Source organism: Pseudomonas sp. TE6283 (genome assembly GCF_054060555.1).
This window is the reverse complement of the sequence record NZ_JBSSDH010000015.1, coordinates 56096-113766: the sequence shown is the minus strand read 5'-3', so window position 1 is coordinate 113766 and position 57671 is coordinate 56096. Positions and strand designations below refer to the sequence as shown.

The window sequence follows — 57671 nt, the reverse complement described above, 5'->3', positions numbered from 1 at the left end:
AGGCCGCTCCCACAGGCTCCGTGCATGACGTGAGCCATATACAGGACCTGTGGGAGCGGCCTTGCGTCGCGAAAGGGCCGCGACGCGGCCCCAAGGCCTACTTACACCTTCTGGTACAACTGGCTGCCTTCCTGGCGGAACCGCTCGGCCTGCTCACGCATGCCCTGCTCGACCGTCACATCCACGGCCTCGATCTTGGCCGCGTACTCACGCACTTCCTGGGTAATCTTCATCGAGCAGAACTTCGGCCCGCACATCGAGCAGAAGTGCGCGACCTTGGCCGACTCCTTGGGCAACGTCTCGTCGTGGAACGAGCGCGCGGTGTCCGGGTCCAGGCCCAGGTTGAACTGGTCTTCCCAACGGAATTCGAAGCGCGCCTTGGACAACGCGTTGTCACGAATCTGCGCGCCTGGGTGGCCCTTGGCAAGGTCGGCGGCATGGGCGGCGATCTTGTAGGTGATGATGCCGGTCTTCACGTCATCCTTGTTCGGCAGGCCCAGGTGCTCCTTGGGCGTGACGTAGCAGAGCATGGCGCAACCGAACCAGCCGATCATCGCCGCGCCTATCCCTGAGGTGATGTGGTCGTAGCCCGGGGCGATGTCGGTGGTCAGCGGGCCGAGGGTGTAGAACGGCGCCTCGTCGCAGCATTCGAGCTGCTTGTCCATGTTCTCCTTGATCAATTGCATCGGCACGTGACCCGGGCCTTCGATCATGCACTGCACGTCGTGCTTCCAGGCGATCTTGGTCAGCTCGCCGAGGGTTTCCAGTTCACCGAACTGGGCGGCGTCGTTGGCATCGGCGATCGAGCCCGGGCGCAGGCCGTCACCCAGCGAGAAGCTGACGTCATAGGCCTTCATGATCTCGCAGATCTCGTCGAAGTGCGTGTACAGGAAGTTCTCTTTATGGTGCGCCAGGCACCACTTGGCCATGATCGAGCCGCCGCGGCTGACGATGCCGGTAACGCGCTTGGCGGTCAGCGGCACATAGCGCAGCAGGACGCCGGCATGGATGGTGAAATAGTCCACGCCCTGCTCGGCCTGTTCGATCAGGGTGTCGCGGAACAGCTCCCAGGTCAGGTCCTCGGCCACGCCGTTGACCTTCTCCAGGGCCTGGTAGATCGGCACGGTACCGATCGGCACCGGCGAGTTGCGGATGATCCACTCACGGGTCTCGTGAATGTGCTTGCCGGTGGACAGGTCCATGACCGTGTCCGAACCCCAGCGGATGCCCCAGGTCAGCTTGGCCACTTCTTCCTCGATCGAAGAACCCAGGGCGCTGTTGCCGATGTTGCCGTTGATCTTCACCAGGAAGTTGCGGCCGATGATCATCGGCTCCAGCTCGGTGTGGTTGATGTTGGCCGGAATGATCGCGCGGCCGCGGGCGATCTCTTCGCGGACGAACTCGGGGGTGATTTCCTTCGGGATGCTGGCGCCGAAGCTGTGGCCGGCGTGCTGCTGGTCCAGCAGGCCGGCGGCGCGGGCTTCCTGCAGCTTCATGTTCTCGCGGATGGCGACGTATTCCATCTCGGCGGTGATGATGCCCTGACGCGCGTAGTGCATCTGCGTGACGTTGGCGCCGGCCTTGGCGCGGCGCGGGTTGCGCACATGGGCGAAGCGCAGCTTGGCAAGCTCCGCGTCGTTCAGGCGCTGCTGGCCGAAGTTCGAGCTCAGGCCATCCAGGCGCTCGGTGTCACCACGGGCGTCGATCCAGGCCGAGCGCACATCGCCCAGGCCCTTGCGCACGTCGATGATGACATTGGGGTCGGTGTACGGGCCGGAAGTGTCATACACCAGCACCGGGGCGTTCTTCTCGCCGCCGAAGTCGGTGGGGGTGTCGTGCAGGCTGATCTCGCGCATGGGCACACGGATGTCGGGGCGTGAACCTTCGACATAGACCTTGCGCGAATTGGGCAAGGGTTGCACGGACTGTTGGTCGACTTGGGCCGACTCGCTCAGACTGATTGTTTTTTCTTGTTTGCTCATCACAGGCTCTCCAGACAGCTTCCAGGCGGTGGAATGTCGGGGTGAACCTGAAAGGCGTGGACGCACCCGTGTTGACGGGTGCAGTGCCGGACATGGGGTGCCGTGGGCTGCAAGCAGCCGTGACGATCCCGGACCTGGCACAAGAGGCTCCCGGGATGTGAGAGCAATCTTGTTCCCTACGCAGGCGCTAACCTGATCAGGTTCAACGGGATCCGCACCTCTGCGATCTCAGCCTTTGCTTCAAGGCACCCCGACAAGAACATGCGCAGTCTAGACTGGAGTGGCCGGCAAAGCCAAGCGGGTAAATCCGGGGGTGATAAATGGCACAAGTGGCGGATTGTTGATGACGGCGCGCGGCACTACACTGGCGCATCGCCCGATACCTGACAGTACAGTAAATAAAATTTGATCAAGGATTGCCCTATGCTGCGCAAACTCTCACTGGCAATTGCCGTGTCTTGTGCGTCCCACGGAGTGGCCTGGGCAGTGGATACGCCCACGACGGTGAAGACCGACCTGGTCAGCGTCTACCAGGAAGCGGTCGACAACAACGCCGACCTGGCCGCCGCCCGCGCCGACTACGGTGCCCGCCGTGAAGTGGTGCCCCAGGCCCGCGCCGGATTGCTGCCGAACCTTTCGGCCGGCGCCGAGATGATGAACACCCGCACCAAGCTCGACGAACCGTCGGTCACCTCCAACCGCAGCGGCAACGCCTGGAGCGCCACCCTGGCGCAGCCGATCTTCCGCGCCGACCGCTGGTTCCAGCTGCAAGCCGCCGAGTCGGTCAACGAACAGGCGGCCCTGGAACTGTCGGCCACCGAGCAGAACCTGATCCTGCAGAGCGCCGAGAACTACTTCGCGGTGCTGCGCGCCCAGGACAACCTGGCCTCGACCAAGGCCGAAGAAGCGGCCTTCAAGCGCCAGCTCGACCAATCCAACGAGCGCTTCGACGTCGGCCTCTCGGACAAGACCGACGTGCTGCAGTCCCAGGCCAGCTACGACACCGCAAGGGCCAACCGGATCATTGCCGAGCGCCAGGTGCAGGATGCCTTCGAGGCCCTGATCACCCTGACCAACCGCCAGTACACGGCGATCCAGGGCGTGGTCCACACCCTGCCGGTGCAGGTGCCCACGCCCAACGACGCCAAGGCCTGGGTCGAGACCGCCGGACGGCAGAACCTCAACCTGCTGGCGACCAACCACGCCGTGGCGGCCGCCGAGGAGACCGTGCGCCAGCGCAAGGCCGGCCATGCGCCGACCCTCGACGCGGTGGCCAAGTACCAGAAAGGCGACAACGACAACCTCGGTTTCACCAACCCCTCGCAGAACGGGGTGCGCTACGGTGGCGATGTCGAGCAGACCAGCGTAGGCCTGCAGTTGAACATCCCGATCTACAGCGGCGGCCTGACCAGCTCCCAGGTACGCGAGGCCTACGCCCGCCTGACCCAGAGCGAGCAGCAGCGCGAAAGCCTGCGTCGCCAGGTGGTGGAGAACACCCGCAACCTGCACCGCGCGGTGAACACCGACGTGGAGCAGGTGCAGGCGCGCAAGCAGTCGATCATCTCCAACCAGAGCGCGCTGGAAGCCACCGAGATCGGCTACCAGGTCGGTACCCGCAACATCGTCGACGTGCTCGACGCGCAGCGCCAGCTGTACACCTCGGTGCGTGACTACAACAACAGCCGCTACGACTATATTCTCGACAACCTGCGCCTGAAGCAGGCCGCCGGCACCCTGAGCCCGCAGGACCTGCAGGACCTGGGGCGGTACCTGAAGGCCGACTACAACCCGGACAAGGATTTCCTGCCACCGGACCTGGCGGCGGCGGCGGCGAAGAACTTCGAACGCCGGCCTTGAGCCAAGGGAGCTCGCGGTCGCTGTAGGAGCGGCCTTGTGTCGCTCCTACAGGGACCGCATCGCCTCACAGATCAGCGGATTAGCGCAGCCAGCCCATCCAGCAACCGCTGTAACGCCCCCTGGTTGGCCCTCATCACCGCCCTGCCCGCCTCGCCCATGCGCCGCGCATCCTGCGGCAGCTCGACTAACCGACGCACCGCCCCGGCCAGCCCTTCGGCGTCATCCACCTGCTGCAATGCCCCCGCCTCGCGCAGCATCGCGCTGATCTCGAGGAAGTTGAACACATGCGGCCCCATGAGCACCGGCAGCGCCAGCGCCGCCGGCTCCAGCGGGTTGTGCCCGCCGGTGGCCACCAGGCTGCCACCGACGAAGGCGATATCGGCCAGGGCATAGAGGAACAGCAGCTCGCCCATGGTGTCGCCCAGCAGCACCTGGGTCTGCGCCGTGACCGCGTCGCCGTTCGAGCGGCGCACCGTGGTGAACTCGCCGGCGCACAGTCCATGCACCGCCGCGAAACGCTCGGGATGGCGCGGCACCAGGATCAGCAATGCATCGCTGTGGACCTTCAGCAGCTCACGATGAGCCTCGAGAATCAACGCGTCTTCGCCATCGTGGGTACTGGCAGCGATCCATACCGGACGTTGCCGGGCAGCCCACTGTTCCCGCAATGCGCTGGCCCGTGGCAGCAATTGATCGTCGACCTTGAGGTCGAACTTGATCGAACCGGTCACCTGCACGCATTCGTGCCGCGCACCGAGCGTACGGAAACGCTCGGCCTCGGTTTCGGTCTGCACGGCGATCAGGTTCATCTCCTCGAGCATCGGCCGGGTCAGGCCGGCGAAGCGGGCATAGCCACGAGCCGAGCGCTCGGACAGCCGGGCATTGGCCAGCGCCACCGGTATGCCGCGCCTGGCGCACTGGTGGATGTGGTTCGGCCACAGTTCGGTTTCCATGATGATGCCAAGACGCGGGCGCACATGGTCGAGGAACCGCCCGGCCGCCCACGGCAAGTCATAAGGCAGGTAGCAGTGCTGCACCCTTGGCTCGGCCTCGAACATCGCGCGGATACGCTCGGAACCGGTCGGGGTCATGCAGGTGAGCGTGATCGGCAGGTCGGGGTACTGCTTGAGCAGGGCACGGACCATTGGCGCGGCGGCGATGCTCTCGCCCACCGAGACCGCATGCACCCAGATGCCGCCCTGGCGCATGGGCGGCAGCTGGCAGGCGAAACGCTCGGCGATCCGCGCACGGTACGCCGGCGCCTTGCGCCCGCGCAGGAACAGGCGCAGCGCGACCAGCGGCAGGCCCAGGTGAAACAGCAGGGTATAGAGGGTTCTGTTCATGGCGGCGGAGTTTACTAGGAACCGCGCGAAAAGGCCTGTCAGCCAATCGCCCTCAGGTGCACGGCGAAGCGCTCGGCCAGCCACTGCGCGGCCGGGCCCAACGGTTCGTCGCGCCGCCAGGCCAGCTCCGCCACCAGCGCCGGCGGGCGCCACTCGCTGTCCAGCTCGACCATCTGCGTCTGGTAGGTGGGGTACTGCACCACATGCCGAGGCAACCAGGCCCAGCCCAGGCCGCGCATCAGCAACTCGGCCATGGCGTAGAAACTGTCGGCACGCCAGACCTGCGGGCTGATCGCCTCGCCGCCCGGGTAGCCACTCTGCTGCGGGGTGATCAGCAACTGGCGATGACGGGCCAGTTGCTGGCGGCTGACCTTGGCCAAGTGTGCCAGTGGGTGGTCGATGGCACACACCGTGACCATCTCGACGCTGCCCAGGGCGCGCCGTTCCAACGAGGCGGGAATGCTTTCATGGTGGAAGAACAAGCCCAGGTCGGCACGCCGCTCCACCAGCTTGCGCGCCACATCGCCCTGGGCACCGCTGGCCAGCTGCACTTCCAGGTAAGGGTAGTGCGCCGCCAGCTCGTCGAGGCTGTCGATCACCGGCTGGTAGGGCATGGCCTCGTCCTGGGCCACCCGCAACAACGCCTCCTGCCCGCGCATCAAGGCCTGTGCCCGGCCATCCAGGCGCTCGCACTGGCGCAAGAGCTCGCGGGCGTCCTCCAGCAACGCGGCGCCGCTTTCGGTCAGGCGCGGCTGCCGGCCGCTGCTGCGCTCGAACAGGGTCACGCCCAGGTCCGTCTCGAGCAAGGCGATGGCGCTGCTGATCGCCGACTGGGCCTTGCGCTGCTCGCGGGCCACGGCGGAAAACGAACGCAACTCGGCGACTCGGACGAACAGGCGCAGTTGCTCGAGGCTCCAGTGTTCAGTCATGGCAAACCTATCTTAAAAGCAGATAGGCAATGACTTTACCGCATCCTGGGATTCCCTAGAATGCCCATCCAGCAACGGAGGACCCGCACCATGAACGCCTACACCTATCTCGCCATCGCCATCTGCGCCGAAGTCATCGCCACCGCCTCCATGAAAGCGGTCAAGGGGCCGAGCACGCCGTTGCCGCTGCTGCTGATGGTGTGCGGTTATGCCGTGGCGTTCTGGATGCTGACCCTGGTGGTGCGCAGCATTCCGGTGGGCATCGCCTATGCGATCTGGTCGGGGCTGGGCATCGTGCTGATCAGCATCGCGGCGTTGCTGATCTACGGACAGAAACTGGATGTGCCGGCGATGCTGGGCATGGCCATGATCGTCGGCGGGGTGGTGGTGATCCAGGTGTTCTCCAATACCGCCGGGCATTGATCCACGGGGAACACTGTTCCCATGTGAACTGTATACTGCGCACCTGTCCCAGTTTTCGAGGTGCCCGCATGCCATCCGCCATTACCACTGACGTGCTGATCGTCGGCGCCGGGGTCGCAGGCCTCTGGCTCAATGCCCGGCTGCGCCGGCTGGGCTATTCGACGGTGCTGGTGGAGCGCGCCAGCCTGGGTGGCGAGCAGACCATCAAGTCGCAAGGCATCATCCACGGTGGCACCAAATACGCCCTGCACGGCGCCCTCAGCGGCGCCTCCGAGGCCATCGCCGACATGCCGCGACGCTGGCGCGAAGCGCTGGCCGGCAACGGCGAGCTGGACCTGACCGCTACCCACCTGCTTTCCGATGCCCATTACCTGTGGTCTCCCGGCACCCTGGCCGGCAACCTCACCAGTTTCTTCGCCAGCAAGGCCGTGCGTGGCCGGGTCGACCAGGTCAAGGGCGAGCAACTGCCGCCGGCCCTGCAGGACCGCGCGTTCAAGGGCAAGGTCTATCGCCTGGCCGAGCTGGTCATCGACGTGCCCAGCCTGCTGGCCAACCTGGCACGGCTGGCGGGCGACAGCCTGCTGGCCGGCGAGCGTGTCGAGCCGCTGCGCGACGGCGATGACCTGGCCGGGCTGGTGGTCGATGGCCGCGAGATCCGCGCCCAACGTATCGTCCTCAGCGCCGGCGGCGGCACCGAAGCGCTGCTGCACGCCCTGGGGCTGAACCAACCGGCCATGCAGCGCCGGCCGCTGCACATGGTCCTGGCCAAGGGCCCCAATCTCAAGCCGCTGTACGCTCACTGCCTGGGCGGCGGTCCCAAGCCGCGCATCACCGTTACCACCCACCCGGCCGCCGACGGCCAGTGGGTGTGGTACCTGGGTGGCGACATTGCCGAGGCCGACGGCGTGGCCCGCGAGCCCGCCGCGCAGATCGCCGCGGCGCAAAAGGAAGTCGCCAGCCTGCTGCCCTGGATCGACCAGGCCCAGGTGCGCTGGGCCACCCTGCGCGTCGACCGCGCCGAGCCGGCGCAATCGGGCCTGGTACGCCCGGACAACGCCTTCCTCGCCGACCAGCAGCGCCTGCTGGTCGGCTGGCCGACCAAGCTGGCCTTGGCGCCGGACTTCGCTGATCGTGTGCTGGCCAGCTTCGAACGTGACGGCATCCACCCGAAGAACCAGCCGGACCTCGCCAACCTGCCCCGCCCACCGCTGGCGCTGCCTGCCTGGGAGCAACTGCTGCCATGAGCCTGCCGACCCTGCACGATCATCACCGCCCCCTGGGCAGCACCGGCCTGCGGGTGTCGCCGCTGGGCCTGGGCACGGTCAAGCTTGGCCGCGACCAGGGCGTGAAGTACCCCAACGGTTTCACCATCCCCGATGACGAAACCGCCCGCCTGCTGCTCGCCCAGGCCCGCGAACTGGGCATCAACCTGATCGACACCGCACCGGCCTACGGCCGCAGCGAGGAACGCCTTGGCCCATTGCTGCGCGGCCAGCGTGACCAGTGGGTGATCGTCAGCAAGGTCGGCGAAGAGTTCGAGGCCGGCCAGTCGCACTTCGATTTCAGCGCCGCCCACACCCGCCGCTCGGTCGAACGCAGCCTCCAGCGCCTGGAAACCGACCGCATCGAGCTGGTTCTGGTGCATTCCGACGGCAACGACCTGGCGATCCTCGAGCGGGAGGGCGTGTACGAAGCCCTCGCCGCACTCAAGCAGGAAGGCAAGATCCTGGGCTATGGTTTGTCGGGCAAGACCGTCGCCGGCGGCCTGAAGGCGTTGGAGCAAGGAGATTGCGCCATGGTCACCTACAACCTCAACGAGCAGGCGGAGCGGCCCGTGCTGGACTACGCTGCCGAACACGGCAAGGCCATCCTGGTCAAGAAAGCCCTGGCCAGCGGGCATATCTGCCTGGCGCCCGGGGTCGATCCGGTGCAGGCCAGTTTCGAGTTGCTGTTCGCCCACCCGGGCGTGAGCAGTGCCATCGTCGGCACCATCAACCCGGTGCACCTGGCCCACAACGTGGCCACCGTCGCCCGCATCCTGGGCCGGCCCTGAGCCGTCCAGGCGGGGGCCCAACGCAAGGAGGAGCCTCGTGCCGCGTACGCTGATCCGCAAGAATCCGAGCAACTTCAAGACCCTGCCGCTGCACGTCGAGGCCACGCCCGAAGGCCTGACCTACCAGAGTATCGGCATGCCGCTGAATTTCGCCCAGACCCTGCAGCGGCGCAAGGCCATCCAGGTCGCCGACCCCGAGCACTTCGTGGCGGAACTGGCCAACCTCGGCGTGTCGGTGCGCCTGACCCTGCACTGGCAGGGCCGCGACTACTGGGTGCTGGTCCGCCAGCGCCGACAGGACCGTGGCGATGTAGTGCTCAAACTGATTTCCGGCTACGTCCCGGCCCACGAGCTGAACCTGCCGCTGCACACAGCGATCCAGGAAGTGGCCGAGGAATGCCTGCTGGAAACCCCCGAAGGCTGGCTGGGCGGACGCTTCAACGAAACCTGGCTGCCAGCGCCCTATGCCGCCGCCCTGCACTACCGTGAGGCGCTGCCGTTCGTGCTGTCGCCCGAGTCGGGCGCTGCCCGCCCGGTGCATTGCGCCAACCTGATGCTGCTGGAGCGGCCACGCGCCTATGTGCACCTGCCCACCGCGTCGTTGCAACTGATCTACGACCTGCGCCTGCAGGTACCCCGTGAGGCCAAGTCGCTGAGCCTGTTCCACGTCGACGAGCGCCTGGAAGGCGATCAACTGGTGGCCAGGCTCAATCGCAAGCGGCCGGATCTCTACCTGATGCCGCTCAAGGACGGCCAGCCCGTGGCCGAGCTGTACACCTTGAAGAAGGACCAACTGACACCCGCGGGCACGCGCGGACTGTGGCTGGCAGAGAGCTTCGCCCGTCAGGATGGCTGGGTGGTGCGGGATGAGCGGGTGCGCTGGAAGGACTGGCTGAAGCAGCAGGGGCTGGTCGAAAGCAAGCCCGCGCCGGTGTCGCACCTGGAACGGTTCGGGGACAAGGCTCGGGAACTGCTGGCCCGGGCGCGGACCTCGCTGCATAAATGAACACGGGGCAGGCCCGCTCCCAGCGTTTCATGGGAGCGGGCTTGCCCCGCGACTTGCAGCCTATCAGTGCTTGCGGATCTTCTCGACGATCGCCGTGGTCGAGCTGTTTTCCACCAGGCCCAGCACCTTCACCGTGCCGCCGTAGGCCTTGACGATATCGGCGCCGACCACCTGGTCGATACCGTAGTCACCGCCCTTGACCAGCACATCCGGCTTGACCTGGCGCAGCAGGTTCTCCGGCGTGTCCTCAGGGAAGCTGATGACCCAATCCACCGCACCGAGGCCGGCCAGCACGGCCATGCGTCGGTCAACGCTGTTGATTGGCCGGCCCGGGCCCTTCAAGCGGCTGACCGAGGCATCGTCGTTGATGGCGACGATCAGCCGGTCGCCCTGGGCGCGAGCCTGTTCCAGGTAGGTCACGTGACCGGCGTGGAGGATATCGAAGCAGCCGTTGGTGAAGACGATCTTTTCGTTGTGCGCACGGGCATCGTCGATGGCCAGCAGCAGCTGCTCCAGGCCCAGCACGCCCCGCTCCGAGCCCTCTTCACGCTGGATGGCGCGACGCAGTTCAGGGGCGCTGATGGCGGCGGTACCCAGCTTGCCGACCACGATGCCGGCGGCCAGGTTGGCCAGGGCGACGGCATGCGGCAGGTCCTCGCCCGCGGCGATGGCGGCGGCCAGAGTGGAAATCACCGTATCACCGGCACCGGTGACATCGAACACTTCACGGGCGCGGGCCGGCAAGTGCAGGGCCGGGTGGCCGGTGCGCAGCAGGGTCATGCCATGCTCGCCACGGGTCACCAGCAGCGCGCCCAGGTCCAGCTCGTCGAGCAGCTTCAGGCCTTTGGCGACCAGTTCGGTTTCGTCGGCGCAACGGCCAACGATGGTCTCGAACTCACTGAGGTTCGGGGTGATCAGGCTGGCACCGCGGTAGATCGAGAAATCCTTGCCCTTGGGGTCGGCCAGCACCGGGATGCCCTTGCCGCGGGCGGCCTGGATCAGCGCCTGATGGTTCTGCAGCGCGCCCTTGCCATAGTCGGACAGCACCAGCACCTTGACGCCTTTGAGCAGGGCATCGACCTCCGCGCCCAGCGACAGCGGGTCGGTGGCGAACGGCTCCTCGAAATCGATGCGCAGCAGTTGCTGGTGACGGCTCATCACCCGCAGCTTGACGATGGTCGGCTGGTGGGCGATGCGCTGGAAGATCGAGCGCACACCGGCGGCGTGCAGGCTGTTGGCGAGACTGTCGGCAGCCTCGTCCTGGCCGGTGACGCCGACCAGAGAAGCGGGCGCGCCGAGGGCAGCGATGTTCAAGGCCACGTTGGCCGCGCCGCCGGGGCGATCCTCGATCTGATCGACCTTGACCACCGGCACCGGCGCTTCAGGCGAAATACGCGAAGTACCGCCATGCCAGTAGCGGTCAAGCATGACATCGCCGACCACCAGTACCGGGGCTTGATCGAAACGCGGCATGGACAACTTCATGGGCAACCCATTTTTGGAAAAGTGAACAGGGGCAGGATATTAGCACAGGGTCGTGGATGGCTTTACCGCCACCTTCGCTGTGGACAACTGCAGTGACAATCGGGGCCGTGCCAGCCCCGATGCTTGGATTTAGGTGATATCGACGTTTTCCGGCGCATCCAGGCCCATGGCATGCAGACGGGCATAGTAGCCATTGGCCTCAAGCAGCTCGGCATGGGTACCACGCTCCACCAGACGCCCCTGCTCCATCACCAGGATCATGTCGGCCTTCTCGATGGTCGACAGCCGGTGGGCGATCACCAGTGTCGTGCGCCCCTGCATGACATGGTCCAGGGCTGCCTGGATATGCCGTTCGGACTCGGTATCCAGCGCCGAGGTCGCTTCATCCAGAATCAGCAACGGTGCATTCTTCAGCAGTGCACGGGCTATCGCCAGGCGCTGGCGCTGACCGCCTGACAGGAGCACACCGTTCTCGCCGACCTCGGTGTCGAAACCTTTCGGCAACTGGTCGACGAACTCCTTGGCATAGGCATCGGCGGCCGCGGCCTCGATATCGGCACGCGGTGCACCGGCCAGGTCGCCATAGGCGATGTTGTTGGCCACGGTGTCATTGAACAACGTGACATGCTGGGTGACCTGGGATACATGTCGACGCAGGTTGCGCAGGCGGTACTCCTCGATTTCCACGCCATCGAGCAGAATCTGCCCTTCGCTGTGGTGATAGAAACGCGGAATGAGCGCGGCGAGGGTCGACTTGCCGCTGCCGGAACGACCGACCAGGGCAATCATCTGGCCAGGTTCGGCAGTGAAGCTGATGTCGCTGAGCACCTGACGCTCGGTACCTGGGTAGGTGAAGCTCAGATTGCGTACTTCCAGACGGCCCTGCACACGCGCCTTCTCAACGGTACCGGTATCCACCTCAGGGGCTTCATCCAATTGCTCGAAGATGCTCTCGGCACCGGCCAGGCCTTTCTGGATGGTCGAACTGACCTCCGAAAGCTGACGGATCGGCTTGGGCAGCAGCCCCGCGGCCGTGATGTAGGCAACCAGGTCGCCAGCCGATGCGTCCCCACGCAGGAACAGGACCAGGAACATCAGCGCAGCCATGGCGCTGTAGATCACCAGTTGCAGCAGCGGCGTGTAGAGCGCGCCGGTCTTGGTCATGCGCAACTGCTTGTCGGTGTTGCCCTGGCTGGCGGCGCTGAAGCGCTGCTCCTCGTAACGTTCACCGCCGAAACTGCGCACCACCCGATAGCCCTGGATGGTCTCGGAGGCAACATGGGTGACGTCACCCATGGCCACCTGGATCTTCTTGCTCTGCTTGCGGAATTTCTTGCTGGCAGTGCTCACCATCACGGCGATCACCGGCAGGATCGCGACCATGACCAGCGTGAGTTGCCAGTTCATCCACAGCAGGTAGGCGAACAGGAAGACCACCGTCAGGCCTTCACGGATCACCACCTTGATCGCGTCGGTCGCAGCGCCGGTGACCATCGTCACGTTGAAGGTGATGCGCGAAATCAGGTGGCCGGAGTTGTGGTTGTCGAAATAGCGGTTGGGCAGCACCAGCAGCTTGTTGAACAGCTCCACGCGCAGGTCGTGCACCAGGCACAGTGACACCTTGGCCAGGAAGTAGTTGCCCAGGAACGACCCCAGGCCTTGCCAGGCTGCGATCAGGATGATCAGCAGCGGCACGGCCTGCAGCAGTTGCAGGTCGCGCAGGTAGGCCACGTTGGGGAACAGGACGGCCTGGGGATTGCTCAGGCCGTCGACGAAGTACTTGAGGATCCCGGCCAGCATCGGCTGGGTCGAAGCGAAGATCACAAACCCGACGATACTCAGCAGGAAGATGCCGATGTAGGGTTTCACGTACCTCAGCAGCCTGAAGTAGATCTTCAGGCTGGAGGTGTTCTCCACCGGTAGCGGTGTTTCGGCCATCATCGAGCTCGCTGTTCAGATTGAACCGGCGATTTTACCACAGCGTCGTTTCTGGTCATCTGCCCACGGCAACAACATTGCCAGGCCTACTGGCAGCCAGCTGATGAACCATTCGGCCCGTGGCGTGGCGGTCAGGCTGGCGGCATCGAATTGCATGGCCAGGGTGGAAAACACCCAGAGGCCAAGCAGCGCCTTGCCGAACACCGTATGGCGGGCTCGTACGATCTCGCCCAGAGTGAAAAGCCAGATTGCCACCCACAGCAGCATCCCTGGCAAGCCAAGCTCCACGGCGACATGGGTGAACATGTTGTGCGTGTGCTCGAACATCTCTCCGAGCGCCTCCACTCGATAGTAGGCCCCCAACCCCAGTCCGGTGAGGGGATGCTCACCGATCATGTGTACGGCGGACATGAAAATCTCTGGTCGGTAGGACGAACCTCGCGCCATGATCAGGTCGTACATCTGGTAAAACGCCGCCCCCGTGGCCAAGGCGGCAAGGAGCGCGAACAGCCCACTTGCGCGATCACGGTGCCACAAAACACCCAGTATGACCGTCACGACCAACGCAAATGCCGCGCCGCGGCTCTGGCTCAGAATCACGAACGCTCCCAGACACGCCAGCGCGAGCATCCAGGCCAGTTGCAGGCCACGATGACGCGGGCAGGCATACAGAATCCACAGGATGGCGGCGGCAATGACGTAGGCACCCAGAATCGGATGGGAGATCTCGCCTATACCGGCCAGACGCTCCACCCACGACTGGCCAGACATACCATAGAAGCGCACGATCGATATCAAGGCAGCTATGGCCAGCAGCCCACCACCCAGTTGCAACAGTCGCCAGCAACGCGCGATACCCATTTGGGCCATGAGCGGAAAAGCCATGAGGAACAACAGGATATATAATAACCGTTTGCCTTCACGCAGACCGTCTTCTGCACTAGACCACATCAGGGTCACGGCGCTCCAGGCCAGCAATGCGGCGGTTGCGATCCACAAGGCTGGCTGCCGGCGCCAGGCCTGAAGGAATACGTGCCTGGCGGACCATGCCAACCCCAAGGTCGGCAGCCACAGGAACAGGATCATGCCCTGCTGGTACAACTTGTTGGTTGGCGCCAATGCCACCGCCGCCAGAAACCAGACAAAACCCAACCCCAGCCAGGCCTTTGCCCAGCCCTTCTCATACAACATTCCTTTCCCCCGATGAAACGTAAAAACACCGTCATGGTGCTGGCAGATTTTTTTCGGCATTATTGCCGGTCATTTTGCCTGCCATGAAGACAAGGCTCGAATACATGCAATGTTCCCGGCTCTCCCAGGTCGACTTCGATCGATTGACTCTCGGCGCCAAGGTGCTTGAGGCAGATAGCCACGGCGCCAAAGTCTACCTGCTTGGGGATGGAAATATCCTCAAGGTGTTTCGTCGCAAGCGTCTGATTTCATCTGCACTGCTACGCCCCTACTCGCAGCGCTTCATCGACAACGCCATGCGCCTGGGCCAGGCCGGTTTCCCGACCCTGGAAGTGATCAGCCACCACAAGCTGCCGCTGCCGGGCCGCACGGCAGTGCTCTATCGACCGCTGCCGGGCGAGACCCTGCTGCAACTGTCGCGCCAGCCCGACTTCAGCTGGAACCGGCAATTGCCGCGCCTGGTCGAGCTTATTCGGCGACTGCATCACGCGGGGATCTACTTCCGCTCGCTGCATCTGGGCAACGTGGTCGAGACCCCCGAAGGCCTGCTGGGCTTGATCGACGTGGCCGACATGCGCTTCCTGCGCGCCCCGCTCTCTTCCCGAATGGTGCAACGCAACGTACAGCACATGGTTCGCTACATCGAGCGAGAACCCCTCGCCCGAGAGTTTCCCCTCGATCAGTTCCAGGCGGCCCTGGCGGCGCGCTGACACTCAGCGCGCCAACAGGCTGGCCGAACCGGACCGGAACGCTTGCCATCCCTGCTCCGGCGCCAAGGCCTGCCACTGCTCCGAAGCCTTGACGCCGGCATCCTGGAAGGCGCAATCGTCAATGACGTCAGCCCAGGCATACGGATCGTCCGTCGGCAGGTAGCGGCCCGAATCAGCCAACTGTTCTCGAAAAACCGGCAGGTCACTGCAGACGACCGGCACCTTGGAAAGCACGGCCTCCTGCAGCACCAGCCCGAGGCCTTCCGAGCGGGAGGGCACCAGCAACCAGTCGAAGGCCGGGTACAGTCGTATCGAATCTTCACGGTGGCCATAGAACCGGACACGATCACCCACGCCGAGCGATCTGGCCTGCGCTTCCAGCTGCCCACGCAACGGGCCATCGCCGAGTATGACCAGGCGAGCGCCGTGCTGCACTGCGCGCGTCCTGGCGAACGCTTCGATCAACATCTCGAAACCTTTACTCTCGACCAGGCGACCCACCGCCCCCAGCACAAGACCATCCTCCATCAGCGACAAGGCCTGCCTGGCCTGCTCCCGATCCAGCGAATGATCGGTGAAGGCCCGAGGATTCAGCGCCACACGCAAGCTTTGCACCGAACGCCCCAACCCCTGGGCCAGCGAAAGCGCCAATGTCGTGGAGACAGCGGCGACCCTCAGGCGCTCTACAGGAAACTGCCGGAACAAGGCTACATCGCGTCGGGTCAGGCGTGTCGTACCGTGGAACAGGACGGCAACCTGCACGTCTGGAAGCTGACGCAACACTGGCAGCAGCAGCCGGGCAACACCCAGTCCGTCCAGCAACAGCACATCGGGAACCACCACCTTCAGCGCGCGACGCAGACGCCACTTCACCCAGGACAGTGCCAGTCCGTGCGCTAGCCGCCCCTTGAGCACGCGTGGCGACAAATGCCAGCTGCGCGTCTGGCCCACGCCGCTGCACAAACCCTCTCCGAGCAGAAGCCAGTTGGTCACATGCGCACCACTCGGGGCATGCGCCAGCACCTGCCGGTGCACACTGTGGATGGAAGCGAAGGGCGAACCACCCGACCACATCACATTGAGGATATTCAACGGCGTAACGCCCCTTTGATGATTCGGTGGGCCTTGAAGCCAGCCGTTTTGCTGATTACGTAGTCTTGCTCGAATCTACGTCAGAACCCGAGCCGCAAACGCAAGCGCTGCCAGGTGGTCAGCGGCGGATGCACTCGCAGTGCAGGCACCATGTGCTCGACAATGCTTCGGCCCACGGCCGCGAAACTGAAGCGCGCAGTGGCCAGTTCACGCCCATTGCCAGCGATGAACGCCGACAGCGCCGGATCCTCGCGTAACCGACGCAGCTTGGCCTGCAGCGTCGGGATGCTGTCATACAACACCACGTTGCGCATGTCCTCGAGCCCCAGTGCGCGGTTCTCCGCTTCGCCCTGGTCGTAGGCGAACAATACGCAACCGCAGGCCATCGCCTCGAAGTTCTTGATCATGTACTCGCCCATGCCGACGTCGGCACTGACGAAAAAACGGATACGATTGAGGGTATTGCAATAGTCCTCGCCTGACTTGGTACGGGTGACCACCAGGTTCTCCACCTGTCCCAACTCATCCAGCAAGGCTTTGCGGCCACTGTAGGCGACACTCTTGGTGCTGCCGACGAATGCCAGCTCGATATCGCGTTCGCGCCCCTGGTCGGCCAGCAGTTGTTCGTCGTAGCCCTTGGGCACGAATACCGCGTCGAAGCCTTCCTGGCGCAGGCGCTCGCTGACCATGTAGCCAGAGCTGATGATTCGGGCCCAAGGCAGTTGGCGGTAATGCTCGCTGAACTTGCCGGTGTATTTGCAGGGTATGTAGTTCTGGTACGCGTCGTGCTCGAGGATCACCAGGTTGGGAACGCTGCGAATGAACGCAACCTGACGGATTTCCTGCTTGAAACGCAGGAAGAACACAATACGGTCGTAGCGCGTGACGTCCACTTCCCGCTTGAAGTAGCGACGCAGGTTGCGCTGGTCCTCGTCGCTCAGCCAACGCAGATCGCAGTCGCAGTTGGCCGCGACGCCGTCGTACAGGCGGTCGAGAATCGCCCGTTGTTCCTTCTGCACCAGAAATAGGACTTTCATTGCTTTCCTTGGGCGCTCACAGGTCGCGACGCCAGAACAGTTCATGTCGGCGCACCGCCTTGCGGAAGAATTCGTTCTCTCCGTACGGCGATGGGCGGCGCCCTGCCAGCCAGCGTTGCAACGCACGGCGCAGGCGACGCTTGAAGGGGGGGGCAGGTTGCAGGTCATGCATCATGCCCAGGGCCATGGCCTTGTCGCGCTGGGTGTCGATATCCAGCACCAGGCTGCAGGGTGCCCAGGCTTCGGCGGCTTGCAGCTGCGGCGGCAGGGCCACGCCATCACCGCTGTCGCCCATCGGCCAGCGGTCGTTGTCATGCAGGTGGTTGGCGTAGCACAACAACGTTTCAGGCTGCCACGCCAGGCCTTGCAGCGCCTCGAGCACAGCGGCCTGGGCACAGATGTGGTCCGGGTGCGGATCGAGCACCGGGTGCGGCATCACCAGCACCTGGGGCCGGGCCATCTCGAACAGGGCACGCAGGTCGGCCAGCAGGTTGTGCCAGGTCGGCGCACCATCGACATCGGCCGGCAGCGGGAACGGATTGAAACGGCGGAAGGGGCGGATGTCGGCAAGGTCGGCTTCACGCGAGCCCACCGGCAGATCCGGCGCAACCTGCATGACTGGCAACTGCAGGCAGAAGTAGCCCAGCTGCACGCAATGCGACTCCGGCACGCCTGCCCAACGTGGCACGGCGATGCTGTCCCAGGCGCGCAGGCGGCCCTTCAGCCTGGCCGCCTCAGCCTTGGCCAGGCCCATGGCCTGGTAGTGTTCGGCCTCGATCTCACCGGCAGTCAGGGTGACAACCCAGGCTTCGTCGGCCTGGCTGTAGAGCCCATAGGCCGCCAGCTCGGCGTCGTCGGCATGGGGGGCAATGACCATCACTCGGCGGTTGCGCAGTTCGACCGCTGGGGTTATCCACAAGCGCGCTGATTCTTTCAATCGGCAATGCCGACCACGCAGACGCAACGTGCCGGCCGCCAATGGTTCGGCCAACCCGGTCAGATTGAGGAAACGCACTCCGTTGACGCCACGCTCGAACGTCTGCATGTCGCTGGCGGCCCCCGCCACCAGCTCGACGCGAGGATCAAGGAAACGCCCGAGCCAACGGCTACGAATACCGATTTCAAGGATCAGTGTCTCGTCACCTTGCAGTGCAACATCGGTCTGCAGCAGATCGCCCCGCAGGCTCGCTGCGATTTCTCGAGTGTCCTTGGCAAAACGGTAAGCGTAGTCTTCGCCCGGCGAGTAGAACAGGTGATCGGCGAACCAGGCCTCGTGCGCCACCCACAGCAGCGCCAGCAACAACAGCGGCAACCACCACACACCCAACACGCCCAACGCAACCAGCAGCACCAGGCCCACCAGCAGCCCCAGGCGCTTGTTGCGCCGGTGGCGCTTGAGCAACTGCTGCTTGCGGCTCACGACTGGAACACCGGTACAGGGTTGCACCAACGGTCCTTGTACTCACGGTCCGCACGACCGAACGAGAACCGCAATGCCTTGCCGCGGGCCGTGGCTTGCTCCCAGGCAGACTGGGTGTTGAGGAAGCTCAATACGCTCCCAGGGCTGAAGGCCTTGGTGTCTGGATCGACCCCGCCGTTGACGTATTCGACGCTGATCCATTGCGGCGCCTCGACGCGATACACCAACTGAATGGCGATTGGCGCCCCCTCGAGGAACAGCACCGAGCCGATCAGCAGCTCCCGCAGGCGCTCGACCACCTCGGCCATGCGGGCAGCGCCGGTGGCCGGGAAGCCCCAGCGACGCTGGAACAAGTCACAGTACATCGCGGCAATCTCGGCGGCAGTGAAATCGCCGATCGGCCGCACCTGGCCACCCGCCTCTTCCAGCAGTCGCAGCTCACGGCGTTGGTTGTAGCGGAATTTCTTCGACAGGTCCTCGTGGGGACGTGCCATGGCCAACTGCTCGGGTTGTGCCTTCAAGCCGGCGAAACGCCCCTGGTTCAACTCCGACAGGTAGCGACCGGCGTGGCGCAGCGGTGCCCCGGCATCGGCGGCGGCCGGCAGGATGATCTCGGCATTGCCCAGGTCGAACAGGCCTTTCTTTCCTTCGCGCTTGAGCACGTCCTTGGACAGCGCCAGGTGGCGCCCCCAGGTCGGCAGCGCGGCCTTGAGCTCGGCGCCCTGGAACCAGCCCAGGTAACGCACGGGAATTCCGGCCAGGTCGGCCAGTTGCTCGATCACCAACGGGTGCGTGGCGACACTGCCGCCATGACGCTGCCAAGTGTCGTTGTATGCGTCCGCGTCGATCACTTGCCAGCCGCGTTCGCGCCAGGCCTTGAGATGATTGAGCATCAGGCCTCCGACATCAGCGCGCGGACTTGCGGCAGTTGCCAAAAGGCACCCCGCACCGCCTGGTCGCTGAAGCGCTGCTGCAGGCGCTGCAGCATATGCCCGGCGCATGCCTCGCGCTGCTGCGCATCCAGGCCGGCCATGTGCTTCAGGCCCTGGGCCAGCTGCGCGGCATCGCCCAGCGGGAACAGCACACCCACACCCTCGACCACTTCCCGGGCGCCGCCACAGGCGGTGGCCAGCACCGGTACGCCAGCGACCATGGCTTCGAGCAAGACCATGCCAAACGGCTCATGGTCGGAGCTCAGGGCGAACACGTCGAAAGCGCGGAAGTAACGGCGGGCATCCGGGACCTGGCCGAGGAAGTCGACCTGGTCGGTGATGCCCAGCTCAGCGGCCAGGGCCTTGAGTTTCGCCTCGAGACGCCCCTTGCCCAGAATCGCCAGGCGCGCGCCGGTCGGCAGCCCCGGCAAGGCTTCGGCAAAGCCGCGCAGCAGCGTGGCCTGGTCCTTGTCCGGATGCAGGCGACCGACGTTGCCGACCACCCAGGCACGTTCATCCAGGCCCAGTGCACGGCGCGCCTCGCCACGCGGCACCAGGCTGGCCTGCAATGCCTCGACGTCGATGCGGTTGTACAGGGTCTGAATACGCTCGGCCGGCCACTGGCCCAGGCAGCGACGCATGTCGTCACGCACCGCGTCCGACACACCGAGCAGGCTAAGGCGCCTGCGGAACAGGTTGGCGAACAGCCGTCGCCCTTTGCGCTCATAGTCGCCGAAGGCATGGTGCACGCCGATCACCGGCAGGCCGGTCCCGAGCAGCGCGACATAGATCGGCTTGAAGCGGTGGGCGATGCAAAAGCTGAAATTGCGCTGCGCGGCGATCTTGCGCAGCGCGCGGATCGCGCCCAGCTTCAGGCCGCGCACGGCCTTGGAACTGAACTCGAGAAACAGCACCTCGTCCGAGGCACAGCCAGCCGCTACTTTTGCGTCGGCTGCCCCGGTGAGGAACACGGTAGTGACCTTGTAGCCGCTGCCCTGGAACAGGCTGGCGTATTGACGGGCACAATCGAGGAACGGCCCGTCATAACCATGGCAGAACTGCAGGATGCGCGGTTCAGAGCGGCTGGTCATACGGCGCGGCGCCTTCCTTGACCACCAGGATGTCTTCCATGATCAGGTACTGCAGGTCCGAGCCGAAGAACATGTTCAGGGCGTCGGTCGGCGAGCAGATCATGGGTTCGCCGCGGCGGTTCAGCGAGGTGTTCAGCGACACGCCGTTGCCGGTCAGGTTTTCCAGCGCCTTCATCATGTCGTAGTAGCGCGGGTTGTACTCGCGCTTGAGCACCTGGGCGCGCGAAGTGCCGTCCTCATGGACGACTTCCGGCACGCGGGCCTTCCACTCTTCGGCGACTTCGAAGGTGAAGGTCATGAACGGCGCGGGGTGATCGATCTTGATCATCTGCGGCGCGACAGTATCGAGCATCGACGGGCAGAAAGGTCTCCAGCGTTCGCGGAACTTGATCTGGTGGTTGATGCGGTCGGCAACGCCTTCCACGCTCGGGCAGCCGATGATCGAACGACCACCCAGCGCACGCGGACCGAACTCCATGCGGCCCTGGAACCAGGCCACCGGGTTGCCATCGACCATGATCTTGGCGATCTGCTCCGGCATGTTCTCCAGCTTGCGCCATTTCGGCTGGCTCGGGTGACGGGCACAGGCGGCGATCACGTCTTCATTAGAATACGCAGGGCCAAGGTAGACGTGTTCCATCTTCTCGACCGGCACGCCACGGGCGTGGGACACGTAGGCGGCCGCGCCAACGGCGGTACCGGCGTCGCCGGAGGCCGGCTGGACGAACAGCTCCTTTACATCATCACGGGCGATGATCTTCTGGTTCAGCTTGACGTTCAGCGCGCAGCCGCCGGCGAAGGCCAGCTTGCCGGTCTCTTTCAGCGTGTCGCCCAGGTAATAGTCGATCATCTGCAGGGCGAGCTTCTCGAACAGCGCCTGCATGCTGGCGGCGTAGTGGATGTAAGGCTCGTCGGCGATGTCGCCTTCGCGTTTCGGACCCAGCCACTCGATCAGCTTGGGCGAGAAGTAGAAGCCCTTGCCCTTCTCTTTATAGCGGCGCAGGCCGATGACGTTGGCGTATTCGGTGTTGATCACCAGCTCGCCGTTTTCGAAACTGGCCAGGCGCGAGAAGTCGTACTTGCTGGCATCGCCGTATGGCGCCATGCCCATGACCTTGAACTCGCCATCGAGCATCTCGAAGCCGAGGAACTCGGTGATCGCGCCATACAGGCCGCCCAGCGAATCCGGATCGAAGAATTCCTTGATCTTGTGGATCTTGCCGTTTTCGCCGTAGCCAAAGAAGGTGGTGGCGTACTCGCCCTTGCCGTCGATGCCGAGGATCGCGGTTTTCTCTTTGAAACCCGAGCAATGGTAGGCGCTGGAGGCATGGGCCAGGTGGTGCTCGACCGGCTCGATCTTGATCTTCTTCGGATCGAAGCCCAGTTGCTCCAGGCACCAGACGATCTTCTTGCGGTAGCGCTTGTAGCGGCGGTTACCCATCAGCAGCGCATCGAGGGCGCGGTCCGGGGCGTACCAGTAGCGCTTGGCGTAGTGCCAGCGAGCCTTGCCGAACAGGCTGATAGGGGCGAACGGAATGGCCACCACGTCGACGTCAGACGGCTTGATGCCGGCCTGCTCCAGGCAGAACTTCGCCGACTCGTAGGGCATGCGGTTCTTCGCATGCTTGTCACGCACGAAGCGCTCTTCTTCGGCGGCGGCAATCAGCTTGCCGTCGATGTACAGGGCCGCGGAAGGGTCATGGCTAAGGGCGCCGGACAGGCCAAGAATCGTCAGTGCCAAGGGTCTAGCCTCTCAAATCGGTATGAAGTGCGCCAACGGCCATTCGGACGGATGGCGGCTAAAGGGCGGGATTATAACGCAAAGATGGTCAGGCGCGATGCACTCGCGCGGGAGCGGGCTTGCCCCCACGAGGGTCACATGCCGTTAGGTTATTCGGCGATCAGCCAGTCCATGCGCAAGCTGCCGGCGGTCTGCGCCAGCTCCTTGGCCAGCCACGGCAGCAGCGTCTTGAGCTCATCTTCCAGGCCCCATGGCGGATTGGCGATGGCCAGGCCCGAGCCGTTCAGGCCCTGCGGGCTGTCCTGGTGATGCACATACAGCTCGACCCGCAGCAGCTTTGGCGCGCCGGTGCTGGTGAGGTCCTGATAGAAGCGGGTCAGCGAGCGCTGGTCCTTGATCGGGTACCAGATGGCCGCGACGGTCTGGCGCATGCGACCGATCGCCTCTTTCATGGCCACGGTACAGCGCTTGAGCTCGTCGGCCTGCTCGAACGGCGGGTCGATCAGCATGATGGCGCGCTTTTCCTGCACCGGCAGAAGCGCCCGCGGGATGTGCCAGCCTTCGCCCAAATGAACGGTGACCCGCGGGTCCTTCTTCATGTTCTCCTTGAGCAGCGCCCCATCTTCAGGGTGCTTCTCGTTGAGCAGGGCGCGGTCCTGCTGACGCATCAAACGACGCGCCAGCTCGGGCGAGCCCGGGTAGTAGCGCAGCTCGCCATCCGGGTTCAGGCGCTTGATGATGCGCAGGTAGTCGGCGGCCGCTTCAGGCAGGTCGTCGCGGTTCCACAGGCGGGCCACGCCCTCGAGGTATTCGCCGGTACGGCTCGCCTGGTCGCCCTGCAGGTCGTAGAGACCCAGACCGGCGTGAGTGTCGAGATAGGCGAACGGCTGCTCCTTGCGCGACATCAGGGCGATGAGGCGGGTGAGCACGATGTGCTTGAGGACGTCGGCGTGGTTGCCGGCGTGGAAGGCGTGACGATAGTTCATGAGGACTCCTGCGGGGGCAACAAGTTTACCTTGCCTTGCAGTCGGCAAAAAGCATCGCGGGGCAAGCCCGCCCCCACCAATGCCCGAGGGCGCGTGGGAGCGGGCTTGCCCCGCGATAGGGACAACGCCGGTTCAGCAGGCGTTATTTGTCAGCGTGATACGCCGCATCAGCGGTTTCAAAACGCGTAACCATGCTGTTGGACGGGCTGCCCAGCTTGCTCACCATGAAGATGGCGACGCTGGCGAACAGGAAGCCCGGGATGATCTCGTACAGACCCAGGTCCACATAGTTCTTCCACAGGATCACGGTCAGCGCGCCGACCACGATACCGGCCAATGCGCCATTGCGGGTCATGCCTTTCCACAGCACCGAGATCAGCACCACCGGACCGAAGGCGGCACCAAAGCCGGCCCAGGCATAGGCCACCAGGCCCAGCACACGGTTTTCCGGATTGGAGGCCATCGCGATGGCGATAAGCGCGACAGCCAGGACCATCAGACGACCGACCCAGACCAATTCCTTCTGCGAAGCGTTCTTGCGCAGGAAGGCTTTGTAGAAGTCCTCGGTCAGGGCGCTGGAGCACACCAGCAACTGGCAGCTCAAGGTGCTCATCACAGCAGCCAGGATGGCCGACAGCAGGATACCGGCAATCCAAGGGTTGAACAGGATCTTGGCCAGTTCGATGAACACGCGCTCGTGGTTCTCGGTGACCGGACCTGCCAGGTCAGGGTGCGCCGAGAAGTACGCGATGCCGAAGAAGCCGACAGCGCAGGTACCGGCCAGGCACAGGATCATCCAGGTCATGGAAATGCGACGGGCGTTGGCGATCGACTTCACCGAGTCGGCGGCCATGAAGCGCGCCAGGATGTGCGGCTGCCCGAAGTAGCCAAGACCCCAGCCCATCAGCGAGATGATGCCGATGAAGGTCGCGCCCTTGAACATGTCGAAGTGCGCCGGGTTCACCGCGTCGATGGCAGCGAAGGTCTGGTCGAAGCCGCCAGTGGAAATCAGCACGATCACCGGGGTGAGGATCAGCGCGAAGATCATCAGCGAAGCCTGCACGGTATCGGTCCAGCTTACGGCCAGGAAACCACCGATGAAGGTGTAGGCGATGGTCGCGGCAGCACCGGCCCACAGGGCGGTCTCGTAGGACATGCCGAAGGTGCTTTCGAACAGACGGGCGCCGGCAACGATGCCGGAAGCGCAGTAGATGGTGAAGAACACCAGGATGACGATCGCCGAGATGATCCGCAGCAGGCCGGTCTGGTCTTCGAAGCGGCTGGAGAAGTAGTCCGGCAGGGTCAGGGCATCACCGTTGTGCTCAGTCTGCACACGCAGACGGCCGGCGACGAACAGCCAGTTCAGGTAGGCGCCGACGGTCAGGCCGATGGCGATCCAGGCCTCGGAAAGGCCCGCGAAGTAGATGGCGCCCGGCAGGCCCATCAACAGCCAGCCGCTCATGTCCGATGCGCCGGCGGAAAGCGCGGTAACCACGCTGCCGAGACTACGGCCGCCGAGAATATAGTCGGAAAGGTTCTTGGTGGAGCGATAGGCGGCGAAGCCGATCAGCACCATTGCCGCAATGTAGACCACGAAGGTGATCGTTAGTGGATTGCCCATGAGTTGTGCCCTGGCGTTGTTTTTATCTCTTGCGACCGCCGTGCACGACGGTTGCACCCAGGCGGCGCATCCTATGCAACAACATGAACGAGGTGCAACCATTTTTCATTTGCAAGTTGCACCCAGCCATGGTTTTTCGGATAAAGCCCCTTTTTTGCTCCTTTTCGGAGCAAACGCAGCGTTTTACATAAGCAAAAGCAGCAAAAAAGACCGTTTCGGCTGTAAGGAAACATCCTTCAGACGAGTTGCACCTTTACTGCGAAGATTTCGGGTTGCACCCGGTTGCACCCGAATTGTCCTACAGGCTAATCTTGCCTTCAGCTTAGGTCACATCCGTGGCCAATAACGAGGATAAGAAATGGCGACGACCACCCTTGGGGTCAAACTCGACGACCCGACCCGTGAGCGACTCAAAGCAGCTGCGCAGTCCATCGACCGCACGCCGCACTGGTTGATCAAGCAAGCGATCTTCAACTATCTCGAGAAGCTCGAGGGTGGCGCCACCCTGAACGACCTCAACGGCCATGCCGCCGCTGGCGACGACGCCGGCGAAGTCGCCGCCGACCACGCCCACCAGTGCTTCCTGGAATTCGCCGAAAGCATCCTGCCGCAGTCGGTACTGCGCTCGGCGATCACCGCCGCCTACCGCCGCCCCGAGCAGGAAGTGGTGCCGATGCTGCTGGAGCAGGCCCGCCTGCCGGCCGCCCAGGCCGAAGCCACCAACAAGCTGGCCGCGAGCCTTGCCGACAAACTGCGCAACCAGAAGAGCGCCGGCGGCCGTGCCGGCATCGTCCAGGGCCTGCTGCAGGAGTTCTCGCTGTCCTCCCAGGAAGGCGTGGCGCTGATGTGCCTGGCCGAAGCCCTGCTGCGCATCCCCGACAAAGGCACCCGTGACGCACTGATCCGCGACAAGATCAGCACCGGCAACTGGCAGCCGCACCTGGGCAACAGCCCGTCGCTGTTCGTCAACGCCGCCACCTGGGGCCTGCTGCTGACCGGCAAGCTGGTCAGCACCCACAACGAATCCGGCCTGACCTCCTCGCTCACCCGCATCATCGGCAAGAGCGGCGAGCCGATGATCCGCAAGGGCGTCGACATGGCCATGCGCCTGATGGGCGAGCAGTTCGTCACCGGCGAGACCATCGCCGAGGCACTGGCCAACGCCAGCAAGTTCGAAGCCAAGGGCTTCCGCTACTCCTACGACATGCTCGGCGAAGCCGCGCTGACCGAGCACGACGCACAGAAATACCTGGCCTCCTACGAGCAGGCGATCCACTCGATCGGCAAGGCGTCCCATGGCCGTGGCATCTATGAAGGCCCGGGCATCTCGATCAAGCTCTCGGCCCTGCACCCGCGCTACAGCCGTGCCCAGTACGAGCGCGTGATGAGCGAGCTGTACCCGCGCCTGTTGTCGCTGACCCTGCTGGCCAAGCAGTACGACATCGGCCTGAACATCGACGCCGAGGAAGCCGACCGCCTGGAGCTGTCGCTGGACCTGCTCGAGCGCCTGTGCTTCGAGCCGTCGCTGGCCGGCTGGAACGGCATCGGTTTCGTCATCCAGGCCTACCAGAAGCGCTGCCCGTACGTGATCGACTACATCATCGACCTGGCCAAGCGCAGCCGTCACCGCCTGATGATCCGCCTGGTCAAGGGCGCCTACTGGGACAGCGAGATCAAGCGCGCCCAGGTCGAGGGCCTGGAAGGCTATCCGGTCTACACCCGCAAGGTGTACACCGACGTGTCCTACGTCGCCTGCGCGCGCAAGCTGCTGGCCGTGCCAGAAGCCATCTACCCGCAGTTCGCCACCCATAACGCCCACACCCTGTCGGCCATCTACACCATCGCCGGGCAGAACTATTACCCGGGCCAGTACGAGTTCCAGTGCCTGCACGGCATGGGCGAACCGCTGTACGAGCAAGTCGTGGGCAAGATCTCCGAGGGCAAGCTGAACCGTCCGTGCCGCGTGTACGCACCGGTCGGCACCCACGAGACCCTGCTGGCCTACCTGGTCCGCCGCCTGCTGGAAAACGGCGCCAACACCTCGTTCGTCAACCGCATCGCCGACCACTCGATCTCAATCCAGGAACTGGTCGCCGATCCGGTCGCCAGCATCGAGCGCATGGGCACCCAGGAAGGCAGCATCGGCCTGCCGCACCCGCGCATCCCGATGCCGCGTGAGCTGTACGGCAGCGAGCGGGCCAACTCGGCCGGCATCGACATGGCCAATGAACACCGCCTGGCGTCGCTGTCCTGCGCCCTGCTGGCCACCGCCCACAATGACTGGAAAGCCACGCCGCTGCTGGCCTGCGCCGCCAGCGAGCAGCCGGCCACACCGGTGCTCAACCCGGCCGACCACCGCGATGTCGTGGGCCACGTGCAGGAAGCCACCGTCACCGACGTCGACAACGCCATCCAGTGCGCACTGAACGCCGCGCCGATCTGGCAAGCCACCCCACCGGCCGAGCGCGCCGCGATCCTCGAACGTGCCGCCGACCTGATGGAAGCCGACATCCAGCCGCTGATGGGCCTGCTGGTGCGCGAAGCCGGCAAGACCTACGCCAACGCCATCGCCGAAGTGCGCGAGGCCGTGGACTTCCTGCGCTACTACGCGGTGCAGGCACGCAACGACCTGCGCAACGACAGCTGCCGCCCTCTGGGCCCTGTGGTGTGCATCAGCCCATGGAACTTCCCGCTGGCGATCTTCTCCGGCCAGGTGGCCGCGGCGCTGGCCGCCGGCAACCCGGTACTGGCCAAGCCGGCCGAACAGACCCCGCTGGTCGCCGCCCAGGCCGTGCGCCTGCTGCTGGAGGCCGGCATCCCCGAAGGCGTGCTGCAACTGCTGCCAGGCCAGGGCGAAACCGTCGGTGCCGGCCTGGTCGGTGACGAGCGCGTCAAGGGCGTGATGTTCACCGGCTCCACCGAAGTCGCCCGCCTGCTGCAACGCAACATCGCCGGGCGCCTGGACAACCAGGGCCGCCCGATCCCGCTGATCGCCGAAACCGGTGGCCAGAACGCCATGATCGTCGATTCCTCGGCGCTGACCGAACAAGTGGTGATCGATGTGGTCTCCTCGGCCTTCGATAGTGCTGGCCAGCGGTGCTCGGCCCTGCGCGTGCTGTGCCTGCAGGAAGACTCCGCCGACCGCGTGATCGAGATGCTCAAGGGCGCCATGGCCGAAAGCCGCCTGGGCAACCCCGAGCGCCTGTCCGTGGACATCGGCCCGGTGATCGACGCCGAAGCCAAGGCCGGCATCGAGAAGCACATCCAGGGCATGCGCGACAAAGGCCGCACCGTCTACCAGGTGGCCATCGCCGAAGGCGAGGAGATCAAGCGCGGCACCTTCGTGATGCCGACCCTGATCGAACTGGAAAGCTTCGACGAGCTCAAGCGCGAGATCTTCGGCCCAGTGCTGCACGTGGTGCGCTACAACCGCAAGGACCTGGACCAGCTGATCGAGCAGATCAACGCTTCCGGCTACGGCCTGACCCTGGGCGTGCACACCCGCATCGACGAGACCATCGCCAAGGTGGTGGACAACGTCAACGCCGGCAACATGTACGTCAACCGCAACATTGTCGGTGCCGTGGTCGGCGTGCAGCCGTTCGGCGGTGAAGGCCTGTCCGGCACCGGCCCGAAAGCCGGCGGCCCGCTGTACCTGTACCGCCTGCTGTCGACCCGCCCGGCCGACGCCATCGCCCGCCACTTCCAGGCCGACGATGCGCGCAGCAAGGCCGACACCACCCTGCGCGACCAGCAGCTCAAGCCGCTGGCCACCCTCAAGACCTGGGCGGCCAGCAGCCAGATGAGCGACCTGGCCGCGCTGTGCGAGCAGTTCGCCGAGCAGTCGCAGAGCGGCATCACCCGCGTGCTGCCAGGCCCGACCGGCGAGCGCAACACCTACACTGTGCTGCCACGCGAACACGTGCTGTGCCTGGCCGACAACGAGGCCGACCTGCTGGCCCAGCTGGCGGCGGTACTGGCCGTGGGCAGCTCGGCGGTGTTCCAGGACGGCGAGCCAGCCAAGACCGTGCGCGGCCGTCTGCCGAAGGAGCTGCAGGCGAAGATCAAGCTGGTGGCCGACTGGAGCAAGGACGACGTGGCCTTCGACGCGGTCATCCACCACGGTCACTCCGACCAGCTGCGCGGTGTTTGCGAGCAGGTGGCCAAGCGTGCCGGGGCGATCGTCGGCGTGCACGGGCTGTCGAGTGGCGATCACCAGATCGCCCTGGAACGCCTGGTGATCGAGCGGGCGGTGAGCGTGAACACCGCGGCGGCAGGTGGTAACGCCAGCCTGATGACCATTGGCTGACGCTGACGGTCGTTGAACGGAAAAGGAGAGCTCAGGCTCTCCTTTTTTGTGGGAGCAACTGTCTTGCCGAGATTTCTCAACCTGGCAGCCCTCACCTAATCAGGAAAAGCCCGCGCAACTAAAGCGAAGCAACCATCACGCAGATTTCTTTTTCACCGTAAAATCGACTTCCAGATCGGCGTTCGCCAGGATATTCACCAGAGCATCCAACGAGAACTTGTCTATCTTGCCATTGAGCAAGTCACTCAAGCGTGGCTGAGTCAGATGCAGTCGCCGTGCTGCGACTTTCTGCGGCAGATCCCAGGATTGGACAATCCTGGTCAACACCCGCATCAGCTTCGCCCGAAGCCGCAGGTTCTCCGCCTCTGCGGGTGAGTCGAACAGCGCATCCCTTACCGAAGTGGAGCGTTCGTTTGTCATCGCAAATCCCTCTGTGCATCCATCTCGTTCAAACACTGTCGACTCCAGCTCAGCAGGCGCCCAACAATTTGTATCGCGCTCTCGCCAGATCGATATCGTGCTTTTCCGTCTTCTCGGTCGTCTGGCGAAACGCGTGCAGGACATAAACCGCTTCTGGTCGACTCACGACGTAGAACACCCGAAACGCTCCGTCCCGACACTTGATGCGGATTTCCCGCGTCCCAGGCCCAACGCTTTCCATTGGTTTCCAGTCGAAGGGGCCTCACCGTCCTGGATCAGCTCCAGCTGATACCCGGCCCGCAGCCTTGGCACAACCGAAAAGTCCCGCAGGTCCTGCTTGCTGCTACCCAACCATTCGATTGGCTATTGCCCATCATGCATCCTGCACGCTCCCGCCAATGCACTCGCCTGGCTTGTCCATACCGGAGGCGTAAGTTCTCCATGAGCGGCAAAGATAAAACCATATCGATATCGATATAAGCGCAATTGCGTGACAAGGCTTTGCGACGGGTAACACCCACGTCCATAGCGCCCGGCGCAACCCAAGGAGGCCTGGGTAATGGCAACTTCTGCCCCCATATCACCCAAACCAATTAACCTGTCCCCTGCCCCATCACCTTGCCTAGACTCGCCGCATCCCGAACCAGGAATGCCGCCATGTCCGAGCACCTCCTCAGCAGCCGCAACCTCGCCTTCGAACTCTACGAAGTCCTCGACGCCGAGGCCCTGACCCAGCGCCCGCGTTTTGCCGAGCACAGCCGCGAGACGTTCGATGCGGCGCTGACCACCGCCCGCACCATCGCCGAAAAGTACTTCGCCCCGCACAACCGCAAGGGCGATGAACTCGAGCCGCGCTACGTGGACGGCCGCGCCGAGCTGATCCCGGAAGTGAAGCCTGCGGTCGACGCCTTCCTCGAAGCGGGCTTCCTCAACGCCAACCGTGACTTCGAAGTCGGCGGCATGCAGTTGCCCAGCCTGGTATCGCAAGCCTGCTTCGCCCACTTCCAGGCTGCCAACGCCGGCACCACGGCCTACCCGTTCCTGACCATGGGCGCGGCCAACCTGATCGAGAGCTTCGGCAGCGACGAACAGCAACGCCTGTTCCTGCAACCGATGATCGAGGGCCGCTACTTCGGCACCATGGCCCTGACCGAACCCCATGCCGGCTCGTCCCTGGCCGATATCCGCACCCGCGCCGAACCCGCAGGCGACGGCACCTACCGGCTCAAGGGCAACAAGATCTTCATCTCCGGTGGCGACCACGAGCTTTCGCAGAACATCGTGCACATGGTCCTGGCCAAGCTGCCGGACGCACCGCCCGGGGTGAAGGGCATCTCGTTGTTCATCGTGCCCAAGTACCTGGTCAACGCCGACGGCAGCCTGGGGCCGCGCAACGACGTGCTGCTGGCCGGGCTGTTCCACAAGATGGGCTGGCGCGGCACCACCTCCACTGCGCTGAACTTCGGTGACAACGGCCAGTGCGTCGGCTATCTGGTAGGCCAGCCGCACCAGGGCCTGGCCTGCATGTTCCAGATGATGAACGAGGCGCGCATCGGCGTCGGCATGGGCGCGGTGATGCTGGGCTACGCCGGCTACCTGTATTCACTGGACTACGCCCGCCAACGCCCACAGGGCCGCCTGCCAGACAACAAGGACCCGCACAGCCCCGCCGTGCCGATCATCGAGCACAGCGATGTGAAGCGCATGTTGCTGGCGCAGAAGGCCTACGTGGAGGGTGCTTTCGACCTGGGCCTGTACGCGGCCCGGCTGTTCGATGACACCCACACCGCCGCGGATGCCGAGGCTCGCCGGCAAGCCCTGGAACTGCTCGACCTGCTCACGCCCATCGTCAAGTCCTGGCCTTCGGCGTTCTGCCTGAAAGCCAACGAGCTGGCGATCCAGATCCTCGGCGGCCACGGCTACACCCGCGAGTACCCAGTCGAGCAGTACTACCGCGACAATCGCCTCAACCCGATCCACGAAGGCACCGAGGGCATCCAGTCCCTCGACCTGCTCGGGCGCAAGCTGGCGCAGAACAACGGCGCGGGGCTCAAGCAACTGATCCGCCTGATCGCCGGCACCTGCGAGCGCGCCAGCCATCACCCGAACCTCGATCCGTTGCGCCAGCCCCTGGAGCACCTGGTCAACCGCCTGCAGAGCGTGACCCTCGCCCTGCTCGGCGACCTGGCCAGCGGCAAGGTCGCCGGCGCGCTGGCCAACTCGGCGCTGTACCTCAAGGTGTTCGGCCACTGCGTGATCGGCTGGCGCTGGCTGGAGCAGGCCATTCATGCCGAGGTCGGCCTGCTCAAGGGCAGCGATCGCGACTTCTACCTGGGCAAACTCCAGGCCGCGCGTTATTTCCTCACCTGGGAAGTGCCGGGCTGCCATAATGACCTCGCTTTGCTCGAGGCCCGCGACGACACCTGCCTCGCGATGCAAGAGGGGTGGTTCTAGGCTTTGTACGAAAAGTCGCCGAGCGGCGATCAGGCAAGGCGAAAACAGGCGAGGAAGCGGAGTTTGCAGGTTGCAAATGAGCATTCCGAGCCTGTTTTCAACGCAGCATGATCGACGCGCAGGCACTTTTCGTATAAAGCCTAGGGGGAGCCACCGCACACACGGAGATTTCCATGTTCGACTCCAGCACCCTGCTGCGCCAGCGCTTTGCCGCGCTGCGCAGCACGGCCGAACTGTTCTCGCTTCGCCATGTGAAGCAATCGCACCAGTCACTGTCGGTTCGGCGCAACGTCGCCGAGCCGCCCTTCTTCAGCCAGGACGAAGGCGCCATGCTCACCGTGCGGGTGGAGGGCGTCGAGGCCTACGCGGCCACCGCCAACCTGTCCCAGGCTGGGCTGCAACGTGCCCTGGAGCAAGCCGAGGCGCTGGCCCGACGGATCAAGGCCAGCAGCCTGCTCGACCTGAGCGGCCAGCCAGCCCCGGACGGACGCCACGACCATGTCTCGCCCAATTTCGAACAGCCCCTGCCCAACCTCGCCGACTGCCTGGACCTGCTGGCCGCCGAATCGGCCAGCGTGCCCAAGGACGAACGCCTGGTGGACTGGCAGGCCAGCCTGGGCATCAGCGTGGTCGAGCAGACCTACCTGAACTCCGCCGGCGCCGAGCTGCGCCATGCCCAGCGCTTCGTCTACCCGGGCCTGGGTGTCACCGCCAGCGACGGCCAGGACAGCCAGAGCCGCAGCCTGGGCCGGGAGAACTTCGGCCAGCAGGGCGGCTTCGAGGTGATCGAGCGCTGTGGCCTGGTCGGCGCTGCCCGCCGGGTGGCCGACGAGGCGCTGCAACTGCTGCTGGCACCGAATACCCCAAGCGGCCGACGCGGCCTGCTGCTGATGCCCGACCAGATGATGCTGCAGATCCACGAGTCCATCGGCCACCCGCTGGAGCTGGACCGCATCCTCGGCGACGAGCGCAACTACGCTGGCACCAGTTTCGTCAAAACCGAAGACTTCGGCCATCTGCAATACGGCTCGAAGCTGCTCAACGTAACCTTTGACCCAACCCTTCGCGAGGAGCTGGCCAGCTACAGCTTCGATGACGACGGTACCCCGGCCAGCAAGCAGTTCCTGATCCGCGATGGCCTGCTGGTTCGCCCCCTGGGCGGCGCTCTGTCGCAACTGCGCTCGGGCCTGGATGGCGTGGCCAACAGCCGAGCCTGCGGCTGGAACCGCGCGCCGATCGACCGCATGGCCAACCTCAACATCGAGCCGGGCGACCAGTCGCTCGAACAACTGGTCAGTGGCATAGAGCACGGCATCCTGATGCGCACCAACCGCTCCTGGTCCATCGACGATGCGCGCAACAAGTTCCAGTTCGGCTGCGAATGGGGGCAGTTGATCGAAAACGGCGAGCTCAAGGGCGTGGTGAAGAACCCGAACTACCGGGGCATCTCCGCCGACTTCTGGCGCAACCTCTCGGCCGTGGGCGACAGCAGCACCTTCCAGGTGCTCGGCACGCCCAACTGCGGCAAGGGCGAGCCTAACCAGGTGGTGCGGGTCGGCCATGCATCGCCGGCCTGCGTGTTCCGCCAGATCGACGTATTCGGGGGAGACGCCTGATGAGCACCCTGTACCAGCAACGTTTCGAAAACCTGCTCGACAGCCTGAACGCCGCCGTGCAACCGGGCGAGCAGTTCACCCTTGGCTACAGCGCCGAGCATTCGCAGTTCGTGCGCTTCAACCATGCCAAGGTGCGCCAGGCCGGACTGGTCAGCCAGGCCAGCGTGCACCTGCGGTTGGTGCGCGAAGGGCGCCAGGCCGAACAGCAGATCACCCTGGGCGACGATCCCAACCTCGACCAACGGCGTCTGCACGACGCCCTGGCGCAGTTGCGCCAGACCTTGCCGCTGCTGGCGGTGGATCCCTACCTGAACCTCGACGACAGCGCCTGGCACAGCCATAGCCTGCTGGAACAGCCATTGCCCGAGCTGGACGCAGTGCTGGCCCTCATCGAGCGCGAAGCCGGTGACCTGGACCTGGTCGGCATCTATGCCGCCGGCCCCATCTGCCGGGGCTTCGCCAGTTCCTTCGGGGCCTTCGGCTGGCACCAGGCCAACAGCTTCAACTTCGACTGGAGCCTGTTCCACGCCAACGGCCAGGCGGTCAAGGCCAACTATGCCGGGCAGGCGTGGAGCGGCGAGACCTTCGCCGCGCGCCTGCGCCAGGCCCGCGAACAGCTGGCGTACCTGGGACGCCCGGCCATCACCCTCAAGCCCGGCAGCTACCGGGCCTACCTGGCGCCGGCGGCGATGGACGAGATCGCCGGGATGCTGTGCTGGGGCGGTTTCTCCGCCCAGGCCCTGGCCACGGGCAACAGCCCTCTGCAGCGCCTGTACAACGGCGACGCGCAACTGAGCCCACGAGTGAGCTTCAGCGAGCAGGTCAGCGGCTCGCTGAGCCCAGCGTTCTCCGACGAGGGCTCGCCCCGTCGCGACCTGCTGCTGATCGGCGAAGGCCGTGCGCTGGAGCGGCTGGTAAGCGCCCGCAGCGCCGCCGAGTTCGCCCAGCAGGCCAATGGCGCAGACAGCCACGAGTCGCCGTGCGCGCTGAGCCTGGCGCCGGGCAACCTGCCTGGCGAAAAGATCCTGGAGCGTCTCGGCACCGGGCTGTACATCAGCAACCTGTGGTACCTGAACTATTCGGACCTGCCTGCGGCACGCATGACCGGGCTGACCCGCTTCGCTACTTTCTGGGTGGAGAACGGGCAGATCCAGGGGCCGGTGAGCACCATGCGCTTCGACGACAGCCTGTACAACCTGCTGGGCAGCCAGCTGGAGGACCTGACCCAGGAGCGCGAGATGATCCTCTCGACCAGCACCTATGGGCAGCGCAGCACCGGGTCGAGTCATCTGCCCGGGGCGTTGGTCAAAGGGCTGACCCTGACATTGTGATCGGCAGGATCGGCCTCATCGCTGGCAAGCCAGCTCCCACAATGACCGGCATGCGCTGCCCCTGTGGAAGGCGGCTTGCCGGCGACGAGGCCGGCCCAGACAACACAGGACATTGAGGTAACCCATGCCCGAACGCGTACCACTGGACCCCGTCACCGCCCGCTGGATCCCGTGGGTGGTGGCCATCGCCTTCTTCATGCAGTCACTCGACGGCACCATCCTCAACACCGCGCTACCGGCCATGGCCCGCTCGCTGGCCGAGGACCCGCTGCGCATGCAGGGGGTGATCGTCGCCTACATGCTCACCGTGGCCCTGCTGATCCCGGCCTCGGGCTGGATCGCCGACCGTTTCGGCACCAAGCGCATCTTCTTCAGCGCCATCCTGCTGTTCAGCTTCGGTTCGCTCTTGTGCGCCATGGCCAACAGCCTGGCGTTCCTGATCCTGGCCCGGGTCATCCAGGGCCTGGGAGGCGCGTTGATGCTGCCGGTCGGGCGCCTGGTGGTGCTGCGTGCCTACCCACGCTCGGAGCTGGTGCGGATCATGAGCTTCATCACCATCCCCGGCCTGCTCGGCCCGCTGCTGGGTCCGACCCTGGGTGGCTGGCTGGTGGAGATCCTGACCTGGCACTGGATCTTCCTGCTCAACCTGCCGGTGGGCGCCCTGGGCTGCTATGCGGTGTGGAAGTTCATCCCCGACCTGCGCGGTGCCGAACGCACCCGTTTCGATACCCCGGGCTTTTTGCTGTTCGGCGCGGCGATGGTGCTGATCACTATCGCCATGGAAGGCCTGGGCGAGCTGCACCTGCCACATCTGCGGGTAATGCTGTTGCTGTTCGCCGGCATGGCCTGCCTGGCCGCCTACTGGCTGCGCGCCGGGCGTGACCCGGAACCGCTGTTCTCGCCCTCGCTGTTCCGCGTACGGACCTTCGCCATCGGTATCCTCGGCAACCTGTTCGCCCGCCTGGGCAGCGGCGCCTTGCCCTTCCTCGTGCCCTTGCTGCTGCAAGTGGCGCTCGGTTACTCGCCGGCCCAGGCCGGCATGAGCATGATCCCGCTGGCGGCGGCGGCGATGCTCGCCAAGTCCATCGCCCGGCCGCTGATCGAGCGCCTGGGCTACCGCATCGTGCTGACCGGCAACACCCTGCTGCTGGGCCTGCTGCTGGCCAGCCTGGGGCTGGTCGACGAGCAGACACCCTATGCCGTGCTGCTGGTGCAACTGGCACTGCTGGGGGCGGTCAACTCGATGCAGTTCACGGCGATGAACACGGTGACCCTGATCGACCTCGACGATGCCAGCGCCAGCAGCGGCAACAGCCTGCTGTCGGTGGTCGCGCAACTGTCGCTGAGCCTGGGCGTGGCCTGCGCCGGTGCCTTGCTCGGCGGCTTCACCGCAGCCGGCAGCGGCGATGGCGTGCAGAGCACCTTGGGCGCCTTCCAGCTGACCTTCGTCACCATCGGCGTGATGGCCATGCTGGCGGCGGCGATCTTCCTGCAACTGGCGCCGACAGACGGAAGGCGCGCCCGTCGTCCGGAAGAGCACGTCGAGTCGTAGGGCGAATGGCCATGAGGCTGGTAGACTGTGCGACATTTTTCGCTCCAGCCGCAGGCCCGCCTCGTGACCGTTGAAACCACCGCTTTTGCCACCCTACCGCTGTCCGCCGCCATGCTGGCCAACCTGGACGCCCTGGGCTATGCCTCGATGACGCCGATCCAGGCCCAGAGCCTGCCGGTCATCCTCAAGGGCCAGGACCTGATCGCCCAGGCCAAGACCGGTAGCGGCAAGACCGCCGCCTTCGGCATCGGCCTGCTCAATCCGATCAACCCGCGCTACTTCGGCTGCCAGGCCCTGGTGCTGTGCCCGACCCGGGAGCTGGCCGACCAGGTGGCCAAGGAGCTGCGCCGCCTGGCCCGCGCCGAGGACAACATCAAGATCCTTACCCTGTGCGGCGGCGTCTCGCTCGGCCCGCAGATCGCCTCGCTGGAACACGGCGCGCACATCATCGTCGGCACCCCGGGGCGCATCCAGCAACACCTGGACAAAGGCACCCTGGTGCTCGACGGCCTCAACACCCTGGTCCTGGACGAAGCCGACCGCATGCTCGACATGGGCTTCTTCGACGCCATCGCCAGCATCATCCGCAAGACCCCGTCGCGCCGCCAGACCCTGCTGTTCTCCGCCACCTACCCGGCCGGTATCGAGCAGTTGGCCAAGGACTTCATGCGCCAGCCGCAACAGGTCAAGGTCGAGGCCCTGCACAGCGACAGCCAGATCGAACAGCGTTTCATCGAGATCGACCCACAGCAGCGCCTGGAAGCGGTCACCCGCGTGCTCGGCCACTACCGCCCGCAGTCCTGCGTGGCGTTCTGCTTCACCAAGCAGCAGTGCGAGGACCTGGTCACCCACCTGACCGCCAAGGGCATCGTCGCCCAGGCCCTGCACGGCGACCTCGAGCAGCGCGACCGCGACCAGGTGCTGACGATGTTCGCCAACCGCAGCAGCTCGGTGCTGGTGGCCACCGACGTGGCCGCTCGCGGCCTGGACATCGACGGCCTGGACCTGGTGATCAACGTCGAGCTGGCCCGTGACGCCGAGATCCACGTGCACCGCGTCGGCCGTACCGGCCGCGCCGGTGAGAAAGGCGTGGCGATCAGCCTTGTGGCCCCGGCCGAAGGCCACCGCGCCCAGGCCATCGAGGACCTGCAGAACAAGCCGCTGCGCTGGGAACAGCTGGACAACCTCAAGAGCAAGGGCGGCGAGCCGCTGCTGCCGGCGATGACCACCCTGTGCATTGGTGCCGGACGCAAGGACAAGCTGCGCCCGGGCGACATCCTCGGCGCGCTGACCGGCGATGCCGGGTTGCCGGGCAAGCAGGTGGGCAAGATCGCCATCTTCGACTTCGTGGCGTTCGTGGCGGTGGAGCGGGCGGTGGCCAAGCAGGCCATGCAGCGGCTGAACAGCGGCAAGATCAAGGGTCGCGCCCTGAAAGTCCGTATCGTCTGAAGACTTTTTGGGGCCGCTTTGCGGCCCCAGTTCTTGAAGAGGTAATTTCGTGCACTCCACCGATGTGATCATCCTCGGCGCCGGCGCCGCCGGCCTGATGTGCGCCCAGCTCAGCGCCCGCCGCGGGCGCCGGGTGCTGCTGCTCGACCACGCCAACAAGCCGGGCAAGAAGATCCTCATGTCCGGCGGCGGGCGCTGCAACTTCACCAACATGTACACCGAGCCCACCAACTTCCTCTCGCACAACCCGCACTTCTGCAAGTCGGCGCTGGCCCGCTACACCCAGTGGGACTTCATCGAGCTGGTGTGCAAGCACGGCGTGCCGTACCACGAGAAGAAGCTCGGCCAGCTGTTCTGCGACAACAAGTCCAGCGACATCCTCGACATGCTCCTGGCCGAGTGTGACGAGGCCGGCGCCGAACTGCGCATGAACACCAGCATCGAGCGCATCGACAAGACCGAAGGCGGCTACACCCTGCAGACCAGCGCCGGTCCGTTCGCCTGCCAGTCGCTGGTGATCGCCACCGGCGGCCTGTCGATCCCGACCTTGGGCGCCACCGGCTTTGGCTACCAGGTCGCCCGCCAGTTCGGCCATGAATTGTTGCCGACCCGCGCCGGCCTGGTGCCGTTCACCATCACCGAGCCCCAGCTCAAGGCACTGTGCACCGAGTTGTCGGGCACCTCGCTGGACTGCGTCGCCAGCTGCAATGGCATGAGCTTCCGCGAGAATCTGTTGTTCACCCACCGCGGCCTGAGCGGCCCGGCGATCCTGCAGATCTCGTCGTTCTGGGAAGCCGGCGACACGGTGCAGATCAACCTGCTGCCTGATCGCGACGCGCTGGAGTGGCTGCAGGGCCAGCAAGTCGAGCGCCCCAACAGCGAGCTGAAGACGGTGCTGGGCGAGGTGTTCACCCGCAAGCTGGCCAACCTGCTGGCCGAGCAATGGTTCGTTTCGAAACCCTTGAAACAGTACACGCCGGCAGAATTGACCCAGATCGCCGAAAAACTGTCGGCCTGGCAGGTGGTACCCGCAGGCACCGAGGGCTATCGCACCGCCGAGGTGACCTTGGGCGGCGTCGATACCCGCGAGGTGTCGTCCAAGACCATGGAATCGCTGAAGAGCCCTGGGCTGTACTTCATCGGCGAGGTGCTGGACGTGAGCGGGCACCTGGGTGGTTTCAACTTCCAGTGGGCCTGGGCTTCGGCCAACGCGGCGGCGCAGTTCGTGTAGAGTAGAATCCATTCAGCAGCACGGAACGCTTCTTGCTGGTCCATCGCTGCGAAGGGTGAAAAACCATCGCGGGGCAAGCCCGCTCCCACGAAGGCCACTCGGCTCGTGGGAGCGGGCTTGCCCCGCGATGAGGCCCCAGAGATTCTTTTTCGAATACTGCCCAGCAGGCCATCATGTCATCGAGCTCGTTCCGCCATTCATTGCGTCGCCTGTGGGGCCAAGACAAGTTCAGCTACGCCATCCGCGTGACCATCGCCCTCACCGGCAGCATGGCCTGGTGCTGGTACCAGAACGAGATGAGCCTGCTCATCCCGCTGTTCCTCGGCATCATCGCCAGTGCCCTGGCCGAAACCGACGATGGCTGGCAGGGCCGGCTCAGCGCCCTGCTGGTGACCCTTGGCTGTTTCGCCATCGCCGCGCTGTCGGTCGAGCTGCTGTTCCCCTACCCCTGGATCTTCGCCGTCGCCCTGGCCCTGGCGGCGTTCTCCCTGACCATGCTCGGGGCCTTGGGCGAACGCTACGGGGCGATCGCCTCGGCCACGCTGATCCTTTCGGTCTACACCATGATCGGCGTCGACCAGCGCGGCGGCGAAGTCAGCGACTTTTGGCACGAGCCGTTGCTGCTGGTCGCGGGCGCGGCCTGGTACGGGCTGCTGTCGGTGCTGTGGCAGGCGCTGTTCTCCAACCAGCCGGTGCAGCAGAGCCTGGCCAAGCTGTTCTTCGAGCTGGGCACCTACCTCAAGCTCAAGGCCAGCCTGTTCGAGCCGGTGCGCACCCTCGACGTCGAGGCCACGCGCCTGGAGCTGGCCAAGCAGAACGGCAAGGTTGTGGCGGCGCTCAACGCGGCCAAGGAAATCATCCTGCACCGGGTCGGCAACAGCCAGCCGAACTCCAAGGTCAGCCGCTACCTCAAGCTGTACTTCCTGGCCCAGGACATCCATGAGCGGGTCAGTGCCTCGCACTACCCCTACAACGCGTTGACGGACGCCTTCTTCCACAGCGATGTGATGTTCCGCTGCCAGCGCCTGCTGCGCAAACAGGGTTCTTCCTGCCAGGAGCTGGCCCGCTCGATCCGCCTGCGCCAGCCCTTCGTGCTCGCCAGCGGCTACCCCGAGGCCCTGGAAGACCTCAATGCTTCGCTCGAGCACCTGCGCATCCAGAGCAACCCGGCCTGGCGCGGCCTGCTGCGCTCGCTGCGGGCGCTGGCCGCCAACCTGGCCACCCTGGACCGGCTGCTCAGCGCCGCGAGCAACCCGGACAGCCTGGCCGACGCCAGCGACAGCAGCCTGCTCGACCGCTCGCCCCGCAACCTCAAGGATGTGTGGAAACGCCTGCGCACCCAGCTGACGCCGACCTCGCTGCTGTTTCGCCATGCCCTGCGCCTGTCGCTGGCGTTGTCGGTGGGCTATGGCATGGTGCACCTGATCCACCCGACCCAGGGCTACTGGATCATCCTCACCACGCTGTTCGTCTGCCAGCCCAACTATGGCGCGACCCGGCGCAAGCTGGTGCAGCGGATCTTCGGCACAGCCATCGGCCTGACCGTGGGCTGGGCGCTGTTCGACCTGTTCCCCAACCCGATCATCCAGTCGCTGTTCGCGGTGGTCGCCGGCGTGGTGTTCTTCGTCAACCGCACCACCCGCTACACCCTGGCCACGGCGGCGATCACCCTGATGGTGCTGTTCTGCTTCAACCAGATCGGCGATGGCTACGGCCTGTTCCTGCCACGCCTGTTCGATACCCTGGTGGGCAGCCTGATCGCCATTGTCGCGGTGTTCCTGTTCCTGCCTGACTGGCAGGGCCGGCGGCTGAACAAGGTGCTGGCCAACACCCTGGCCTGCGCCAGTGAATACCTGCGTCAGATCATGCAGCAGTACGCCCATGGCAAGCGCGACGACCTGGCCTACCGCCTGGCCCGGCGCAACGCGCACAACGCCGACGCGGCATTGTCCACCACCTTGGCCAACATGCTGATGGAGCCGGGGCACTTCCGTAAGGAAGCCGATGTCGGCTTCCGCTTCCTGGTACTGTCACATACCTTGCTCAGCTACCTCTCGGGGCTGGGGGCGCACCGCGACACGGCACTGCCGACCGAGGTCCACGAGCAGTTGATCGATGGCGCCGGGCGGAGCCTGGCCAGCAGTCTCGACGAAATCGCCAATGGCTTGGCGGCACGGTTGCCGGTGGCAATCCACAGCGACGCCGAGGAAGCCCTGGCCAATGCGCTGGAGCAGATGCCGGAGGAGCTGGACGAGCATCAGCGGCTGGTACAGACGCAACTGGCGCTGATCTGCCGACAACTGGGACCGTTACGGACACTCGCAGGGCATTTGATCAAGGAAGGCGAGCCCGCCTGATCGCCCCGCGATCAGAACCCATGCTGGCGCAGCAGCCGGTCGTAGCTGCCGTCGGCCTTCATCGTGGCGATCGCCTTCTCGAAGCGGGCGACGATCTTCTGATGCTCCGGGTGCTTGAGGCTGACCAGGATGTGCAGGCTGTTCTCGCTCAGCGGCGGGTCGACGAACGCCACCCCCTCCCGCACCGGCTGCGGCTCGCGCTGCAGGTTGTAACGCGCGACGTACTCGTCCTCCACTGCCAGGTTGACCCGGCCGGCGGCCAGCATGCGCACCGCGGACGAGAAGCTGCGCACCGGCACCTTGTTCAGGCGCTCGTCGCTGTCGAATTCAGGGGAGTAGGCGTAATCGCGCACCACGGCGATGGTGTAGGGATAAAGGTCGGACTGGCGTGCATAGGCGAACGCTTCGCCCTCACGCTTGAGAAGGCGGATGCGGTTGACCAGATAGGCGCCCGAGAACTGGCCGATCAGGGTTCGCTCGTCGTTATACCAAGCGTTGATCAGCACGTCGTAGCGCCCCTCGCCCACGCCCATCAGCGCCCTTGCCCAAGGCACCTCCTCGAACTCGGTGGCGTAGCCGGCGCGGGTCAGCGCCGTGGTGACGATGCTGGTGGCCAGGCCGCCACCGGGCATGCTGGTGTCGGTAAACGGCGGCCAGCTGTCGGCCACCAGCCGCAGCTTGCCCTGGGCCAGGGCTGGCCCCGCGCACAACAGCCCGAGTAAACCAAGAACGCAAAGCAGTGGCCGCATGCTCAAGTCCTTTCGCAATTGGTAACCCACGCGGTAACGGCGATCTTAACGACTACTGCTCTGGCAGCCTACACAAGGCTGATCAATGTGGCACGCGACGATACTGTCAAATTGCCTCTATTTTGGCCGGACTGTGGATAATTTGATCGTTCATCCGCACAGGCGCTCGAAGACCCACTGGGCAATCTGCGCATCCTGCACCGCGACGCCAGTCAGGTCGGCCAGGGTGATCTCATCCTGAGCCTGCCGCCCCGAGCCCTGGCCAGCCAGCACCGCGCCCAACTCCAGCAAGCGGGAAGGTTCGAGCACCCCCGCCTGGAGCGCGTGGGAAACCTCGCCATAGGCTCCACACTGGGCCTGCGAGTCAACGATGATTCGCGACGTCGAGGCGACCAGCGCCGCATCCAGTTCCTGCTTGCCGACGCAGTCCGCGCCGACCGCCGTGATATGGGTGCCGGGACGGACCCATTCACGCCTGAGCAACGGCTCACGTGACGGAGTGGTGGTGACGATCAGATTGGCTGCCTGCGCGACAGGCTGTGGATGCCCGACCGTCTGCACGCTGAAACCCAACGCCCGGGCATACTCACGGTAGTCCGACAAGCCTTGCTCGCTGCGCCCCCAGACCACCACCTGGCGGCAGTTCGTCAGCGGCATCAGGTACTCCAGTTGCAGTCGGGCCTGCAGACCGGTACCAAGCACGCCGATCGCCTCAACCTCGCGCGGGGCCAGCAGGCGGGCAGCAATACGCCCGGCCAGGGCGGTGCGCACGGCGGTCAGCCAACCCTGGTCGGCCAACCAGGCCAGCGGTTCACCGGTGCGGGCCGACAGCACCAGCATCAAACCGTCATTGCTGGGCAGGCCCCTGCCCGGATTGTCGTAGAAACCACTGGAGACCTTGACCACGAAGGTTTCGCCGCCTTCGAGATACGCCGACTTGATGCAGCAATCGCCATTGGCCTGGCGAAACTGGAAGGTCTGCACCGGCGGGGCCTGCACTTGGCCGGCACTGTATGCCTTGAAACCCTCCACCAGCCGTTGTTCGATCGCGTCGAGGTCGAGGCAGGTCTTGATCGCCTGCAGATCGTGGATCTTCATGCGACAGCCTCCAGGTATTTCTCCAGCTGAATGTTGCGCCCGCACAACACCACCGCCACCTTCTTGCCCTGGTATTGCCCTGCCAGTTGCTTCATGCCGGCCAATGCGACGGCGGCGGCACCTTCGATGATCCAGCGCTCGCAGGCGGCGGCGTCGCGCATGGCCTGCCTGATCTCGTCCTCGCTGACCAGCACGGTGCGCGTCAGCAGGCGCTGGCAGACAGGCAAAGTGACCGCATCCGCCTCCACGCCACCGGCGGTGCCGTCGGACAGGGTGGGCAACTCGTCCATCTCGATGATCTGGCCCTGTTCGATGGAGCGTTGCAGGGTCGGCGCATTGGCCGGCCAGCAACCGATGATCTCCACCGACGGAGCCAACTTGTGCAGTGCGGCGGCGATGCCAGCGACCATCCCGCCACCGCCCACTGCGACGAACACTGCATCCAGGTCCGGCGCCTGCTCGAACAGCTCCATGCCAATGGTCCCCTGCCCGGCGATGACCTCCAGGTCGTTGTACGGCGAGACGAACGGCTTGTTCTGACGCCCAGCCTCTTCACGAGCCAGTTGCTCCGCCCCCAGCGAATCGAGCTCCAGGACCTGCACCTGCGCCCCCAGCAGACACATCGCCTCGATCTTGGCCGGCGAGGCGTCATCGCTGACATACACCGTCACCGGCACGCCCAGCAACTGACCGGCCAGGGCAAGCCCTTGCCCATGATTGCCCGAGGAAGCTGCGATAACCCCCCTGCTGCGTTGCGCCTCGCCCAGCAGCCGCAGCTTGTTGCTGGCGCCGCGGAACTTGAACGAACCGGTCAGCTGGAGGTGTTCGCACTTGAGGTGGACGTCGCACCCGGTCTTGGCCGAGAGCGCCAGGCTGTGTGCCAGCGGGGTCACCGGCACCTGCGGGCGCAAGGCCTGATGAGCCTGGAAAATGGACTGGTACAGCTGCTCGAGCGCCAGATCGTCGATAGGCATGGGGCGGAATCTCCTCGGGAAGCGACAGACAGGCGCTGACGCACAATGGAATAAAAATCCACCGTAGAATATTTTTCCACCAAGTACAAGCCTGGAAGCTATGCCTCCCGAGCGAGCTTTACATACTTGTAGACCGTCGCCCTGCCCATGCCGAGGATATTGGCCACGTAGTCGTATGTACCGCCGCCGCGGAAGGCGCCTTCTCCGTGCAGGGCCTCGACCAGCTCGCGCTTGTGCTCCCGGCTGAGCCCCTCGAGGCTCAAGCCATGCTGCCTGAGCCAGGCATGCAGGAAGGTGTTGATGCGCTCCTGCCAGTCATCACGGAACAGCACGTCTGGCTGGGGCAGCAAGCGGCTGGCCTGGAAGAACAGGTCCAGTGCCTGCTTGGCCTGCTCCAGCACCGAGACATTGAAGTTGATGCACAACAGCGCCTCGGGAGCACCGGCCTCATCGACCATGACACTGCTGATCGAGCGCACTTTCTGACCGTTCCAGTTGAGTTTCTCGTATGGCCCCAACGGCGTCGTGGCGCTCAGTTCGCCCGGTAGATCCTCAAGTGCCGAGTCGTCGCCCAACTGCCGCCTGGAGATATTGTTGGCGATATGCACGACCGTCTGGCTGCGCAGGTCGTGGACCACCACTTCGGCATGGGGGAACAACAGGGTCGCGACACCATCGGCCATGGCGGCGTAGTTGCTGAAGCGAGCGTCAATGGCCTTGGCAGACATCCGGAACATCCTGAAAGAGAGGTGTGACGTACAGGTGGTAGTGAAACTCAGGGATAACCCAACACTTCGCGCAACTGGCGCAGGTGCTGGATGATCCACTGCTTGTCGATCGCCCCCCAGTCGCGGATGCGGTAATGCCCGGCATGGTTGCGCGCGCCGGCCTGCTGCTCGAACTCGCAGACGATATCCAGGTCGGCCAGGGCGGCGATGGTGTCCTGGGCGGTGCGTCGCGGCATGCCGGTGGCCTCCATCAGCGCCGGCACGCTGGTGGCGGTCTGGCTGTCGATCAGCCAGGCCACATAGAGGCGGCGGTAGAAGCTGCTGCGGGTCTTGCTCACTTCCGTGGTCATGGGGTGCTTGTCCCTCAGGTGTTGCCCGGCAGCTCCCGATAGGTCAGGTAGACGCGCAGGTCGAATTCCAGTTGATGGTAGTCCGGCTCCATGTGCTGGCAGAGCTGGTAGAAGGCCTTGTTGTGGTCGCGTTCCCTCAGGTGCGCCAGCTCATGCACCACGATCATGCGCAAAAACTGCGGCGCCGCCTCGCGAAACAGCGAGGCGACGCGGATTTCCTTCTTCGCCTTGAGCTTGCCGCCCTGCACCCGCGACACCGCCGTGTTCAGGCCCAGCGCCCGGTGGGTGAGGTCCAGGCGGTTGTCGAACAGCACCTTGTCCAGCGGCGGCGCACTGCGCAGGTACTGCTGCTTGATTTCCTGGGCATAGCCGTACAGCGCCTTGTCACTCTGCACGTCATGGCGCTCGGGGTAGCGCTGGCGCAGATAGTCGCCCAGGCGATCGCTGGCGATCATCTGGCGCACCTGTTCCTGCAGGTGTGGCGGGTAGGCTTGCAGGTAGCGTAAGGCGGTCATGGCAGGCGTTCGGAACGGGAAGACGCGAGTTTAGCCAATCACGACGCCCATGGGAAAACCACCGGGAAGTTGCCAGCATCGCTGGCGGTCAGCGGACGGGCGACCAGGAATCCTTGCACGTAGGCGCAGCCGGCGTCCTTGAGCCATTCTGCCTGGGGCTGGGTCTCCACGCCCTCGGCGATCACCGTGATGTCGTAGGCCGCGCACAGGCCAATGACGCTGCGCACCAGCGCGATGTCCGCCGCCGAGTCCGGCAGCCGCGCAACCAGGTGGCGGTCAAGTTTGAGGGTGTCGATGGGCAGGTCGCGCAGCATGCGCAACGAGCAATCGCCGGCACCGAAGTCGTCCAGTGCCACGCGAATACCCAGCTCGCGCAGGCGGTGCACCTGCTTCACCGCCGCGTCGATGTTGTACATCAGCGACGTCTCGGCCACCTCCACCTCCAGCTGAGCGGGCTGCAGTTGGTGCTTGTCGATCACCTGGGCCAGTTCATCGACCAATCCAGGCATGGTGAACTGGGCACGGCTCAGGCTGATGCCCAGCACCAGCTGCGAACCGAAGCGCTCGCTCCAGGCATTGCGCTGCGCGGCGCCCTTGCGATAGATCCAGCTGGCCAGGCGGTTGATCAGCCGCGCCTCTTCCAACAAGGGAATGAACAGTCCGGGGGGCACATCGCCGACACTCGGGTGCTTCCAACGCAACAGCGCCTCGAAGCCGCGCAGCCGACCGTCGGCGAACGCCACCTGGGGCTGGTAGACCAGGCTGAAGTCGTTTTGCTCGATGGCCGTGCGCACGCTGTCCTCGAGCATCAGTCGCGAACGGGCGCGGCCATTGAGTTCCTGGTCGTAGAAACGGTACTGCTGGCGCCCGGCCTGCTTGGCCGCATACATTGCGGCATCGGCCGCCCGCAGCAGGCCTTCCACGTTGGCGCCGCAGTCCGGGTAGGTGGCGATGCCGATGCTCACCCCCAGGTTGACCTCCAGGCCGTCCACCTGCTGGAAGCTCGACATCCGCTCCAGCAGCTTCTCGGCATAGCGTCCGGCCTGCTCGGGGTATGGCAGTCCGTCGAACAACGCGGTGAACTCGTCACCGCCCATCCTGGCCAACAGTGCCTCGCTGCCCAGGCACTCCTTGAGCTGATCGGCCACCCAACGCAGGACCTTGTCGCCGGCCTCGTGGCCAAGCAGGTCGTTGATCCGCTTGAAGCCATCCAGGTCCATGTACATCAAGGCCTTGGCCTTGTCCGAGCGCTCGTTGCGCAGCAGCGCGCTCTCGGCGGCCTGGTAGAAGCCACGGCGGTTGAGCAGCCCGGTCAGCGGGTCGGTGACCGCCTGGTATTCGAGCTGCTGGTGCAGGTTGCGCACCACCGACATGTCCAGCACCGTCACCACCATTGCCTTCTGTTCGGCGGGCAGCGGCGCGCAGGACAGCGCCACCGGCACCAACTGGCCTGCGAGTGTACGCAGCTGGGCGTCATGCACGCGGAAGATCTGCCGGCCCAGGTAGGCCTGGTAGAAGTCCGACTCGTGCCACAGGTTGGCGCAGGGCAGCTGGATCAGGTCCAGCATGTGCGCGCCCTGCAACTTGTCCACCGGGGCATCGAGCAGGCGCGAGATGGCCGGGTTGGCGAAGCCGATGCAGCCCGACTCGTCCACCACCAGAATGCCCTCGGCGGCGTTCTCCAGGATCGAGGCATTGAAGGCCCGCGCCGATTCCAGTTCGCGGGTCAGGCGTTGCAGCATGCGCCGGTTGCGCTGCTGCTCCAACTGGGCCTGGACCTTGGGCTTGAGAATCTGCGGGTCGAAGGGTTTGAACAGGTAGTCCACAGCACCGCTGGCATAGCCTTTGAGCACCGCCGCCTCGGACTGTTCGTTGGCGGTGAGGAAGATGATCGGGGTCAGCCGCGTGCGTTGGCTGCCGCGCATCAGCCGGGCCACCTCGAAGCCGTCCATTTCGGGCATCTGCACGTCGAGCAGGACCAGGTCGACTTCGTGTTCGAGCAGGGTGCTCAGGGCTTCCATCCCTGAACTGGCGGTCAGTACCTGCCAATCCTGGCGGGACAGCAAGGCCCGCATGCTGATGAGGTTTTCCGGGTAGTCGTCTACGACCAGCAGCACCGAGCTGCTTTCCGGTGATTGTGAATAAGCGCCATCCATGCTGCTTCTCTTGGTAAGTCCAACTGCGACTTGTGATTGGATCCGATTATTACTCTAGACTCGGGCCCCGAAGACGCAATGCAGGCAGATGGCCATAAGCCATCTGAACCGATGTTAGCCGACTAACGGTATAAACGGTGGGCAGGCGACGTACGGGCACGAAAAAGCCCGCATCGCTGCGGGCTCCTTCGTTGAACGACGCCGGATCAGTTGATCTTGGCGGCCAGTTCACCTTTGGCGTAACGCTGGAACATGCCTTCGAGGGTGATCGGCTTGATCTTCGAAGCATTGCCGGCGGTGCCGAAGGCTTCGTAGCGGGCGATACACACGTCACGCATGGCCTTCACGGTCTCGGCGAAGAACTTGCGTGGGTCGAACTCGCTTGGGTGCGCAGCCATGTAGCGACGGATGGCACCGGTGGACGCCAGACGCAGGTCGGTATCGATGTTGACCTTGCGCACGCCGTACTTGATGCCTTCGACGATTTCCTCGACCGGCACGCCGTAGGTCTCTTTGATGTCACCACCGAACTCGTTGATGATCTTCAGCCATTCCTGCGGTACCGACGAGGAACCGTGCATCACCAGGTGGGTGTTGGGGATGCGCTTGTGGATTTCCTTGATGCGGTCGATCGCCAGGATGTCACCGGTGGGTGGCTTGGTGAACTTGTAGGCGCCGTGGCTGGTACCGATGGCGATGGCCAGGGCATCGACCTGGGTCTTCTTGACGAAGTCGGCGGCTTCTTCGGGGTCGGTCAGCATCTGGCTGTGGTCCAGGATGCCTTCTGCGCCCACGCCGTCTTCCTCGCCGGCCTGGCCGGTTTCCAGGCTGCCCAGGCAGCCCAGCTCACCTTCCACCGACACACCGCAGGCGTGGGCGAACGCCACGGTCTGCTGGGTGACGCGGACGTTGTAGTCGTAGTCGGACGGGGTCTTGCCGTCTTCCTTCAGCGAGCCGTCCATCATCACCGAGCTGAAGCCCAGCTGGATCGAGCGCTGGCACACGTCTGGGCTGGTGCCGTGATCCTGGTGCATGCACACCGGGATGTGCGGGAACTCTTCGATGGCGGCCAGGATCAGGTGACGCAGGAACGGGGCCCCTGCGTACTTGCGGGCGCCGGCCGAGGCCTGGACGATGACCGGAGAGTCGGTGGCGTCTGCGGCTTCCATGATGGCGCGCATCTGCTCGAGGTTGTTGACGTTGAAAGCCGGAACGCCGTAGCCGAACTCGGCGGCGTGGTCCAGCATCTGGCGCATGCTAATGAGTGCCATTGTGTATCTCTCTCCCGACAAGCGTCGTTTGTTTCATGCAAGCCTGCCGCAGGGGCGGTTGCTGTTCAAGTAGTGTGGGCCATCTACGTGGCCCGGCCAGTCACGGTGCCTTGCAGCCCCGCCCAATCAGATCGTTGGTCGCCACCCAGTACACCAGGCCTTCGTCACCTTTGGTGTGGAAGGCCAGCATGCCATCGCTGTACAGCGCACCGGAGGCACCCGGCTCGGCCTTGAGCCGATGGACTTGGTCGCCGCCGCCAAGACGGACATCGACTGTGTCCTGCTGCGCGTCGGCGAAGCGCCACAGCACTTCGGCCTGGCTGTCGCAAACCCAGCGGGTCCAGTTGTCCGCCGGGGCCTGTTGGGCCGGCTGCAGCAGCGAGCAGCCTGCCAGGATCGCCAGGGCCAGTGCGGCCAGAAGCACTTTCATCAAACTACTCCGCTGGGGGCTGCCCTGCAGCCCCGGTATTCAAGACCACGAAATCCTTGCCAGGTTGCCAACCACCCGATCAAGGGCAGCCCGGGGCCTTGCGCTGGTGTTCGTCGTCGTACTTTTCCAGGCCGTCCGGCCCCAGGCGCTTGTTGATCACCGGTGCCGTCTCCGCCTGCCACTGGGACTGGTAGCAACCGCCCTTGGGCGGCTGCGCCGGATCGGCCTCGCTGCCCTTGTTGCTGGAACAGGCGCCCAGCAACAAGGCCACGATCATCACAGGCAATTGCTTGACCATCAGGTCGCTCCCTTTGCCAGGCGCCTTCACGCTCAGGCCTTGGCCCGCTCTTCCAGGATTGCCACGGCAGGCAGGACCTTGCCCTCGACGAACTCGAGGAACGCGCCGCCACCGGTAGAAATGTAGGAGATATCGGCACCCACGCCATACTTGTCGATGGCCGCCAGGGTGTCGCCGCCACCGGCGATGGAGAACGCGGCGCTGTCGGCGATGGCCTTGGCCAGGACCTTGGTGCCGTTGCCGAACTGGTCGAACTCGAACACACCGACCGGACCGTTCCACAGGATAGTCTTCGAGGTCTTCAGCAACCCGGCGAACTGCTCGGCGGTCTTCGGACCGATGTCCAGGATCATGTCGTCGGCGGCCACGTCAGCGATCGCCTTGACGGTGGCTTCGGCGCTCTCGGCGAATTCCTTGGCGACCACCACGTCCACCGGCAGCGGTACGCTGACCTTGGCGGCGATGGCCTTGGCGGTCTCGACCAGGTCAGGCTCGTACAGCGATTTGCCGACCGGGTGACCGGCGGCGGCCAGGAAGGTGTTGGCAATGCCGCCACCGACGATCAGCTGGTCGCAGACCGCGCTCAGGCTGTTCAGCACGTCCAGCTTGGTCGACACCTTGGAACCGGCGACGATGGCGGCCATCGGTTTGGCCGGGGCCTTCAGGGCCTTGCCCAGGGCATCCAGCTCGGCGGCCAGCAGCGGGCCTGCGGCGGCGACCTTGGCGAACTTGGCGACGCCGTGGGTGGAGCCTTCGGCGCGGTGGGCGGTACCGAAGGCATCCATGACGAACACGTCGCACAGGGCGGCGTACTTCTGCGCCAACTCGTCGGCGTTCTTCTTCTCGCCCTTGTTGAAGCGCACGTTTTCGAACAGCACCAGGTCACCGGCCTGAACCTGAACGCCGTCGAGGTAATCGGCGACCAGCGGCACGTCACGGCCCAGGGCCTTGCTCAGGTAGTCGGCAACCGGCTTGAGGCTGTTCTCGGCAGAGAACTCGCCTTCGGTCGGGCGGCCCAGGTGCGAGCAGACCATCACCGCCGCGCCCTTCTCCAGGGCCAGCTTGATGGTCGGCAGCGCTGCCAGGATACGCGCGTCGCTGGCTACCACACCGTCCTTCACAGGGACGTTGAGGTCTTCGCGAATCAGTACGCGCTTACCTTGCAGGTCGAGGTCGGTCATCTTCAACACGGTCATGAATGCAGTCCTTCAGGGCTGTTTGCTGCGGGTTGGGTGTACGACGTGCAGATAATGTTCGGCAACGTCGAGCATACGGTTGGCAAACCCCCATTCGTTGTCGAACCAGGCCAGCAGGTTCACCAGGCGGGGGCCTGAGACGCGGGTCTGGCTGGCATCGACGATGGCCGAATGCGGGTCATGGTTGAAATCACAGCTGGCGTGGGGCAGCTCGGTGTAGGCCAGCAAGCCTTTCAGCGGGCCATCCAGGGCAGCCTCGCGCAGCACCCGGTTGACTTCCTCGGCGCTGGTATCGCGGGAAGTCTGCAGGGTGATGTCCAGGCATGAGACGTTGACGGTCGGCACGCGTACCGCTTTGGCCTGGATTCGCCCGGCAAGTTCCGGCAGCAGGCGTTCGATACCCCGGGCCAGGCCGGTGGACACCGGAATCACCGACTGGAATGCCGAACGGGTGCGACGCAGGTCTTCGTGATGGTAGGCGTCGATCACCGGCTGATCGTTCATCGCCGAGTGGATGGTGGTGATCTGCACGTATTCGATGCCAAAGGCTTGGTCCAGCACGCGCAGCAGCGGCACGCCGCAGTTGGTGGTGCAGGAGGCGTTGGACACCAGCAGTTCGCTGCCGGTCAGGCAATCCTGGTTGACCCCGTAGACCACCGTGGCGTCGATGTCCGCCTCGCTGGCCATGGGCTGGGAAAACAGCACCCGTGGCGCGCCGGCATCGAGGAAGCGCTGGCCGTCGGCACGGGTGTGGTAGGCGCCGGAGCACTCCAGCACCAGGTCGATGTCCAGGGCGGCCCAGTCGATGCCTTCCGGGGTAGCGCTGCGCAGCACTTTCACGCAGTCGCCGTTGATATGCAGACAGTCGCCGTCGACCTTCACCTCGCCGGGGAAACGCCCGTGGGTGGAGTCGAAGCGCGTCAGGTATTCCAGACTGTCCTGGTCGGCCAGGTCGTTCAGCGCGACGATCTCGAAACCGGCCTTCGCCCCCCGCTCGAACAGTGCGCGCAGGACACAGCGGCCGATGCGGCCGTAACCGTTGAGTGCAACTTTGTAGGGACGCGGGTGGGGCATTCGATGGCTCGCTAACGCATGATGGCTTTGGGGGCCGCGTTGCGGCCCATCGCGACGCAAGGCCGCTCCTACAGGGTACGGTGTACGCCATGCCTTGTAGGAGCGGCCTTGTGTCGCGAAACGAGGGCAACGCCCTCGCCTCGCACAGTCTGAATCAGTCTTCCAGCAGCTCTTCGGCGGTGCCCAGGATGTTGTCCAGGGTGAAGCCGAATTCCTCGAACAGCGCACTGGCCGGAGCCGACTCGCCGTAGGTGGTCATGCCGATCACGCGGCCTTCGAGGCCGACGTACTTGTACCAGAAGTCAGCGTGAGCGGCTTCGATGGCGATCCGCGCGCCAACTTCCAGCGGCAGTACCGACTGCTTGTACGCGGCATCCTGGGCGTCGAACACGCTGGTGCTCGGCATCGACACGACACGGACCTTGCGGCCTTCGGCGGTCAGCTTGTCGAAGGCTTGAACGGCCAGGCCGACTTCGGAGCCGGTGGCGATCAGGATCAGCTCAGGCTCGCCGGCGCAGTCCTTGAGCACGTAACCGCCACGGGCGATATCGGCGATCTGCTGGGCGTCGCGGGTCTGGTGCTGCAGGTTCTGGCGCGAGAAGATCAGCGCCGACGGGCCGTCCTTGCGCTCCAGGGCATGCTTCCAGGACACGGCGGATTCCACCGCGTCGGCCGGGCGCCAGGTGTCCAGGTTCGGCGTGCTGCGCAGGCTGGTCAGCTGTTCAATCGGCTGGTGGGTCGGGCCGTCTTCACCCAGGCCGATGGAGTCGTGGGTGTAGACGTGGATCACGCGCTGCTTCATCAGGGCCGACATGCGCACGGCGTTGCGGGCGTACTCCATGAACATCAGGAAGGTGGCGCCGTAGGGCACCAGGCCGCCGTGCAGGGCGACGCCGTTCATGATGGCGGTCATGCCGAACTCGCGCACGCCGTAGAACACGTAGTTGCCGCTGGCATCGTTGGCTTCGACGCCCTTGCAGCCTTTCCACAGGGTCAGGTTGGAGCCGGCGAGGTCGGCCGAGCCACCGAGGAACTCGGGCAGCAGCGGGCCGAAGGCGTTCAGGGTGTTCTGGCTGGCCTTGCGGCTGGCGATGGTCTCGCCCTTGGCGGCAACTTCGTTGATGTAGGCCTGGGCCTTCTCGGAGAAGTCGGCTGGCAGGTCGCCTGCGGCGCGGCGCTTGAACTCGGCGGCCAGCTCAGGGTAGGCCTTGGCGTAGGCGTCGAAACGCTGGTTCCATTCGGCCTCGACCTTGGCGCCGGCTTCCTTGGCATCCCATTCGGCGTAGATGTCGGCAGGGATTTCAAATGGGCCGTGGTTCCAGTTCAGTTCCTTGCGCGCCAGGGCGATTTCGTCGTTGCCCAGCGGTGCGCCGTGGCAGTCTTCCTTGCCCTGCTTGTTCGGCGAGCCGAAGCCGATGATGGTCTTGCAGCAGATCAGGGTCGGACGGTCGCTCTTGCGCGCGGTCTCGATGGCGGTCTTGATCTCGTCGGCGTCGTGGCCGTTGACGTTGCGGATCACCAGCCAGTTGTAGGCCTCGAAGCGCGCCGGGGTGTTGTCGGTGAACCAGCCATGGACTTCACCGTCGATGGAGATGCCGTTGTCGTCGTAGAAGGCGATCAGCTTGTTCAGACCCAGGGTGCCGGCCAGCGAGGCGACTTCATGGGAGATGCCTTCCATCATGCAGCCATCGCCGAGGAACACGTAGGTGTTGTGGTCGACGATGTCGTGGCCTTCACGGTTGAACTGGGCGGCCAGCACTTTTTCCGCCAGGGCGAAGCCCACGGCGTTGGCGATACCCTGGCCAAGTGGACCGGTGGTGGTCTCGACGCCTGGGGTATAGCCGAATTCCGGGTGGCCCGGAGTGCGGCTGTGTAGCTGGCGGAAAGCCTTGAGGTCGTCGATGGTGACGTCGTAGCCGGTCAGGTGCAGCAGCGAGTAGATCAGCATCGAGCCGTGCCCGTTGGACAGCACGAAGCGGTCACGGTCGGCGAAGCTTGGGTTGCTCGGGTTGTGTTTCAGGTAGTCGCGCCACAGCACTTCGGCGATATCCGCCATGCCCATGGGGGCACCTGGGTGGCCGCTGTTGGCCTTTTGCACGGCATCCATGCTGAGGGCACGAATGGCGTTGGCACGTTCACGACGGCTGGGCATCGCTGAGTCTCCTGAGGCTTGAAATAGGTGGTGAAGCGAAAAAGACGACCATTTTCGCCCACAGGGGGGGCCGGGGGCAATGACGGATGGTCGCAGTCGGGCTTTTTTCCTGTGATTGGTTGGCAAAAGAGCAGAAAAGCGGGGTTGTGGGAGCCTGCCCCCGCGATGGCGTCAGCCCTGGCCCATCCCATGTCTGATCTGACGCCATCGCGGGGCAAAGCACTCCCACGAGGAATCCCTGGAAGCCACTGATCAGGCAATATCAAAACTTTTTGATATTGCTATTGCGACGACAGCATCCCCTGTCTAGACTCCCGCCCCATGAACTTCAATGCGCCCGTCACCCCACAACGCAGCGACGAGCTGGCCGCCCTGTGCAAGGCCGGCGGCGACCCTCTGCGCCTGAACGTGCTGCGCGCATTGGCCAACGACTCGTTCGGCGTGCTGGAATTGGCACAGATCTTCGACATCGGCCAGTCGGGCATGAGCCATCACCTGAAGGTGCTGGCCCAGGCCGAGCTGGTGGCGACCCGCCGCGAAGGAAACGCGATCTTCTACCGCCGCGCCCTGCCCGACAGCCAGCGCCTGGGCGGTCGCCTGCATTCGGCGCTGCTCGAGGAGGTCGATGACCTCGCCCTGCCTCAAGCGGTGCAGGCCCGCATCGCCCAGGTCCAGCAGCGTCGCGCCGCCACCAGCCAGGATTTCTTCCTGCGCGTGGAAGAGAAGTTCCGCGCCCAGCAGGACCTGATCGCCGGCCTGCCACAGTACCGTGAAAGCCTGCTGGCGCTGCTCGACAAGCTGAGCTTCGAGGCCGGTGCCAGCGCCCTGGAGGTCGGCCCCGGCGACGGCGGTTTCCTGCCCGACCTGGCCAGGCGCTTCGAGCAGGTCACAGCCATGGACAACAGTCCGACCATGCTCGAGCTGGCCCGCCAGGTATGCGAGCGCCACGCACTGAACAACGTCAACCTGCAGTTGGCCGATGCACTGGGTGCAACGGATGTGGAAGCTGACTGCGTTGTGCTGAACATGGTCCTGCACCATTTCAGCGACCCGGCCCAGGCCCTGCGCCTGCTGGCCAGACGGGTGAAAGCGGGCGGCAGCCTGCTGGTCACCGAGCTGTGCAGCCACGACCAGGGGTGGGCCCGCGAAGCCTGCGGCGACCTGTGGCTTGGCTTCGAGCAGGACGACCTGGCCCGTTGGGCCAACGCGGCAGGGCTGGCCCCAGGGGACAGCCTCTACGTGGGCTTGCGTAACGGTTTCCAGATCCAGGTCCGGCATTTCCAGCGGGCCACTGGCGACATACATCATCGGTAAATTTCAGGAACCCATCGAGATGAGCGAATACTCCCTTTTCACCTCCGAGTCCGTGTCCGAAGGGCATCCGGACAAGATTGCCGACCAGATCTCCGACGCGGTGCTGGACGCCATCATCGCCCAGGACAAGTACGCCCGCGTGGCCTGCGAAACCCTGGTCAAGACCGGTGTCGCCATCATCGCCGGTGAAGTCACCACCTCGGCCTGGGTCGACCTGGAAGACCTGGTGCGCAAGGTCATCATCGACATCGGCTACAACAGCTCCGACGTCGGCTTCGACGGCGCCACCTGCGCCGTGATGAACATCATCGGCAAACAGTCGGTGGATATCGCCCAGGGCGTCGACCGCTCCAAGCCGGAAGACCAGGGCGCCGGCGACCAGGGCCTGATGTTCGGCTACGCCAGCAACGAGACCGAAGTGCTGATGCCTGCACCGATCTGCTTCTCGCACCGCCTTGTCGAGCGCCAGGCCGAAGCGCGCAAGTCCGGCCTGCTGCCTTGGCTGCGCCCGGATGCCAAGTCGCAGGTCACCTGCCGTTACGAAAACGGCAAGGTAGTGGGCATCGATGCCGTCGTCCTGTCGACCCAGCACAACCCTGAGGTGTCACAGAAAGACCTGCAGGAAGCGGTGATGGAGTTGATCGTCAAGCACACCCTGCCGGCCGAGCTGCTGCACAAGGGCACGCAGTACCACATCAACCCGACCGGCAACTTCATCATCGGTGGCCCGGTGGGCGACTGCGGCCTGACCGGCCGCAAGATCATCGTAGACTCCTACGGCGGCATGGCCCGCCACGGTGGCGGCGCGTTCTCCGGCAAGGACCCGTCCAAGGTCGACCGGTCTGCAGCCTATGCCGGCCGCTACGTGGCCAAGAACATCGTCGCCGCCGGTCTGGCCGAGCGCTGCGAGATCCAGGTGTCCTACGCCATCGGCGTGGCCCAGCCGACCTCCATTTCGATCAACACCTTCGGCACCGGCAAGGTTTCCGACGACAAGATCATCCAGCTGGTGCGCGAATGCTTCGACCTGCGTCCTTACGCCATCACCACCATGCTCGACCTGCTGCACCCGATGTACCAGGAGACCGCGGCCTACGGCCACTTCGGCCGTACTCCGCAGCAGAAAACCGTCGGCGACGACACGTTCACCACCTTCACTTGGGAGCGCACCGACCGCGCCGCCGCCCTGCGCGACGCAGCTGGCCTGTAAACCTCCTACAGCAGTAACGGAAAGCCCCTGCCGAGTGATCGGCAGGGGCTTTTTCGTGACATATCGGCTGACAAATCCCCGCCGCTACCCACACCGTCACCCGCCTAGGCTGAGGGCACTTCCCCGCCTCGCAAGGATGCCGGCCATGCCATTGCTGCTGATCTTCATTGCACTGCTGTTGCACCACCCCGTCGCCCAGGCAAGCACCTGCCCGACCTGGGACACGGCGCAGGCCGAGGCCGAGGTCGCCCGGCTGCGCGCCACCCTCGCCCACTGGGACGAGCAGTACCACGGCCAGGGTGTCGCCCTGGTGACCGACGAACTCTACGATCAAAGCCGCCAGCACCTGCTGGAGCTTCAAGCCTGCTTTGGCCTCTCCCACGACGAAGCTCCACTGGCCAGCGCACGCGGCACAGCCCCCCACCCGATACCTCACACCGGCGTCGGCAAGCTCGCCGACGAGCAGGCCGTGTCCCGATGGCTGCAAGGCAAACGCAATGTCTGGATGCAGCCGAAGGTCGATGGCGTCGCGGTTTCGCTGATCTACCGCCAGGGCCAGCTGACAAGCCTGCTCAGCCGTGGCGATGGAACACTGGGCCA

Annotated in this window: 45 protein-coding genes, 1 pseudogene and 1 riboswitch (1 of these 47 cut by a window edge); of the genes and pseudogenes, 17 read left to right on the top strand and 29 right to left on the bottom strand. The window is 64.8% G+C overall.

Annotated features, from left to right (window positions below):
* Nucleotides 1-101 precede the first annotated feature (101 nt).
* Nucleotides 102-1982, bottom strand: coding sequence for a phosphomethylpyrimidine synthase ThiC (gene thiC, locus ACVWZ5_RS19150; RefSeq protein ID WP_062572660.1), 1881 nt, complete (start codon nucleotides 1980-1982; stop codon nucleotides 102-104).
* A 156-nt stretch (nucleotides 1983-2138) separates the two neighbouring features.
* Nucleotides 2139-2245: riboswitch (TPP riboswitch) on the bottom strand.
* A 160-nt stretch (nucleotides 2246-2405) separates the two neighbouring features.
* Here thiC and ACVWZ5_RS19145 point away from each other — a divergent pair.
* Nucleotides 2406-3839: a TolC family outer membrane protein gene (locus ACVWZ5_RS19145; protein WP_028688288.1), complete on the top strand. Its 1434-nt coding sequence runs from the start codon at nucleotides 2406-2408 to the stop codon at nucleotides 3837-3839.
* A 71-nt stretch (nucleotides 3840-3910) separates the two neighbouring features.
* Here the strand turns inward: ACVWZ5_RS19145 and waaA are convergent, their stop codons facing one another.
* Nucleotides 3911-5182: a lipid IV(A) 3-deoxy-D-manno-octulosonic acid transferase gene (waaA, locus tag ACVWZ5_RS19140; RefSeq protein WP_096048826.1), complete on the bottom strand. Its 1272-nt coding sequence runs from the start codon at nucleotides 5180-5182 to the stop codon at nucleotides 3911-3913.
* Nucleotides 5183-5220: 38 nt separating this feature from the next.
* The gene (locus ACVWZ5_RS19135; protein WP_062572658.1) at nucleotides 5221-6111 is read right to left on the bottom strand and encodes a LysR family transcriptional regulator; all 891 of its coding nucleotides are present in this window, start codon (nucleotides 6109-6111) and stop codon (nucleotides 5221-5223) included.
* A 90-nt stretch (nucleotides 6112-6201) separates the two neighbouring features.
* Between ACVWZ5_RS19135 and ACVWZ5_RS19130 the strand changes: the two genes are divergently transcribed.
* From ACVWZ5_RS19130 to ACVWZ5_RS19115, 4 genes are all read left to right on the top strand, one after another.
* Nucleotides 6202-6534 (top strand): DMT family transporter, encoded by a 333-nt coding sequence (locus tag ACVWZ5_RS19130; RefSeq protein WP_062572657.1) that lies wholly within the window; start codon nucleotides 6202-6204, stop codon nucleotides 6532-6534.
* A 68-nt stretch (nucleotides 6535-6602) separates the two neighbouring features.
* Nucleotides 6603-7778: an NAD(P)/FAD-dependent oxidoreductase gene (locus ACVWZ5_RS19125; RefSeq protein ID WP_096048827.1), complete on the top strand. Its 1176-nt coding sequence runs from the start codon at nucleotides 6603-6605 to the stop codon at nucleotides 7776-7778.
* On the top strand, nucleotides 7775-8587 hold the full coding sequence (locus ACVWZ5_RS19120; RefSeq protein ID WP_028688293.1) for an aldo/keto reductase: 813 nt from the start codon (nucleotides 7775-7777) through the stop codon (nucleotides 8585-8587). Before ACVWZ5_RS19125 ends, ACVWZ5_RS19120 begins: the two co-directional genes overlap by 4 nt.
* A 37-nt stretch (nucleotides 8588-8624) precedes the next feature.
* The gene (locus tag ACVWZ5_RS19115) at nucleotides 8625-9593 is read left to right on the top strand and encodes a hypothetical protein (protein WP_062572655.1); all 969 of its coding nucleotides are present in this window, start codon (nucleotides 8625-8627) and stop codon (nucleotides 9591-9593) included.
* 63 nt (nucleotides 9594-9656) lie between these two features.
* Here ACVWZ5_RS19115 and hldE read toward each other — a convergent pair whose 3' ends face one another.
* From hldE to ACVWZ5_RS19100, 3 genes are all read right to left on the bottom strand, one after another.
* Nucleotides 9657-11078, bottom strand: coding sequence for a bifunctional D-glycero-beta-D-manno-heptose-7-phosphate kinase/D-glycero-beta-D-manno-heptose 1-phosphate adenylyltransferase HldE (gene hldE / locus ACVWZ5_RS19110; RefSeq protein WP_336196390.1), 1422 nt, complete (start codon nucleotides 11076-11078; stop codon nucleotides 9657-9659).
* 129 nt (nucleotides 11079-11207) lie between these two features.
* Entirely contained in the window at nucleotides 11208-13016 is a 1809-nt protein-coding gene (gene msbA / locus ACVWZ5_RS19105) for a lipid A export permease/ATP-binding protein MsbA (RefSeq protein WP_028688296.1), read from the bottom strand.
* A gap of 15 nt (nucleotides 13017-13031) precedes the next feature.
* On the bottom strand, nucleotides 13032-14207 hold the full coding sequence (locus tag ACVWZ5_RS19100) for an O-antigen ligase family protein (protein WP_186600358.1): 1176 nt from the start codon (nucleotides 14205-14207) through the stop codon (nucleotides 13032-13034).
* 104 nt (nucleotides 14208-14311) lie between these two features.
* On the opposite strand from ACVWZ5_RS19100, the gene ACVWZ5_RS19095 reads away from it, so the two are divergent.
* Nucleotides 14312-14917 carry a BUD32 family EKC/KEOPS complex subunit gene (locus ACVWZ5_RS19095; RefSeq protein WP_062572653.1) on the top strand — a complete coding sequence of 202 codons (606 nt, stop codon included), beginning with the start codon at nucleotides 14312-14314 and terminating at the stop codon, nucleotides 14915-14917.
* 3 nt (nucleotides 14918-14920) lie between these two features.
* On the opposite strand, the gene ACVWZ5_RS19090 is transcribed toward ACVWZ5_RS19095, so the two are convergent.
* The 8 genes from ACVWZ5_RS19090 to putP form a co-directional block, all read right to left on the bottom strand.
* Nucleotides 14921-16009, bottom strand: coding sequence for a glycosyltransferase (locus ACVWZ5_RS19090; protein WP_457340787.1), 1089 nt, complete (start codon nucleotides 16007-16009; stop codon nucleotides 14921-14923).
* 80 nt (nucleotides 16010-16089) lie between these two features.
* Nucleotides 16090-17046, bottom strand: a complete 957-nt coding sequence (locus ACVWZ5_RS19085) for a glycosyltransferase family protein (protein WP_301142614.1) — start codon at nucleotides 17044-17046, stop codon at nucleotides 16090-16092.
* 16 nt (nucleotides 17047-17062) lie between these two features.
* Nucleotides 17063-18466, bottom strand: coding sequence for a PIG-L deacetylase family protein (locus tag ACVWZ5_RS19080; RefSeq protein ID WP_457340786.1), 1404 nt, complete (start codon nucleotides 18464-18466; stop codon nucleotides 17063-17065).
* On the bottom strand, nucleotides 18463-19359 hold the full coding sequence (locus ACVWZ5_RS19075) for an antimicrobial resistance protein Mig-14 (RefSeq protein ID WP_084943320.1): 897 nt from the start codon (nucleotides 19357-19359) through the stop codon (nucleotides 18463-18465). Before ACVWZ5_RS19075 ends, ACVWZ5_RS19080 begins: the two co-directional genes overlap by 4 nt.
* Entirely contained in the window at nucleotides 19359-20489 is a 1131-nt protein-coding gene (locus ACVWZ5_RS19070) for a glycosyltransferase (RefSeq protein ID WP_062572649.1), read from the bottom strand. Before ACVWZ5_RS19070 ends, ACVWZ5_RS19075 begins: the two co-directional genes overlap by 1 nt.
* Nucleotides 20473-22230, bottom strand: a complete 1758-nt coding sequence (locus ACVWZ5_RS19065; protein WP_062572648.1) for a carbamoyltransferase family protein — start codon at nucleotides 22228-22230, stop codon at nucleotides 20473-20475. Before ACVWZ5_RS19065 ends, ACVWZ5_RS19070 begins: the two co-directional genes overlap by 17 nt.
* Before the next feature lie 149 nt (nucleotides 22231-22379).
* Nucleotides 22380-23216 (bottom strand): 23S rRNA (adenine(2030)-N(6))-methyltransferase RlmJ, encoded by an 837-nt coding sequence (locus ACVWZ5_RS19060; RefSeq protein ID WP_062572647.1) that lies wholly within the window; start codon nucleotides 23214-23216, stop codon nucleotides 22380-22382.
* 142 nt (nucleotides 23217-23358) lie between these two features.
* The gene (gene putP / locus ACVWZ5_RS19055) at nucleotides 23359-24837 is read right to left on the bottom strand and encodes a sodium/proline symporter PutP (RefSeq protein WP_062572646.1); all 1479 of its coding nucleotides are present in this window, start codon (nucleotides 24835-24837) and stop codon (nucleotides 23359-23361) included.
* A 358-nt stretch (nucleotides 24838-25195) separates the two neighbouring features.
* On the opposite strand from putP, the gene putA reads away from it, so the two are divergent.
* Nucleotides 25196-29146 (top strand): trifunctional transcriptional regulator/proline dehydrogenase/L-glutamate gamma-semialdehyde dehydrogenase, encoded by a 3951-nt coding sequence (putA, locus tag ACVWZ5_RS19050; protein WP_062572645.1) that lies wholly within the window; start codon nucleotides 25196-25198, stop codon nucleotides 29144-29146.
* 135 nt (nucleotides 29147-29281) lie between these two features.
* Here putA and ACVWZ5_RS19045 read toward each other — a convergent pair whose 3' ends face one another.
* Together ACVWZ5_RS19045 and ACVWZ5_RS19040 are read right to left on the bottom strand one after the other, a co-directional pair.
* Entirely contained in the window at nucleotides 29282-29566 is a 285-nt protein-coding gene (locus ACVWZ5_RS19045) for a helix-turn-helix domain-containing protein (RefSeq protein WP_062572644.1), read from the bottom strand.
* Between the two features lie 49 nt (nucleotides 29567-29615).
* Nucleotides 29616-29926, bottom strand: a pseudogene (locus ACVWZ5_RS19040) (type II toxin-antitoxin system RelE/ParE family toxin).
* A 297-nt stretch (nucleotides 29927-30223) separates the two neighbouring features.
* Here ACVWZ5_RS19040 and ACVWZ5_RS19035 point away from each other — a divergent pair.
* From ACVWZ5_RS19035 to yccS, 7 genes are all read left to right on the top strand, one after another.
* Nucleotides 30224-32020, top strand: a complete 1797-nt coding sequence (locus ACVWZ5_RS19035; protein ID WP_457340785.1) for an acyl-CoA dehydrogenase — start codon at nucleotides 30224-30226, stop codon at nucleotides 32018-32020.
* Between the two features lie 173 nt (nucleotides 32021-32193).
* Nucleotides 32194-33636, top strand: coding sequence for a TldD/PmbA family protein (locus tag ACVWZ5_RS19030; protein ID WP_457340784.1), 1443 nt, complete (start codon nucleotides 32194-32196; stop codon nucleotides 33634-33636).
* The gene (locus ACVWZ5_RS19025) at nucleotides 33636-34967 is read left to right on the top strand and encodes a TldD/PmbA family protein (protein WP_186600341.1); all 1332 of its coding nucleotides are present in this window, start codon (nucleotides 33636-33638) and stop codon (nucleotides 34965-34967) included. The genes ACVWZ5_RS19030 and ACVWZ5_RS19025 overlap by 1 nt, the downstream gene beginning before the upstream one ends.
* A gap of 124 nt (nucleotides 34968-35091) precedes the next feature.
* Nucleotides 35092-36519: a multidrug transporter subunit MdtD gene (mdtD, locus tag ACVWZ5_RS19020; protein WP_062572640.1), complete on the top strand. Its 1428-nt coding sequence runs from the start codon at nucleotides 35092-35094 to the stop codon at nucleotides 36517-36519.
* 111 nt (nucleotides 36520-36630) lie between these two features.
* Entirely contained in the window at nucleotides 36631-37968 is a 1338-nt protein-coding gene (dbpA, locus tag ACVWZ5_RS19015; RefSeq protein ID WP_230962665.1) for an ATP-dependent RNA helicase DbpA, read from the top strand.
* 49 nt (nucleotides 37969-38017) lie between these two features.
* Nucleotides 38018-39199 (top strand): BaiN/RdsA family NAD(P)/FAD-dependent oxidoreductase, encoded by a 1182-nt coding sequence (locus ACVWZ5_RS19010; protein ID WP_084943335.1) that lies wholly within the window; start codon nucleotides 38018-38020, stop codon nucleotides 39197-39199.
* A 173-nt stretch (nucleotides 39200-39372) separates the two neighbouring features.
* The gene (gene yccS, locus ACVWZ5_RS19005; protein ID WP_084943337.1) at nucleotides 39373-41556 is read left to right on the top strand and encodes a YccS family putative transporter; all 2184 of its coding nucleotides are present in this window, start codon (nucleotides 39373-39375) and stop codon (nucleotides 41554-41556) included.
* Nucleotides 41557-41567: 11 nt separating this feature from the next.
* On the opposite strand, the gene ACVWZ5_RS19000 is transcribed toward yccS, so the two are convergent.
* The 13 genes from ACVWZ5_RS19000 to tkt form a co-directional block, all read right to left on the bottom strand.
* Nucleotides 41568-42305, bottom strand: coding sequence for a substrate-binding periplasmic protein (locus ACVWZ5_RS19000; RefSeq protein ID WP_084943339.1), 738 nt, complete (start codon nucleotides 42303-42305; stop codon nucleotides 41568-41570).
* A 150-nt stretch (nucleotides 42306-42455) separates the two neighbouring features.
* Nucleotides 42456-43403, bottom strand: a complete 948-nt coding sequence (locus ACVWZ5_RS18995; RefSeq protein ID WP_084943342.1) for an ornithine cyclodeaminase family protein — start codon at nucleotides 43401-43403, stop codon at nucleotides 42456-42458.
* Nucleotides 43400-44377: a threonine/serine dehydratase gene (locus ACVWZ5_RS18990; protein WP_084943344.1), complete on the bottom strand. Its 978-nt coding sequence runs from the start codon at nucleotides 44375-44377 to the stop codon at nucleotides 43400-43402. The genes ACVWZ5_RS18995 and ACVWZ5_RS18990 overlap by 4 nt, the downstream gene beginning before the upstream one ends.
* Before the next feature lie 98 nt (nucleotides 44378-44475).
* A complete protein-coding gene (locus ACVWZ5_RS18985; RefSeq protein ID WP_062572634.1) occupies nucleotides 44476-45105 on the bottom strand; it encodes a helix-turn-helix transcriptional regulator in 630 nt (209 codons plus the stop codon).
* Nucleotides 45106-45152: 47 nt separating this feature from the next.
* Nucleotides 45153-45455, bottom strand: a complete 303-nt coding sequence (locus tag ACVWZ5_RS18980; protein WP_028688318.1) for a winged helix-turn-helix domain-containing protein — start codon at nucleotides 45453-45455, stop codon at nucleotides 45153-45155.
* A 14-nt stretch (nucleotides 45456-45469) separates the two neighbouring features.
* Nucleotides 45470-45970 (bottom strand): M48 metallopeptidase family protein, encoded by a 501-nt coding sequence (locus tag ACVWZ5_RS18975; protein WP_023631708.1) that lies wholly within the window; start codon nucleotides 45968-45970, stop codon nucleotides 45470-45472.
* Nucleotides 45971-46008: 38 nt separating this feature from the next.
* On the bottom strand, nucleotides 46009-48126 hold the full coding sequence (locus ACVWZ5_RS18970; RefSeq protein WP_062572633.1) for a putative bifunctional diguanylate cyclase/phosphodiesterase: 2118 nt from the start codon (nucleotides 48124-48126) through the stop codon (nucleotides 46009-46011).
* A 206-nt stretch (nucleotides 48127-48332) separates the two neighbouring features.
* Nucleotides 48333-49397 (bottom strand): class II fructose-bisphosphate aldolase, encoded by a 1065-nt coding sequence (gene fba, locus ACVWZ5_RS18965; protein WP_028688320.1) that lies wholly within the window; start codon nucleotides 49395-49397, stop codon nucleotides 48333-48335.
* 100 nt (nucleotides 49398-49497) lie between these two features.
* Nucleotides 49498-49827, bottom strand: coding sequence for an MliC family protein (locus ACVWZ5_RS18960; protein ID WP_062572632.1), 330 nt, complete (start codon nucleotides 49825-49827; stop codon nucleotides 49498-49500).
* A 79-nt stretch (nucleotides 49828-49906) separates the two neighbouring features.
* Nucleotides 49907-50125 (bottom strand): hypothetical protein, encoded by a 219-nt coding sequence (locus ACVWZ5_RS18955; protein ID WP_050707230.1) that lies wholly within the window; start codon nucleotides 50123-50125, stop codon nucleotides 49907-49909.
* Between the two features lie 32 nt (nucleotides 50126-50157).
* Entirely contained in the window at nucleotides 50158-51321 is a 1164-nt protein-coding gene (locus ACVWZ5_RS18950) for a phosphoglycerate kinase (protein ID WP_062572631.1), read from the bottom strand.
* Nucleotides 51322-51333: 12 nt separating this feature from the next.
* On the bottom strand, nucleotides 51334-52395 hold the full coding sequence (gene epd / locus ACVWZ5_RS18945) for an erythrose-4-phosphate dehydrogenase (protein ID WP_084943349.1): 1062 nt from the start codon (nucleotides 52393-52395) through the stop codon (nucleotides 51334-51336).
* 154 nt (nucleotides 52396-52549) lie between these two features.
* Nucleotides 52550-54547, bottom strand: coding sequence for a transketolase (gene tkt, locus ACVWZ5_RS18940; protein ID WP_062572630.1), 1998 nt, complete (start codon nucleotides 54545-54547; stop codon nucleotides 52550-52552).
* Nucleotides 54548-54868: 321 nt separating this feature from the next.
* On the opposite strand from tkt, the gene ACVWZ5_RS18935 reads away from it, so the two are divergent.
* The 3 genes from ACVWZ5_RS18935 to ligB form a co-directional block, all read left to right on the top strand.
* Nucleotides 54869-55861 (top strand): ArsR/SmtB family transcription factor, encoded by a 993-nt coding sequence (locus ACVWZ5_RS18935; protein ID WP_062572629.1) that lies wholly within the window; start codon nucleotides 54869-54871, stop codon nucleotides 55859-55861.
* 19 nt (nucleotides 55862-55880) lie between these two features.
* On the top strand, nucleotides 55881-57071 hold the full coding sequence (gene metK, locus ACVWZ5_RS18930; protein ID WP_028688327.1) for a methionine adenosyltransferase: 1191 nt from the start codon (nucleotides 55881-55883) through the stop codon (nucleotides 57069-57071).
* A 145-nt stretch (nucleotides 57072-57216) separates the two neighbouring features.
* Nucleotides 57217-57671, top strand: the start of a protein-coding gene (gene ligB / locus ACVWZ5_RS18925; RefSeq protein WP_084943353.1) for an NAD-dependent DNA ligase LigB. Its footprint extends 1216 nt past the window's final position; only the first 455 of its 1671 coding nucleotides appear in the window; it begins with the start codon at nucleotides 57217-57219; the stop codon falls past the right edge of the window.

What these genes read in the sequence shown, in the direction of transcription:
- thiC (WP_062572660.1), bottom strand. Translation starts at nt 1,982, where the DNA reads ATGAGCAAACAAGAAAAAACAATCAGTCTGAGCGAGTCGGCCCAAGTC.
- ACVWZ5_RS19145 (WP_028688288.1), top strand. Translation starts at nt 2,406, where the DNA reads ATGCTGCGCAAACTCTCACTGGCAATTGCCGTGTCTTGTGCGTCCCAC.
- waaA (WP_096048826.1), bottom strand. Translation starts at nt 5,182, where the DNA reads ATGAACAGAACCCTCTATACCCTGCTGTTTCACCTGGGCCTGCCGCTG.
- ACVWZ5_RS19135 (WP_062572658.1), bottom strand. Translation starts at nt 6,111, where the DNA reads ATGACTGAACACTGGAGCCTCGAGCAACTGCGCCTGTTCGTCCGAGTC.
- ACVWZ5_RS19130 (WP_062572657.1), top strand. Translation starts at nt 6,202, where the DNA reads ATGAACGCCTACACCTATCTCGCCATCGCCATCTGCGCCGAAGTCATC.
- ACVWZ5_RS19125 (WP_096048827.1), top strand. Translation starts at nt 6,603, where the DNA reads ATGCCATCCGCCATTACCACTGACGTGCTGATCGTCGGCGCCGGGGTC.
- ACVWZ5_RS19120 (WP_028688293.1), top strand. Translation starts at nt 7,775, where the DNA reads ATGAGCCTGCCGACCCTGCACGATCATCACCGCCCCCTGGGCAGCACC.
- hldE (WP_336196390.1), bottom strand. Translation starts at nt 11,078, where the DNA reads ATGAAGTTGTCCATGCCGCGTTTCGATCAAGCCCCGGTACTGGTGGTC.
- msbA (WP_028688296.1), bottom strand. Translation starts at nt 13,016, where the DNA reads ATGGCCGAAACACCGCTACCGGTGGAGAACACCTCCAGCCTGAAGATC.
- ACVWZ5_RS19100 (WP_186600358.1), bottom strand. Translation starts at nt 14,207, where the DNA reads ATGTTGTATGAGAAGGGCTGGGCAAAGGCCTGGCTGGGGTTGGGTTTT.
- ACVWZ5_RS19095 (WP_062572653.1), top strand. Translation starts at nt 14,312, where the DNA reads ATGCAATGTTCCCGGCTCTCCCAGGTCGACTTCGATCGATTGACTCTC.
- ACVWZ5_RS19085 (WP_301142614.1), bottom strand. Translation starts at nt 17,046, where the DNA reads ATGAAAGTCCTATTTCTGGTGCAGAAGGAACAACGGGCGATTCTCGAC.
- ACVWZ5_RS19075 (WP_084943320.1), bottom strand. Translation starts at nt 19,359, where the DNA reads ATGCTCAATCATCTCAAGGCCTGGCGCGAACGCGGCTGGCAAGTGATC.
- ACVWZ5_RS19070 (WP_062572649.1), bottom strand. Translation starts at nt 20,489, where the DNA reads ATGACCAGCCGCTCTGAACCGCGCATCCTGCAGTTCTGCCATGGTTAT.
- ACVWZ5_RS19060 (WP_062572647.1), bottom strand. Translation starts at nt 23,216, where the DNA reads ATGAACTATCGTCACGCCTTCCACGCCGGCAACCACGCCGACGTCCTC.
- putP (WP_062572646.1), bottom strand. Translation starts at nt 24,837, where the DNA reads ATGGGCAATCCACTAACGATCACCTTCGTGGTCTACATTGCGGCAATG.
- putA (WP_062572645.1), top strand. Translation starts at nt 25,196, where the DNA reads ATGGCGACGACCACCCTTGGGGTCAAACTCGACGACCCGACCCGTGAG.
- ACVWZ5_RS19045 (WP_062572644.1), bottom strand. Translation starts at nt 29,566, where the DNA reads ATGACAAACGAACGCTCCACTTCGGTAAGGGATGCGCTGTTCGACTCA.
- ACVWZ5_RS19035 (WP_457340785.1), top strand. Translation starts at nt 30,224, where the DNA reads ATGTCCGAGCACCTCCTCAGCAGCCGCAACCTCGCCTTCGAACTCTAC.
- ACVWZ5_RS19030 (WP_457340784.1), top strand. Translation starts at nt 32,194, where the DNA reads ATGTTCGACTCCAGCACCCTGCTGCGCCAGCGCTTTGCCGCGCTGCGC.
- ACVWZ5_RS19025 (WP_186600341.1), top strand. Translation starts at nt 33,636, where the DNA reads ATGAGCACCCTGTACCAGCAACGTTTCGAAAACCTGCTCGACAGCCTG.
- mdtD (WP_062572640.1), top strand. Translation starts at nt 35,092, where the DNA reads ATGCCCGAACGCGTACCACTGGACCCCGTCACCGCCCGCTGGATCCCG.
- dbpA (WP_230962665.1), top strand. Translation starts at nt 36,631, where the DNA reads ATGCTGGCCAACCTGGACGCCCTGGGCTATGCCTCGATGACGCCGATC.
- yccS (WP_084943337.1), top strand. Translation starts at nt 39,373, where the DNA reads ATGTCATCGAGCTCGTTCCGCCATTCATTGCGTCGCCTGTGGGGCCAA.
- ACVWZ5_RS19000 (WP_084943339.1), bottom strand. Translation starts at nt 42,305, where the DNA reads ATGCGGCCACTGCTTTGCGTTCTTGGTTTACTCGGGCTGTTGTGCGCG.
- ACVWZ5_RS18995 (WP_084943342.1), bottom strand. Translation starts at nt 43,403, where the DNA reads ATGAAGATCCACGATCTGCAGGCGATCAAGACCTGCCTCGACCTCGAC.
- ACVWZ5_RS18990 (WP_084943344.1), bottom strand. Translation starts at nt 44,377, where the DNA reads ATGCCTATCGACGATCTGGCGCTCGAGCAGCTGTACCAGTCCATTTTC.
- ACVWZ5_RS18985 (WP_062572634.1), bottom strand. Translation starts at nt 45,105, where the DNA reads ATGTCTGCCAAGGCCATTGACGCTCGCTTCAGCAACTACGCCGCCATG.
- ACVWZ5_RS18980 (WP_028688318.1), bottom strand. Translation starts at nt 45,455, where the DNA reads ATGACCACGGAAGTGAGCAAGACCCGCAGCAGCTTCTACCGCCGCCTC.
- ACVWZ5_RS18975 (WP_023631708.1), bottom strand. Translation starts at nt 45,970, where the DNA reads ATGACCGCCTTACGCTACCTGCAAGCCTACCCGCCACACCTGCAGGAA.
- ACVWZ5_RS18970 (WP_062572633.1), bottom strand. Translation starts at nt 48,126, where the DNA reads ATGGATGGCGCTTATTCACAATCACCGGAAAGCAGCTCGGTGCTGCTG.
- fba (WP_028688320.1), bottom strand. Translation starts at nt 49,397, where the DNA reads ATGGCACTCATTAGCATGCGCCAGATGCTGGACCACGCCGCCGAGTTC.
- ACVWZ5_RS18960 (WP_062572632.1), bottom strand. Translation starts at nt 49,827, where the DNA reads ATGAAAGTGCTTCTGGCCGCACTGGCCCTGGCGATCCTGGCAGGCTGC.
- ACVWZ5_RS18955 (WP_050707230.1), bottom strand. Translation starts at nt 50,125, where the DNA reads ATGGTCAAGCAATTGCCTGTGATGATCGTGGCCTTGTTGCTGGGCGCC.
- ACVWZ5_RS18950 (WP_062572631.1), bottom strand. Translation starts at nt 51,321, where the DNA reads ATGACCGTGTTGAAGATGACCGACCTCGACCTGCAAGGTAAGCGCGTA.
- epd (WP_084943349.1), bottom strand. Translation starts at nt 52,395, where the DNA reads ATGCCCCACCCGCGTCCCTACAAAGTTGCACTCAACGGTTACGGCCGC.
- tkt (WP_062572630.1), bottom strand. Translation starts at nt 54,547, where the DNA reads ATGCCCAGCCGTCGTGAACGTGCCAACGCCATTCGTGCCCTCAGCATG.
- ACVWZ5_RS18935 (WP_062572629.1), top strand. Translation starts at nt 54,869, where the DNA reads ATGAACTTCAATGCGCCCGTCACCCCACAACGCAGCGACGAGCTGGCC.
- metK (WP_028688327.1), top strand. Translation starts at nt 55,881, where the DNA reads ATGAGCGAATACTCCCTTTTCACCTCCGAGTCCGTGTCCGAAGGGCAT.